The organism is Sphingomonas sp. IC4-52, assembly GCF_020707225.1.
GTDB lineage: Bacteria > Pseudomonadota > Alphaproteobacteria > Sphingomonadales > Sphingomonadaceae > Sphingomonas.
This window is the reverse complement of the sequence record NZ_JAJFEU010000006.1, coordinates 1-57,671: the sequence shown is the minus strand read 5'-3', so window position 1 is coordinate 57,671 and position 57,671 is coordinate 1. Positions and strand designations below refer to the sequence as shown.

The window sequence follows — 57,671 nt, the reverse complement described above, 5'->3', positions numbered from 1 at the left end:
GCCTTCTACTCAGGCGTGGATGCCGGACGGAGACCCAGCTGAGGCCTGCGCCAATATCGCACGAGCGTCTCCAGGCGCCCGAACCTCGCCGTGCGGGCCACCAGAGGCGGCGATGACCCGCTCCAGCAGTTCCTGCCCATCCGGCCACCAACCAAGCCCGCTCGCAGCGTTGAGGTGACCCTGCGCACCGGCGTCGACGAAGTGGCTGCCCCAATCCGCGGCAAGACTGTGCGCCCGATCAATCTCGATCCAGGGATCGTCGGTACTCGCCACCAAGATCGAGGGAAACGGAAGCGGCGTGCGCGGTGCCGGCGCAAAGGTCGACAGTTCGGGCGGTATGCCGGCGCGATCGACATCGGCAGGGGCAACCAAAAGCGCACCGGCCACTGGCCAGCCATAGGGCTGCGGGCTCAGTGAAGCCCACCAGGCGATCGCTTGGCAGCCGAGGCTGTGGCCCACCAGGATGACGGGAGCCTTTGCCTGCGCAATTGCCTGATCCAGTTTAGTCACCCAGGCATTGCGGTGGGGGGTGTCCCACATGCCCAGTTCCACGCGGCGGGTATCCAGCCGTGATTGTTCCCAGAGGGTCTGCCAATGCGTTGGCCCAGAGTTGCCCAGGCCAGGAACGGTAAGAACGCTGGGGTTCAGCCCAAGCGAGGACGAATAATGGCCCATGGATGGGTGCTCCTCTTCGTCGGCGAGGCCGCGTTACCGGTGCTCTAGGGGGACGCCCGGCATCGCGACCTCGCTACGTCAACTATACTCTACTAAATCCATAGGCAATAACTCAGTTCCGAGCCGAAGACGGAGCGAGCGGCGCTTGCGACGAAGCGCTCGGCGCCCGATAGGGACCCAATGCCAAAGGTTCGCGCAGACCAATTGCTTGTTGACCGGGGACTCGCCGAGTCGCGCACACGCGCCCAGGCGCTGATCATGGCCGGCCTGGTTTTTAGCGGCGATCGGAAGGTGGAAAAATCCGGGCAGACCCTCCTGAACGACGCGATCATCGACGTGCGCGGGCGCGATCATCCGTGGGTTTCACGTGGTGGCATCAAGCTGGCGCACGGGCTGGAACACTTCCGGTGGGATGTTGCCGGAGCCATCGCGATCGACGTTGGCTCTTCGACGGGAGGCTTCACCGACGTGCTGCTCACCCGCGGGGCGACGCGGGTATATGCAGTCGACAGCGGCACCAATCAGCTCGCCTGGAAGCTTCGGCAAGACGACAGGGTCGTGGTTCACGAGCAGACCAGCGCACGCCTGCTCACGGCGGACCACGTGCCGGAGCCAGTCGACCTGATCGTCTGCGATGCTAGCTTCATCAGCATCGCCAAGGTTCTCGACGTGCCTCTTGGCTTCGCCAAGCCGCACGCCCGAGCGATGACTCTGGTGAAGCCGCAGTTCGAGGCCGGGCGAGAGGAAGTGGGGAAGGGCGGCGTAGTGCGCGACGAGGCCGTCCGCCGTCGAACATGCGACGAAGTGGCTGACTGGTTTGAGGGCAGGGGCTGGCACGTTCAGGGCGTGGTGGAGAGCCCGATCACTGGGCCGGAAGGCAATGTGGAGTTCCTGCTCGCCGCTGTCCGTAATTGAGGCGATTGCCGCCCACACAGACGATTCCACCCGTTTACCCGTTCGGCGCGGCGTGATTATGCCGGGGAAACGAGGATGGAGGGCTTGTGGGGGGCATCGCGTCGAGGGAGCAGTTGCGGATGTCCTATGCGCGATGGGCACTGCTTTGCGTGCCGCTCATCCTGCTGCTGGGATTCCTGTCGGGCCGCAGTGTGCCGTCGGGCGAGAATAACGCCTGGTATCAGTCGCTTGCCAAACCGGCGCTGACGCCCCCCGACGCCCTGTTCCCGGTTGTGTGGACGGCGCTTTACATCATGCTCGGTTTGGCACTGGCCATGATCCTGAACGCGAGGGGAGCGCTCGGCCGCCGGCTTGCCGTTGGCCTGTTTTCGGTAGCGTTCGGCCTGAGCCTGGCCTGGACTCCGGTGTTTTTCGGCGCACATCGGATTGGATCGGCCTTGTTGGTTCTGATCCTGATGCTCGTTCTGGCAATCGCCACCACGGTCGCTTTTGCGCGCATCCGGCCATGGGCCGGGTGGTTGATGGTGCCCTATCTCGTCTGGATCAGCTTCGCCGGTGTGCTGACATGGCGGATCGGGCAGCTGAACCCTGACGCGCAGGCTCTTGTGCCCGGCGCTCGAACCTCCCAAGTCATCGGTTGATTCTCTACCCGAAAGGCTTGGCTCCATGCAGTCCGAAAACCGGCTGTTCGACGATCTGGTGAAGTTCATGAACGGAGCCGCTGGCACCGTTGCAGGCGTGGGGCGCGAAGCGCAGGCCGGCGCGCGCGAGCGGGCTCGCGAATGGATCGGCGGACTGGATTTCGTCAGCCGCGAGGAATTCGAGGTCGTGAAGGCGATGGCGGTGGCCGCGCGGGACGAGGCGGATGCGCTGCGCGCGCGGCTGGACGCCATCGAGGCACGGCAGCAGGCCGATTCATCCACAATCGGCTAAGCTGCGTGCTTTGCGTCATGACCCCTTCCCGTGCGATAAGGCGGTGATGCTCGACGAAGCCGATAACGAACACGAACCCGAAGCTCCGCTGGACATGCTCGAGAGCTATTTCTCGGCGCATGGCTGGTCCTATGACCGGCATGAAGACGAGATCAGCGCCAGCATGAAAGGCAGCTGGACCGATTATGAGCTGCGCGCGCTCTGGCGTGAGGAAGACGGTGTCCTGCAGTTCCTGACCTTCCCAGACGTGAAGGTTGCGGAGCACGCGCGTCCTGCGATTTACGAGACCATCGGCCTCGTGAACGAGCAGCTCTGGCTGGGGCATTTCGAGCTTTGGTCGTCCAGCGGCATCCTGCTGTATCGGCACGCAACGCTGGTCGATCAGTCCGAAGACGAGGCGACCCTGTCGCTGGAGGCGGCACAGGTGCTGGTCGATACCGCCATCGACGAATGCGAGCGGTTCTACCCGGTGTTCCAGTTCGTGTTGTGGGGCGGCAAGTCCCCCCGCGACGCCATTGCCGCCGCGCTGATCGAAACACAGGGCGAGGCTTAAAGCATCATGACACTGCCGAAGTCGCTCTGGCTCGTCGGAGCCGGGAACATGGGCGGCGCCATGCTGCGCGGCTGGATCGCAGCGGGCCTCTCACCCGCTGCGGTGACGGTGGTCGATCCCGGGGCGCCGACGGTGCCGGAGGGGGTGAACCTCATTCCGGCGCCGGCGGGCCAGGCACCGGAAGTGATTGTCCTCGCCGTAAAGCCGCAAATGCTGGACGCGGTGGCGCCGACACTCGCCGGCGTTCGTCCGGCCTTGCTGCTGTCGATCCTCGCGGGCGTGGAGGAAGCTGCGCTGGAAACGCGGATCACCGCCGAGTCCATCGTTCGTGCCATGCCGAACCTGCCGGTGGCGATTGGGAAGGGCGTAACCGCGCTCCACGCCGCCAAGTCCACGGATCAGGCGCGCGCGATCGCGGAGGCGCTGGTGCTGCCGCTCGGGAAAGTCGAGTGGATTGGCGACGAGGCGATGTTCGACGCGGTGACGGCGCTGTCCGGTTGCGGGCCGGGCTTCGTGTTTCGCTTCATCGACGCTCTTGCCGCCGCCGGAGCTTCGCTGGGCCTGCCGGCCGATCAGGCGGCGCGGCTGGCGCTTGCCACGGTGGAAGGCTCCGCAGCGATGGCTGCGGGGGCAGGGGAGAGCCCAGCGATATTGGCAGATCGGGTCGCGAGCCCGGGCGGCTCCACGCGGGAGGGACTTAACGTCCTTGATCGCGGGGACGCGCTGCAAACGCTGATGAAGGCGACGTTGGCAGCCAGCCGCCAACGGAACGCGGAACTCGCGGCCGCCGCGCGGAACTGAACCGCGGCGGCTTGTCGGGATACTAGACTGCGAACGGATGAAGCGTCCGATCAGTCGCTCTCCCGCTGGCCGCAGCGGGTTGGATCGCCCCCGCACCGCCGCCAAATGCTGCTTGGAACGAGCAAGTCAGAATGTCTGGTGGGCCTGCCGCAGGAACGCCGCGCGCACGTCGGAACGCTGCCTCAGCCGCGTAGCGCTTCGACCCGCGGGCGCTCTTCCTCTGGCACCAGACCTTCAAGCACGGCCCAGAACCCGCTGACGGCGCCCTGGCCGGCCTCCGAATAGGCCGCCGCGAATCGCTCACGCAGCGCGTTGTACAGATCGGCCTCGAATGCCTCGCCTTCCTTGGTGAGGCGAAGAAGCCGCTGCCGGCGGTCTCGCTCGCCCGGACGCGCCTCGACATAGCCGCGGTCGGTCAGCTCGCCCAGCACGCGGCCAAGTGACTGTTTCGTGATGCCGAGCAGCGCCAGTAGATCGGACACCGCCATGTCCGGCTTTCGAGCGATGAAATACAGCGCGCGGTGATGCGCCCGTCCCATCCCCTTGCGGGCCAGGCCACGATCGATCGAGCGCGTGACATGAGTGCTCCCGAAATAGAGCAGCTCGATGCCGCGCCGAATCTCAGGCTCGCGCAGGAAGAGCGGGGATGCGGAGGAGGGTGTGGCAGCCATGTTGACCGGCATTGCCATCCGCCCTACCCGACCGCAACCCTCTCAACGGCGCGTAATGTCGTGCCCTCCAGGAGCTTCCACTTGTCGACTCCCGCTCCCTTCGTTTTCGAGCCAAACCCCGCGCCGGTTCCGGCATCCGAGCGGGTCGGTCGCATCGCGGACCCGGCGTTCGGGCGGGTCTTCACGGATCACATGGCGCTGGTGCGCTGGTCCGAGGAGAAGGGCTGGCATGATGCGAAGATCACGGCGCGCACGACGCTGACGGTCGATCCCGCAACGGCAGTGCTCCATTATGCGCAGGAGATTTTCGAGGGTCTGAAGGCGTATCGTCATGACGACGGCAGCGTTGCGCTGTTCCGTCCCTATGCCAATGCTGCCCGGTTCCGCGATTCGGCCCGTCGCATGGCGATGCCGGAACTGCCCGATGACCTGTTCATCGGTTCGATCGAAGCACTGGTGAAGGCCGATGCCGACTGGTTTCCCTCTGTAGAGGGCGGCTCGCTATACCTTCGCCCGTTCATGATCGCCAGCGAGGTGTTCCTGGGCGTGAAGCCGGCGGGCGAGTATCTCTACATGGTGCTCGCTTCTTCAGCCGGATCCTATTGGAAGGGCGGGGTTCGCCCCGTCTCGCTGTGGGTGAGCCACGATTATTCGCGTGCTGCGCCCGGTGGCACCGGCGCCGCCAAATGCGGCGGCAATTACGCCACCAGCCTGGTGGCTCAGCAGGAAGCGATCCGCCGTGGCTGTGACCAGGTGGTTTTCCTCGATGCGGCCGAGCGCCGCTGGATCGAGGAACTCGGCGGCATGAACATCTTCTTCGTGTTCGAGGACGGATCGATCCGGACGCCGCCACTGACCGGCACGATCCTTCCCGGTATCACCCGCGACTCGATCTTACAGATGGCGCGGGACGCCGGGCTCACCGTGCGGGAGGAGCTGTATTCGATCGAGCAATGGCGTGCCGATGCGGAAAGCGGACGTCTGACGGAAAGCTTTGCGTGTGGCACGGCAGCCGTGGTGACGCCCATCGGGAAGGTGTCGGGCCCTGATTACAGCTTCACCATCGGTACCGGCGGCACGGGGCAGACCACGAAGCGCTTCCTCGATACGCTGACCGGCATTCAACGCGGTCACTTGGCCGATCCGCACAATTGGCTTCACCCGATCCTTTGAGGTGATTGCACTTCGCGCCGGCTCGTTATAGGGCCGCGCGCTCTGCTGGGGCGTCGCCAAGCGGTAAGGCACCGGTTTTTGGTACCGGCATTCGCAGGTTCGAATCCTGCCGCCCCAGCCAGCATTCAGCGGTTATTGCCGTGCGGTACTCTCCGTCACCGGATCGCTTGCGCATTTGCCTGTCCCCCCATCGCCTTAGCGGACACGGACACGGACACGGACACGGACACGGACACGGACACGGACACGGACACGGACACGGACACGTCAGGGCTGGTCTCGCGCGCGGCGTTTCTGTTATCGACCTGTCATAAATAGAACTACGTACGCAGCAGGGACGGAACGCGACAGGTCCGGGGGCGCCATGAATCTCCGTCATATCGAAGTTTTCCACGCCGTTTATTCGGTCGGGTCGATCAGCGGTGCCTCGCGCCTGCTCAACGTTTCGCAGCCCTCGGTCAGCAAGATTGTGAAACACGCCGAGTCCCGACTGGGATTCCCGTTGTTCACGCTGGTTCGGGGGCGGCTGACGCCGACCGAGGAAGCGCACATCCTGTTCCGTGAGGTGGACGATCTGCATAGCCGGATCGACACCTTTCAGCGCGCCGCCCGCAACCTCCGCTCCACGTCGGAGGGGAATATCCGCGTCGGCGTGCTGCCGTCACTAGCGCTGGCAATGGCGCCGCGCGCGATCGCTGCCTTTCGCCGCAAGCTGCCGCGGGTGACGTTCGAGGTGTCCGCGATCCACCATGATGATTTCCGTGAGGCGCTGGTTTCCCGGGACTGTGATTTCGTGATCGGGCACCAGGCGTCCACAGACCCGGACATTGCATCGGCACGGCTGGGCGCTGGGCGGGTAGGGGCACTCTTCGGGGCGGGACTGCTCTGTAGCGAGTTGTCGTCGATCCCGCTGGACCTGCTTCGCGAGCATGAGATCATCGATCTTGCGCCCAGCGTGGCAATTGCGGATCTGGTGTCGCCAATCCTCTCGCGCGCGACCGGCAACTCGCCGGGTATCCAGGTCAAGTCGGTCTATATTGCGGCGGCACTCGCCCGTAGCGGCGCTGGCGTGGCGATCGTGGATGAGTTCACGGCCGAGGCCTTTGTCGGGCCGGACCTTCATTTCCGGCCGGTTGCGCCAGCGGCTGAGTTCGAACTGTCGGTCCAGCATCTCGCCACGCATCCACTGTCGCGGCTCGCGCGCAGCTTCCTTGATCTCATGCGCGAGATGATCCGTACCCGGCCCGCAGACGTGACCCCACACGTCAATTGCCTAAATGCTATGGCTGCCTGCCAACACTGAAGGGTTGTGCCTGGAGGTCGGATGATGTGAGTCTTTCCCGTCTGTCTGGAACGGGGGAGCACATGATCGATCGCGCGTATGTGGCTGGGATCGCCGATGCGTTTCCTGTTGCCAGTGCGGCGCACGCTCGTCCGCTGGCGGCGGATGCGCGCAATCAGGTGCCGCGCAAGGCTGGCCCCAAGAAGTTTGAGGACATTGGCTTCACGCTGACCATGGGCGTGGTCGGCGAGGCCCCCGCCTTTGTCGCCAGTTACCACGCTGGCGCTGCGGCAATGGCGCAACAGCAATAGATCATCGGAACACAGCAGCCTGGAATGACGATCCCGCCCAGAAATTGGACCAAGAGCAGGAGTTTGACACCATGAACCTCGCGAAGTTCGCGCGCCGCCGCTACACGCCGGGCGCCACCGCGATCGAAGCCATGCCGCACCTGACCAAGGCGCTCGGCGGGGCGGAACTGTATATCAAGCGCGACGACCAGCTTGGGCTGACCGGCGGCGGCAACAAGACGCGCAAGCTCGAGTTCCTCGTGGCCGAGGCCCTGGCCCAGGGGGCGGACACGCTGATCACCGTAGGCGCAGTGCAGAGCAATCACTGCCGCCTGACGCTTGCCGCGGCCGTTCGAGAGGGGCTGAAGTGCCGTCTGGTGCTCGAACAGCGTGTTCCCGACAGCTATGACCGGAATGCGTCGGGCAACAACTTCCTCTTCGACCTGCTCGGCGTGGAGGCGGTCACCGTCGTGAAGCTGGGTGACGATCTGCAAGCGGCGATGGAGAAAGTCGCCGCTGAGCTCGAGGCCGAAGGGCGCAAAGGCTACATCATCCCGGGCGGTGGCTCCAATCCGCTGGGAGCGCTTGGCTATGTCGCCTGTGCCGAAGAGATCCTGGCGCAGTCTTTTGCAAGCGGCATCGCCTTTGACCGCATTGTCGTGGCGAGCGGAAGCGCCGGGACCCATTCCGGGATCGTCGCTGGCCTGATCGGCAACAGTGCCGGCATTCCGGTGACCGGTATCAATGTGCGGCGTCCGCGCGCGGAGCAGGAAGGCAATGTCCATAGGCTGGCGGTTGCCGTCGGCGAGCTGGCGGGGGTTGTCCCCGAAATCACGCCCGACGCAATCGAGTGCCGGGACGAGTGGGTCGGGCCGGGCTATTCGCTCCCGACGGCTGAAATGGTCGAAGCGGTGCGCATGTTTGCGTCTCTGGAAGGTGTGCTTCTCGACCCGGTTTATACCGGCAAGGCGGCAGCCGGCCTGATCGCGCTGGTGCGGTCCGGAGAGATCGCAAAGGGCGAGCGGGTATTGTTTGTTCACACGGGCGGATCGCCTGCGCTTTATGCCTATCAACCCGTGCTGACCGGCGCGGTGGCGATCTGATGACGGCCCTGCCGCTGACCATTGGCGTGCTCGGCGGCATGGGGCCGGCGGCCACGATCGACTTCATGGCCAAGGTGTTGCGTCATTCACAGGCAGGCGCCGCGCGCGAGCAGGACAATGTCCGGCTGATCGTGGACAGCAATCCGTCTCTGCCAGATCGCAATGCCGCCGTTGCCCGAACCGGGCCTTCGCCGGCGCCAGGGCTCGCGGCCATGGCGCGCGGCCTTGAGGCGGCGGGCGCACAGGTGCTGGTGATGCCCTGCAACGCGGCCCACGCCTTTGCGGATGCGGTAAAGGATGCCACGCCGCTGCCGTTCCTTCATCTGGTGGAGGAAACGGTGGCCGCGGTGACGCGCGACCATGGACAGGCACGCCGGATCGGCGTGCTGGCCGTGAACGGGGCGGCGGAAGCCCGGCTCTATGAGCGTGCGCTTGAGGCACGCGAGTTGCAGCCCGTCATTCCCGACCAGGCGACCCGCGCTGCGTTCATGGAGGCGGTGTGGCAGATCAAGGCAGGCGATCTCGCACGCGGGCGGGAAGGTGTTCTGGGAGCGGCGATGCGCCTGATCGAGCAAGGGGCAGAGGTGATCATCGCGGGTTGTACCGAAGTGCCGCTGGTGGTCGGACCAAAGGATCTGCCCGTCCCTTTGGTCGACTCAACCGACATTCTGGCCCAGCGGGCGGTCGAATTTGCGCGAGGTGCAGCATAGGTGTGGTGCTTAGGCCGACCTCAAGGCGCTGAACCGATACTGATCGGTGCCGCGGCCGACGGATTATTCCGAGAGCCTTCCATCGCGAGGTCGGCGACCTGGGCACCGGCATGGCGACAGACCTTAGCGCTTTCGTGTCCGTCAACAACCTGATGGGCAAGTGTGGTGGGAGCGGGTCAGTTCGCCAGCCATCAATTGAGATTTCTATGCCTCGACGGGACCGCATACGGCGGGCATCAACGGACGAAATGGTTTTCAGTGAGGGGGCCGCACCGATGAAGAGATTGATGACGCTGGCGCTGCTGGCGGCCACGGCGGCTATGCCGGCAAGCGCGATCGCGCAGAACAGGGATGCCGAGGCGAAGAAGCTGCTCGCCAGCCCGAAATTTGCCGCGGCGAAGGCGAAGCTCGCGGCCGATCACGAGCGGATCGTGGCTGACGTGATCAAGCTGACCGAAATCGCAGCGCCGCCCTTCAAGGAAGCGAACCGCGCGGCAGCCTTTCTGGAGATGCTCCGGGCGGAAGGGCTGACGGATCTCACGACCGACGCGGAGGGCAATGTCTATGGCATGCGCAAGGGTTCGGGTGGCGGGCCGCTGATCGTTATCACTGCGCACCTCGACACCGTCTTTCCAGAAGGCACCAACGTGAAGGTGCGGCGTGAGGGCAATATGCTCTACGCGCCCGGCGTGGGCGACGATACGTCCAGCTTACCAGTCCTGCTTGCCTTCATTCGGGCGATGAACGCGGCCAAGTACACCACGAAGGCCGATATCATCTTCATGGGCAACGTGGGGGAGGAGGGGCCAGGCGACCTGCGCGGCACCCGCCACCTGTTCACGAAAGGCCCGCTGAAGGACCGGATCAACTATTTCATCTCGCTGGAGCCTGGCCGCGCAGGCCGGATCACCAATGCGGGCGTGGGCTCCAGACGGTACAAGGTGACGTTCACCGGGCCTGGCGGCCACTCCATGGGCGACTTCGGCATCGTCAACCCGGCCTATGCGATGGCCAATGCGATGGTGGAGTTCGGCAAGATGAAGGTGCCGAGCGAGCCGCGCACCGTCTACAATATCGGGCTTTTGGAAGGGGGAACGTCCGTCAATTCCATTCCCTTCTCCACGGCAATGACAGTGGACATGCGCTCCGTCGGCAAGGCGGAGCTTGATGCCGAGGAACAGGCGTTCCTCGCGATCCTGCCGCGGGCGGTGGAGGCTGAGAATGCCGCACGCTCAACGGCCAAGGGCAAAGTGGCATTTGAGGCGAAGAAGGTTGGCGACCGGCCGGTCGGCACGACAGCGACCAATGTCGACATCGTCCAAATCGCGACTGCAACGACGAAGGCAGCGGGGTTCACGCCGTCCTATGGCGCTGGATCGACCGACTCCAACATCCCGATGAGCCTTGGCATTCCCGCAGTGACACTTGGTTCCGGCTTTCAGACGCAGCGCGCGCACTCGCTGGAAGAAGCCATGGTGATCGACAAGGAAAAGGACGTGGAGAGCATGGCGGTGAGCCTCGCAACATTGCTGATGCTCTCCGGCGCGAAGTAAGCGAGGAGCAAGGACCGTGCATTGATCCTGGCGGCGATCGGACTGTCGCTCCTGATGATGACGGGAGGCCAAAAGTCCGATCGCGGCCGATCACCGACCCGGCAAACGTCTTCAAGGCAACGCCGCGTCGAAGCATTTCCCAGTCGATTACAACTGTATTGCGAACTGGCTTCAGAACGGTTCCCAGCACAACCGGTGGGCGAGGCTCGCCAGCATCCGCAAGACACCCGCCGCGGCGAAGCAAGCAAGTTCGATTATTTCATCGCCAAGGACATCTACAACGTGGAGAGCCACAGGCGATCCTTCCGCAAATCGCGGCCGCTATGCCCTTCCAGCAGGTCAACTTGGTAGTAAGGCAGGCCGGCGCGGCCAGTGCAGTCAGATGTGGCCGGAGCTGGGATAAGCGACCGCGCGGAACACGCCGCGCCGGTCGAAGGGTTTCCAGCCATCTTCTGGCTGAGCAAGCCGATCTGCAATCGCGTAAAGAACGGCAGGGTTGACGGGCAGGCCGAAATGGCTGCCGAATACTTCGATATTGTCGCTGGTTGCGTAATGCGGTTCGACACAGTTCGCCCAGGGAACAATGCCGTCGTCGCGGCTCCAGATCGCGGTGGATGGTACCGGTAGTGGCGTTTCGCCCTCATGAAGATAGGCGCGGGCGCTATCGCCATCGACCTTTTGGCCGGTCAGGAACTCATACATGCGCCACACGCGCGTGTCTCTGGGCGCTCCAGCAAAGGGGGCGCCGAGCGTGATGACCTGGCGCACGCGTTCAGGCACGCGACGGCAGACGGCACGGGCCATGATCCCGCCAAGGCTCCATCCGATGAGACTTACGCGCCGTTGCTGACGATCGTAGATCGCCTCGACCCGTTGGATCAATCGTTCGCCCTCGTTCCCGATCGAACGAGGGCCGCGATTTCGGCCAAGCGCCCACCCATGTGCATCGTAGCCGAGGCGTCGAAGGTAACTGCGCAGGACATGCGTAGCCCGGTCCGAGGCGTTGAAGCCCGGGATGACAAGTACCGGATGTCCGTCGCCACGAGGCACGCTGGCGAGTGCCGGTGCAGCCCAGGGGAGCATGCCGAACTCGAACAGCGCACGGGGTATCTCCGTCAGTCCCAGGAGCGGCGACGGCCGCTTTCCCGATCGTTTTCCTGGCGAGTCAGCCATCCCGGTTCGCCCTTCGTTGAGCCACAAACACCGGGCAACAACGTGTTGCCAGGTGCGTGGTTCTGCAAGGCCGCCGGGAAACGCGCCTGCGGCGATCAGACCTATGGCTGTTGAGGTGACACAAGCGCGGGCGCGGGCACGGCGCCCGTAGGCGCCACCGCAAGCTGCGAATCTCCGCCCAGAGCGCGATACAGCGTAACGAGATTGGTCGCGCGGATCAGCCGCGTCTGCACCAGCGACTGTTGCGCCGCGTAGAGAGAACGCTGGGCGTCCAAAGAGGAAAGGAACGTATCGATGCCCCCGCGATAGCGCGCCTCAGTCAAGCGTAACGTGTCGGCGGCGGCAGCGGTGAATCGTTCAGTGGCAGCGAGTTCCTCAGTGATCGTGCCGCGGCGGGCCAGTGCATCCGCTACCTCCCGGAACGCGGTTTGAATTGCGCCTTCGTAATTGGCGAGTGCCGCGCGCTGTTGCGCTTCCGTCTGTGCCACGCCGGCGCGCCCGGCTCCGGCACGAAATAGCGGATAGGCGAGATTGCCGCTGGCCGTCTTGGTAAGGGAGTCGCTTTCCAGCAGGGATGAGAGGGCGGTACTCGCGAGGCTGAACAGGCCGGTGAGCGAGATAGTCGGGAACAGCGCTGCCCGCGCGGCACCGATCTCGGCGTTGGCAGCGCGAAGCTCATACTCCGCTTGCACCACGTCCGGGCGCCGCAGCAATATTCGGCTGTCGAGCCCCGCCGGCAATTCCGCTACCGTGGTCGCAGCCTTTTCAATCGGGGGCGGCAGAAGGGCTGGATCGATGGGCGCGCCGACCAGCAGTTGCAGCGCGTTGAGATCCTGCGCCAGAGCCGTGCGCTGGCTGGCGATATTCGCTTCCGCGTTGGCCAGCGTCTGCTCGGCCTGCCGCAGGTCAGTTCTGGGGGCGACACCTCCTTCAACGCGCGCTCGCGTGAGTGCGACGGAGCGCTGCGCCACCGCGGCTGTGTCCTCGGCAAGCTTCAGCAGGCTTTGATCGGCAGCATGGGTGAGCCATGCGCTCGCTATGTCGCCGGTCAAGGTCAGACGAACAGCGCGCGCGGCGGCCTCCTGGCCAAAGTAGCGAGCAAGGGACGCGTCGCTGAGCGAGCGAACGCGGCCGAACAGGTCGATCTCGAAGGCATTGACGCCGAGCGACGTCTGGTAGGTGGTGCCGCGGACCGCGAACGCGCCACCGGCGGCTCCTGCGCCAACCTCCCGGCGAGTGGCGGTGGCGCCGACATCGACTTGCGGGAACAACTCCGCGCGCTGAATGCGGTATTGCGCGCGGGCGGCTTCGATGTTGGCCACGCTGACCCGCAGATCGCGATTGTTCGCCAACGCCTGATCGATCAGGCGCTGCAGTCGAACGTCTTTGAAAATGTCGCGGTAGGTGACGCTGGGCAGAGTCGCTTCGGCCTGGCTCAGGTAAGCGTCGCCGGTCGGCCATGAGGTGGGAACCGGGAGGTCCGGCCGGACATATTTGGGCGCCATGCTGCACCCGGCGAGTGCGCTGCCAAGCAGCAGGGACAGGACTGCACGCATCACGATTGCTCCAGCCGCGGCGTGCCCGTGGGCGGCTCGTTCAGCCCCTCCGGCGGATGGAAGCCGGGCTCCTCGCCGCGCACCTTCGCCATCGCGTCCCGGAAGCCGCGGCGAACCAGCACGAAGAACAGGGGAATGTAGAAAATCGCCAGGACCGTCGCGGTGAACATGCCGCCGATCACTGCGGTGCCAATGGCAATGCGGCTGTTGGCGCCCGCGCCGGTCGAAAGCGCCAGCGGCAGCACGCCGAAGATGAAAGCGAGGCTGGTCATGAGGATCGGACGCAGGCGGATGCGTGCAGCGGTCAGCGCAGCATCGATCACCCGAGCGCCCTTTCTTTCCTCCTGCTCGGCAAATTCAATCATCAGAATGGCGTTCTTCGCCGCCAATCCCATGGTCGTGAGCAGGCCGATCTGCAGGTAGACATCGTTTGTCAGACCCCGCAGCGTCACAAACGCCACTGCACCGATCAGACCCAGCGGAATGACGAGCAGCACCGCGAGCGGGATGGACCAGCTTTCATAGAGCGCCGCGAGGCAAAGAAAGACCACGATGATCGAGAGCCCGTACAGCAGCGGGGCCTGACCCGAGGACAGCCGCTCCTGATACGAGATGCCCGCCCAAGCGACGCTGGTGCCAGGAATCTGGCTGGCCAGTTTCTCGATCCGTGCCATGGCTTCACCCGAGCTTCCGCCGCCCGATGCCTGGCCCTGGAATTCGAAGGATTGAATGCCGTTGAAGCGGGAGACGGTGGTGGGGGCCTGAGACCAGCTGGTCGTGGCGAAGCTGGAGAACGGCGCCATCTGGCCGTTCGAGCCGCGAACGAACCATTGGTATAGCGAGTCCGGATCATCGCGGTACGGCGCGTCACCCTGCACATAGACGCGCTTCACACGACCGCGGTCCACGAAATCATTGACGTACCGGCCGCCCCACGCAGTCGACAGCGTGGTATTGACGTCTGTCTGCGAGATGCCGAGCGCGGCAATTCGCTGGGGATCAGTATTCACGCGAAGAGTGCCGATGTCAGGCAGTTCGCTCAGCCGCACGCCGGTGAGGCCAGGATCCGCATTGGCAAGCGCCAGAAGCTTGTCGCGCGCGGCCGCGAACTCCTGCGTGCTCAGCCCGCCAGTGTTCTGAAGCTCCATCGTGAAGCCTTCGGACTGACCGAGGCCGCGGATGGCAGGCGGGATGAGGGCGAACACCTGAGCATCGCGAAACGCCCGGAATGCACCGGCGGCACGGGCAACGATCGCATCCGCAGTGTTCTCCTTGCCCTTACGTTCGGCCCAATCCGTCAGGGAAATGAAGCCCTGACCCGTATTCTGGCCCGACGCGCCGCCCCCGCCGCCCGAAACGGTCAGCATGGTGCGAATATTCGCCTTCTCATATTGCTGGAAGTAGCGTTCGACCGACTTTTGCACCTCTTCCGTGCGCGCACGCGTGGCGCCGGCCGGCAAACGGAACTGAACGGTGGCACCGCCCTGATCCTCCGTTGGGAGAAAACCAGTGGGCAGCCGCAGGAACAGAACCGCTAGCAGGGCCACCACCAAGAGATAGACACCGAGGAACAGCCACTTGCGATCGACCACGCGAGCGACCCAGCCGACGTACCGCTCCGTTCCGCGTTCGAAGTTGCGGTTGAACCATTCGCTTGCGCGCGTCAGGCGGGATGAGACGCCTGAAAACCGACGCTCGAACCACCCCTTGTCTTGATCGGCGCCCTTGCTGTGTCGTTGTTTCAGCAGCGTAGCCGTGAGCGCCGGGGACAGGATGATGGCCACCGCGACGGACAGCACCATGGCGGAGATGATCGTCAGCGAGAACTGGCGATAGATGACGCCGGTCGATCCCCCGAAGAACGCCATCGGCAGGAATACGGCCGAAAGGACAAGCGCGATGGCGACGAGTGCGACGGTGATTTCGCGCATCGACTCAATCGTCGCCTCGCGCGGCGTCATGTCAGGATTCTCTTCGAGGAGGCGTTCGACGTTCTCCACGACCACGATCGCGTCGTCCACCAGCAATCCGATGGCGAGCACCAGGCCAAACAGCGTCAGCGTGTTGATCGAGAACCCCGCCAGATAGAAGATCGCGAACGTTCCCAAGAGCACCACGGGAACGGCGATCGTCGGGATGAGCGTCGCCCGCCAGCTCTGAAGAAAGACGAACATCACGATCACGACGAGAATGACCGCTTCGATTAGGGTCTTCACGACCTCCTCGATCGACAGCTTGATGAAGTCAGTCGAGTCATTCGCATAGGCAACGCGGATGTTCGGCGGGTAGGTTTTCGCGATGCGCGCGATTTCCGCCTTCACCAACTCGGCGGTCTCCAGCGCGTCGGCGCCAGGCGCGAGCAGGATGGCAATGCCAGCACCCGGGTGACCGTTGATGCGGCTGCTCGCGTTGTAATTCTCCGAGCCGAGTTCCACTCTGGCCACATCACCAACCCGAACCGTGCCGCCGGACGGTAGGGTCTTCAGGATGATGTCCCGGAACTGCTGCGGCGTTTGAAGGCGGGACTGGGCCGTCACCGTCGCGTTCAGCATCTGCTCGGAAGGCATCGGTTGTCCGCCGATTTCACCGGCGGCGACTTCGGTGTTCTGCGTCTGGATTGCAGAGACAACGTCGCCTGGCATCAGCTGATAGCTGGCAAGGCGTGCCGGATCGAGCCAGATGCGCATCGCATATTGTGAGCCGAAGACGTTCGTATCGCCCACGCCCTGAACACGGCCCAGGGGATCCTGCAATGTCGAGGTCATCAGATCCGAGACGTCGCGGTTCGTCATCTGATCGCTGCTGTCATAGACGCCAGCGATCATCAGAAAGTCCGGATTGGACTTCCGCACCACCACCCCCTGCTGCTGCACTTGTGCCGGCAGCCGGGTGATCGCCTGTTGAACCTGATTTTGAACCTGGACCTGCGCGATGTCGGGGTCAGTGCCCTTCTCGAAGGTGGCTGTGATCGAGACCGAGCCGCGCGAGGTGGAAGAGGAGGAGAAATACAGCAGTCCGTCGATACCGGTCAGCTGCTGTTCAAGGATCTGAGTGACAGAGTTTTCAATCGTCTGCGCGTTCGCGCCCGGATAGTTGGCGCGGATCGAAACTTGAGGCGGCGCAACGTCAGGATATTGCGCGATGGGCAAGCCCAGGATCGCGCCGGCGCCGGCCATCATGACGATGATGGCAAGCACCCAGGCGAAGATCGGTCGATCAATGAAAACGCGCGACACGTTAGCCCGCCTTGCCTTTGGCCTTTTGCTGCTGTTCCAGCTGCTCGGGCGAGGGAGGCTTTGGCTGCTGGGGGGCCGATGCGGGCACCGGACGGATGATCGCATCCGGGCTGAGGTTCGCGGTTCCCTGGGTGATCACTTTATCGCCGGCCCGCAGACCACCGGTGACGACCCAGTTCGCGCCCTCCGCGCGGACGGTCTGGATCGTGCGCTGTACAGCCTTGTTGTTCGGACCAACAATCCACACGGTCGCGTCACCCTTAGGGTCGCGTGACACCGCAGTCTGGGGCACGAGGAACGCGTTCGTTTCGATCGCCTGAGCGAAGACCGCGCGCACGAACATGCCGGGCAGCAGCAAGCCGTTGGGATTGGGGAAGCGGGCGCGCAGGGTCACTGTGCCGGTCTGTTGATCGACCACGACCTCGCTGAACTCCACCGTGCCGGTGGCGCCATAGTCGCTGCCGTCCTCCAACTTCAGACGCACAGTTGCACTCGCCGGCAGAACGCCGCCCGATGCCATGCGGCGGCGGAGCTGAAGCAGGGATGCAGCGGATTGCTGAATGTCCACGTAGATCGGATCGAGCTGCTGGATCGTGGTGAGCGGATCCGCCTGGCTTGAGGTCACAAGCGCACCGACCGTGAACAGCGACCGGCCGATCCGACCCGTGATTGGGGCAGGAACGGTGGTAAAGCGAAGGTTGATCCTGGCAGTTTCCAGCTGCGCGCGGTTTTGCGCGATGCTGGCCTCGGCCTGCCGCTGCGTTGCGAGCGCGTCGGTATAGTCCTGCTTGCTCACGGCCTCGATCGCGGCGAGCGGGCGGAAGCGGTCTGCCCGAACGCGTGCCGCCTCCGCCGTAGCGCGCGCGCTTGCGACGTTGGCAGTCGCTTCGTTCACAGCAGCACGGTAAAGGCTGGGATCGATCTGATAAAGCGGTTGTCCGCGGCGAACGATCGAACCTTCCTCGAAGAAGCGTTTCTGAATGACTCCGCTTACCTGCGGGCGAACCTCGGAGCTTTGATAGGCAAAGGTACGAGCAGCCAGTTCGGTGACGAGCGGCACGCTGGTTTGTTGTACAACCACATAGCCGACCTGTGCCGGGCCACCGCGGCCCCCCCCGGGGCCTCTTTCTTCACCCTTCTCGGGCTGGCCGCCGCACGCCGCCAGAGCCAACGCGCCGCACAACACAAGCCCGCGCGCGTTCATGAGCGACATCAATCCTGTTTGCTTAGCAATTCGTAGATCAACCCCGAGGCGCCGGGGCGCACGAACTGTCACGCGATGCATTATAACGTGATCTCCGCAACGTGCGATGAGGACAAGGCGGGCGGCGGTCGCCGTGCCTGTTGCGAAGGCGGGTAATCACTTTTCTGGCGGGTTGCCACCCTCAACATGTCGCAACATGTCGCAGCGGTGCAGGTTCCTGAACGAGGAAACTTATCTTCCAAGAAGGCGTTGGACGGAACGGGGACGTATCGAAAGATCGGGCGGCCCCGAGTGGAAAAGGGGCAATCGTGAGTTTCAATTCGGGGTGTCACCGCTGGCTGGCCTTCGCGCTTATAGCGGCCTCGTCCGGGGCGGGCGCGCAGATGGCGAAGCCGGGCACTGCGCCAGCGCGAGGGCCCGATGCTCCTCGCGAAGAAGTGACTCAGGCTCCCGCCGCAGATCCTGACGCGGGTTCAGCCATCGTGCCGGATGCCGCCTTTGATGCGGCTCTGCCAAGCTTGTCGAATGACATCAACGCTCCGCTGGAGCCGCTGCCGCCCATTGGTGATGCGCGCGCGCCCGCTCCGGTCGTGCCCCCGGGGACGATGCCGCCGGCAACTGCCGCTGATCCCGAACTTGACCAGCCATTACAGCCGCTGGCGAACACGAATACGGTTCCGCTTCAATCCGCCGCTGACGTTGCCGAAAATGACCGGCCCCAGATCCGATATGAGCTGGCCGTGCGTGGTCTGAAAGAAATCGGGCTCGAGGATGAATTCAAATCCCTCTCAGCGCTTGAAGATGGAGACGGAAAGGCGACCAACGCCACGCAGGTGAATGCGCGGGCAAAGGAGGATGAGCAACTCGCCATCCGCCTGATGAAGTCGCTGGGGTATTACGACGGTGTCGCCAGTTCTACCATCGAGACGGTCGGGACGGAGCCAGGCCGGCTTCGCGCCGTATTAACGGCCACCCCTGGTCGGCTGTACAAGCTCGGCGCGATCAACGTCGTGGCTGGGCCAACGGTGCCGCCGAACCTGGTGCGCGAGCAGCTTCCGCTCAGAACAGGCGATCCGCTAGAGGCCGCGCGCGTTCAGGGGGCAGAGGCGAACGTGGCGCTTGTGCTTCCTCAGCGCGGCTACCCCTTCGTGGATGTCGGCGACAGGGACATTCTCCTCGACGAACAGACGGTTACCGGCGATTATACATTGCCGGTGGAAACAGGTCCGCGTTCATCCTTTGGCGTACTCCGCACCGAAGGCGACGCGGTATTCGACCTCGATCACCTGAGCATATTCCCCAGGTTCAAGCGGGGGGATCTGTACGACACGCGCAAGCGTGACGATCTGCGCGAAGCGCTGGTAGCCACCGGACTGTTCGATACCATAGGGGTGGAGCCGGTTCGTACCGGTCAGCCAGGCCCGGACGGAACGGAGCAAGTCGATCTCCTGGTACGTCAAACCAAGGGGCCGTGGCGTAGCCTGGCGGGTAGCGCCGGTTACGGTACCGGCGAGGGCATCAAGGTGGAGGGGAGTTGGACGCACCGGAACCTCTTCCCGCCCGAAGGTGCGCTAATCCTCACAGCCATAGGCGGTACCCAGCAGCAGGGTGCCTCCGCGACGTTTCGACGGCAGAATGCGGGAAAGCGCGATCGGACCTTCTCGGCTGGCGTTTCGGCCAATCACGCCGATTATGATGCGTTTGATGCGTTCACCGGCACTGCCTTCGTGCGCTGGGCCTATGATTCCACCCCGATCTGGCAGAAGCGCTTCACCTATGCGTTCGGCGCGGAATTGACCGGCACGAACGAAAGCGTCTTCGACTTCGGCCGCAACGAACGTGTGCGGCGCACCTACGGTATTGCAGCAATACCTGCCCAGGCAGTGTGGGACACGTCGGACGATCTGTTGAATCCCACGCGTGGCTATCGTTTGAAGTTGAACGTCAGTCCCGAGACGTCGGTGCAGGGCTCCGTTCGGCCTTACGCGCGGACGATGGTGGAGGGTACGTTCTACTATCCCGTCAGCGATAAGTTGGTGATCGCCGGTCGGGCGCGTGCCGGATCCATCCTGGGTGTGGATCGCGATGATATCGCTCCGTCTCGCCGCTATTACGGTGGCGGCGGCGGATCCGTGCGCGGCTACGGCTTTCAGCGTCTCGGACCGTTCGAGCCCGTTTCCTCTCTCGTTCCTGATGAAGACGGCAAGATCGACATCGGTGACTTGCGCCCAGTCGGCGGCCGCAGCTTGAACGAGTTTGCGCTGGAAGCTCGCTATCGTTTCGGAAACTTCGGCATCGTGCCCTTCATCGACGCGGGCAATGCCTATGAGAGTACCTTCCCGAAGGCGTCCGATCTTCGTTTCGGTGCCGGCATCGGCGGGCGCTTCTACACCAACTTCGGGCCCATGCGTGTCGACGTGGCGACGCCCTTAAACCCGCGTGAGGGCGATGGCAGAGTCGCGCTCTACGTTTCGATCGGACAGGCGTTCTAATGGCCGAAGAAACCGCCTCCGTGCAGACGGTGATCGTGCATCGGCCCTTGTGGCAGCGGATCCTGAAATGGCTGGGCATTGCCGTTCTGGCGCTGTTGCTGCTGCTGCTCGCAGTGGTCTTCGGCATCAATACCGATCCCGGGCGACGCTTCGTTGCAGACCAACTGGGCAATTACACCACCGCCGGCGGCCTGAACATCAAGGTCGGGCGGGTTGATGGCTCGCTTTATGGCCGAATGGTACTGACGGATGTTCGCGTCAGTGACCCGAAGGGCGTGTTCATTTCGTCGCCACGCCTTGATGTCGACTGGCGGCCATTCGCGTTCATCAATAATCATGTGGATGTGAAGAGCCTGCAAAGCGAGCTCATCACCATGGCCCGCAACCCGGAGTTGATTGCGCAACCGAGTGATCCGAACGCCCCGCTCTTGCCGGATCTCGATATCGATATCGATCGCTTGCGCGTTGCGCGCTTTGTCATGGAACCGCCGGTTGCGGGCCGGCGCCATGTCGGCCGGATCGAAGGCTCGGCTCACATCGCGGACAGGCGGGCGCAGCTTGCCGTCAACGCCGCCGCGCTGCGTGGCCCAGGCGTGGCTGGCGGCGACACCCTTCGCCTGCGCCTCGACGCCGTGCCGGAGGACAACAAGCTTGATCTCGACGCGCGGCTGTTTGCGCCTGCTGGCGGTGTGGTAGCGTCACTCGCCGGAACCAAGGCGCCGCTGACGGCCACGATCGGCGGCAGGGGCAGCTGGGCTTCCTGGCAGGGCAAAGCCGTCGCGAGCCTAGGCGGCGGACAGCTCGCGAACCTTGGCGTCATGGCCCGGAATGGCCATATCGAGGTGCGCGGCTTCACCCGGCCGGGGCTGTATCTCGAAGGGCCTGTGGAGCGGCTTACTGCCCCGCAGTTGAAGGTGGCGATCGACACCACGCTGCAGGAGCGGCGTGCCGATACCCGCATCAAGCTGCAATCCGATGCGCTTGCTGTCGATGCAGGCGGATTGATCGATCTCGCCAACAGCCAGTTCGGGAACTTCGCCGTTGACGCCAAGCTGCTGACGCCAGGAGCGATCGCGCCCAACTTGCGGGGCCGCGATGTCCTGGCCCGGGTGGTGCTGAACGGCGCTTTCGGAACGCCGACGGTGGACTACAAGGTTCGGGCCACGACATTGGGGTTCGGCGAGACCACCGTCGAGAATGTTTATGCTGAAGGGTTGGCGCGTGTTGATGCCGATCGAATTCTTGTCCCGGTAAAGGCACGGGCGCGGCGCATCACGGGTCTTAACCCTGCGCTTGGCGGGCTGACCACGAATGCGCGCATCGAGGGCGATATTGCCATCGATATGCCGACGATCCTGTCCGACAATTTGCGCATTCGCTCCGACACGATCGACGCGACGGCGATTGTCGCCGCCAATATGGAGACTGGTCGCTATACTGGTGCCATCAAGGGCCGGGTTAACAACTTTCGCGTAGACGGTGTCGGCATCATCAATCTGAACACCGACGCAGAACTTGTGGCGAAGCCAAATGGCGGCTTCGGGATCATTGGCCGCGTCGGTATCCAGACACGCCAGATTTTCAACGACGGGGTGCGTACCTTCCTCGGGGGCAACGCCGTTGCAGTCGCGAATCTCGGGTACGACACGGATGGGCTGGTCACCTTCCGCAACGTCCGGGTCACGGCACCGTCATTCAAGATAACGCGTGGCAACGGGCGATATGACCTGAACACGGGGGCCGTGCTCCTCGAAGCGGACGCATATTCCTCCCAGTACGGACCTCTGTTCGCACGCGTCACGGGGAGCGCGGCCGCTCCTGTCGTCAACCTTCGGGCGCCGCGACCGGGCCTGGGCGTAGGCTTGGCGAACCTTGACGCACGCATCGTGGGACGGGGCGGCGCCTATGCCGTAACGGCGACCGGCGGGACGAGCTACGGGCCGTTCAATGCCAACGTGCTCGTTAGCCCGGGCGCGCAACTTGCAATCGATATCCGTCGCGTGGTCTTTGCGGGCGTAAACTTCTCGGGTCGGGTTGTACAAACGGCGGCCGGGCCGTTCGCCGGAAGGGTGCAGTTCGCCGGTTCTGGCCTGTCCGGCGCAGCACGCCTGGGGGCACAGGGCCGTTACCAGCGGGCGGACGTGGATGCCCGGGCCTACGCCGCCCAGATCCCCGGCGACGTCGACTTTGTAATCGGCCGGGCGATCGTGAAGGCCAGCGTTGTTCTTTACGACAACCCGCAAGTCATTGCCGATGCGCAGGTGGCCGACCTTCGCTACGGGCCGACCGTGATCCAGGCCGGTCGCATGAAGGTGAATTATGCGGGCGGTCGCGGAACCGCTCAAGCATTGCTCACCGGCTCCAATAGCGTGCCGTTCCGTCTGGCAGCCAATGCCCGGCTGTCGCCGGACGAGTACCTGGTGGCGCTGCAGGGGCAGGCCAACAACATCAACTTCCGCACCGGCAATCCTGCGCGTATCAGCGCCACCGGCGGTACCTACCGGTTGGCTCCGACGCAGGTGATCTTCGATCAGGGGCGTTTGCGGATCGCGGGTAGCTATGGCGCTGGCCTGTCCGCGCAGATGCGCCTCGACAGCCTGGACCTGTCGATCGCCAACGCCCTTGTTCCGAACCTCGGCCTTGGCGGCAGAGCAACGGGCAGCCTTGATTTCGTGCAGAGCAGTCCCAGCGCGTTCCCGCAGGCGGACGCCCGCATGACGATCAATGGGTTCACACGGTCCAGTCTGGCCAGCGTTTCGCAGCCGGTCGATGTCGTAGTGGCTGGGCGGCTGGTGCAGAATGGCGGTGAGCTACGCGCATTGGTGAAGCGCGGGGTGACCACCGTCGGACGGGCGCAAGCTTTTCTGCGCCCCGCGGGTACCGGCGGCTCCTGGGCGTCGCGCCTGATGGCGGCGCCGCTGAGCGGCGGCATTCGCTACAATGGTCCTTCTGGCGTACTCTTCAGCCTTGCCGGGCTGGCAGAGCAGCAGTTGAGCGGTCCTGTTGTGGTCGCGGCGGATTTCACGGGGCGGGTTTCGGCTCCACAGCTGAATGGCGTCATCCGCGCCGACAGCCTGACGTATGACAATGAGACGTACGGCACACGCCTGTCGAACATGGCGGTGCGGGCGCGGTTCACGGCGGATCGATTGCAGCTTGACAGTCTGACCGCGAAGGCGGGCGATGGCTCGGTTCGGGCTCAGGGCTTCGTCAGCCTTGCAGCAGACCAAGGCTATCCCATGCAGATCGACGCTCGGCTCAACGACGCTCAACTGGCGCGTTCGGACGCGGTTGGCGCGACGGCAAGTGGAACAGTTTCTGTCACGAACGGGCGGGGTGGTGGCCTGATCAAGGCGAACCTGACCATCCCCGAGGCGCGATACGAGATCATTCGCCAGGGTGCGGCCGAAGTGCCTGAATTGACCGGTGTGCGCCGCAAGAGCGACATCAGACCCGCCAGGATCACCGACCGCCCTCCACCTGCATCGCCGCCGGGATTGTTCCGCCTCGATATGCGGGTGCGCGCCGATAACCGGTTGTTCGTTTCCGGCATGGGTCTGGAGAGTGAATGGGAAGCCGATATGCGGATCGGCGGCACCTCGGCCGCGCCGACGATCGCCGGCGGGCTGGATCTCGTGCGAGGCACATACTCCTTTGCCGGCAAGCGGTTTGAGGTGGAGCGCGGCCGTATTCGCTTCCGGGGCGGCGAGATGACGGACCCCGACCTCGATATTCGTGCAACCACCGAAAACGACGGGGTGACGTTCGTCATCAACATCACTGGCACGGGTCAGCGTCCGCAAATTGCGTTTACGTCTAATCCCGCCCTTCCGCAGGATGAGGTGTTGAGCCGGCTGCTCTTCGGCACGAACCCGGAAAACCTGTCCGCAACCGAAGCTATCCAGTTGGCAGCGGCATTGAACTCGCTGCGGGGCTCGGGCGGCGGACTAAATCCGCTAGGTAAGCTGCGGTCCGCAACCGGCTTTGATCGTCTGAGGGTGCTTGGCGCAGACGAGGCGAGCGGCCGTGGTACTGCGCTCGCGGCCGGCAAGTATCTGACGGACGACATCTATATCGAGATCGTCACAGACGCTCGCGGCTTCACCGCGACGCAGCTGACGATCGCGCTCACCCGGTCGCTCAGTGTGTTGACCCAGGCAGGATCATTTGGCGGATCGAACGCGCAGCTACGCTATTCCAAGGATTACTGAGGAGAAAGGTAGGAGCACCGCCGGAGGGCGGTGCTTCGACTACGATCTGCCGTCGTACACGAGCGGTGACGGCGTTTCAGCAGTCACGAGGGCCCTTGGTGCCTGTGAGTGCGGCCGGTGCGCACGGCCAAGCGCAGCGCACCGGCAGAAATGTTCAGCGGATCGGGGAGTTCGGGTCCAGCCGCATATCCAGATAATTGTCGACCGACTTCATCAGGTCGTCCATTTCATGCTCAAAGAAATGGTTCGCGCGCGGGATCACGTCGTGGTGGATCGTGATGTGCTTTTGCGTGCGAAGCTTATCGACGAGCTTCTGGGTGGCCGGCGGGGTGGCCACTTCATCTTCGGCGCCCTGAATGATGATCCCCGAGGAGGGGCAGGGTGCAAGAAAAGTGAAGTCGTACAGATTGGCCGGCGGAGCAATGGAGATGAAGCCACGTATCTCCGGCCGCCGCATCAGAAGCTGCATGCCGATCCAGGCGCCGAAGCTGAAGCCAGCAATCCAGGTCGTCGACGCCTCTGGATGGAAGCTCTGCACCCAGTCAAGCGCGCTGGCAGCATCAGAGAGCTCGCCAACGCCATTGTCGAAGGTGCCCTGGCTCTTGCCGACGCCGCGAAAGTTGAAGCGCAGCGTCGCGAAACCACGGCGCTGAAACGTCTTGTAGAGGGCCTGAACGATGTGATTGTTCATCGTTCCGCCAGCCGTCGGATGCGGATGAAGGATCATCGCTACCGGCGCACGCGGCTTGGGAGCAGGGGCAAAACGCCCTTCGAGGCGGCCTTCTGGGCCAGGAAAGATGACTTCGGGCATCGTTACTCTGTTAGTTTGTTGCCGCGGATGTGGCGCGTTGAACGATCGGCTATATAGGGATCGCACCCGAATATGGAACGAGTTTTGCCTCAGCGTCTCTATCTGGATCACGCCGCCACGACTCCAATGACTTCACGAGCGCGTGACGCCATGCTGCGGGGTGTCGAAATATGGGCAAATCCCTCATCTCCTCACGCCGAGGGGCGCTCCGCGCGTGCAGCGCTTGAGGAGGCGCGTTCTGCGATCGGCGCAGCTTATGGCTGGCGCGGTGAGGTGCTGTTGACGAGCGGTGCCAGCGAGTCGCTTTGGATAGCGCTTCGCCGAGGCATTGTGGGGCGCCGGCTTGTTTCCCGGGTTGAGCATGATGCCGCGATGCGAGCGGCGGGGGATCAGGCCGAGTATGTGTCGGTCAATGGTGATGGGCGCGTCAGCCCGGAGGCGGTGCGCGAGCAGCTTCGTTCGGGCGCGGAAAGAACGAATTCGAAGTCGGCACGACCGCTAGTGTGCATCCAATGGTGCAACAGTGAAACCGGTGTGCTCCAGCCGCTCAGGGAAATCGCCGAGGTCGTGCACGAGGCCGATGGGCTGTTGTTCGTTGATGCGGCACAGATGCCGGCAACTTCAGAACTGGCCGATTTGGCTGACTTCGTAGCGCTTTCCGGGCACAAGCGCGGCGGGCCGCCCGGTATTGGGGCGTTGTTGGTTCGAGATCTTGGAACGCTGCTTCCGACCGGGGGACAGGAGCGCGGTTACCGAGCGGGGACGGAGAACCTGCCGGCCGCACTCGGCTATGCAGCTGCCTTGGAAGAGCCCGAACCGGATCACGCCGCCCGCCGCGCGCGACTGGATGACGCGATACGTCGCTCCGGCGGCCTGGTGGTGGGCGAGAATGCTCCGCGAAATCCTGCGATTGGCAGCTACCGGCTGCCTGGCGTGAGTGCCAACGCGCAGCTAATCCGCCTCGATCTTGAAGGAATTGCGGTGTCTGCGGGCAGCGCCTGTGCCAGCGGCAGCCTCAAGCCGAGCCATGTGCTCCGGGCCATGGGCTGGACCGAAGAGCAAACCCGAGAAGTGGTGCGCGTCAGCTTCGGGCGCACGACGACGGAGGCAGATATCGATCGCTTCATTCATGCGTGGCGCAGCTTAGCGCGCGGCGCCCGGATCCTTGCTGCATGATCTATCTCGATTATCAGGCATCCACGCCTTTGGCGCCAGAGGTGTTCGAGGCGATGGTTCCGTGGTTGCGAGACCAGTACGCCAACCCTCACTCTGCAAGCCGGCTAGGTCGTGCAGCCAAGGCGGCGATCGAGGTCGCGCGTGAGCAGGTTGCGGCGCTGCTTCCCCATGGTGGCCGCGTCGTCTTCACGAGCGGTGCCACCGAAGCGCTCAACTGGGCCGTTAAGGGCACCCGCGGTTCCGTGGTCACCATCGCAAGCGAACATGCTGCGGTACTGGATACCGCGCGAGCGGAGGGGGCGCGTGGCCGGGAGATTACGGTGCTGCCGGTGCGGCCCGATGGCCGGATCGACCTCTGGGTGGCGCGCCGAGTTCTGGGGCAGGGGGCCGGTTTACTTGCCGCCATGCTGGTCAACAATGAAGTGGGCGTGATTCAACCTATTCCGGAGCTGGCGCGTATCGCGCGTCAAAATGGTGCCTTGGTGCTCTGCGATGCGGTTCAGGGCTATGGCCGCGTCGCCATCCCGGAAGAATGCGACATGATTGCGCTTTCGGCGCACAAGATCCACGGCCCCAAGGGCGTCGGTGCGCTGTGGATCAGGGACGGCGTGACGCTGGAGCCACTTCTTCACGGCGGGGATCAGGAACTTGGCCGTTCGGGCACGTTGAGCCCCGCCTTGTGCGTGGGCTTCGGCGTTGCTGCCCGGCTCATGATGGAGCGGCATGACGCCGATTCGGCCCATGTCGCCCAGCTCTGGGAGATCGCAACGCAACGGTTGAGCGGATGGACGATCAACGGATCGGAGGAGCACCGCTACCGCGGCAATCTCAACGTGCGACGGCGTGGACTGGACGTGAACAGGCTGATGAGTGACTGCCGACACGTCGCCTTTTCAGCGGGTTCGGCCTGCGCCAGCGGTTCAGGTCGACCGTCTCATGTCCTGAAGGCGATCGGATTGCTTGATGCCGATGCCCGGTCTTCAATCAGGTTGGGGTTCGGGCGCTACACGACGGAAACAGAAATGCGCGAAGCGTTGGAGACGATCGTCGCTGCGGCCGACGCACAACAGGTTGCGGCATGAAGGTTCGCTTCGAGGCACCGGATGGGTCCGTTGTGGAAGCCGATGCGTCACCGGGCCAACGATTGCTGGAGGTAGGGCAGCGGGTCGGAATGCCGCTTGAAGGCACTTGCGAGGGCCAGATGGCATGCGCGACCTGCCACGTTATCGTTGCGCCCGATGACTTCACCCGCCTGCCGAAGGCGACCGAAGAAGAGGAAGATATGCTCGATCTCGCACCGAATGCGGCACGAACCAGCCGCTTATCATGTCAGATCGTCCTGAAATCGGAGCATAATGGCCTCACCGTCCGCATTCCCTAGCCAAGTCACTGACGGGCTTGAACCGCTCGCCTGGCTCGGCCATATGGCGCGCGGGAGTCGGGCGGACGTGGTCGTCGCCAACCTGGTCAGATCCTGACGGAAGCAGCCACAACGATTTCGCCGCGGGTCGTTCCGGCTCCCACCGCAGCATTCTCCGACATCGATATGGACGGTCGTAGGCGCCTTGCCTGACGGGACCGCGCGTGTGCCGACCGGCGTTGCCCCTTCGACAAGCATGGTCTGTGCGCCTAGATAGGCTGCGATGACCGACTCCCTTCTTGGCCTAGACGAACCGGTTCAGCCGAAGCGCGGTGGCGAAGCCTATCGCGTGCTGGCGCGCAAATATCGACCGCAGACGTTTCAAGCGCTGATCGGCCAGGAAGCGATGGTTCGTACCCTGGAGAACGCCATTCGCCGCGATCGGATCGCGCATGCGTTCCTGCTCACCGGGGTGCGAGGGGTCGGCAAGACGTCGACCGCACGGCTGATCGCAAAAGCGCTCAACTGCGTGGGCCGCGACGGAACCGGCGGCCCCACAATCGACCCGTGCGGCGTTTGCGAGCCGTGCCGGGCGATTGCGGAAGGCCGCCATATCGATGTGATCGAGATGGATGCCGCGAGCCATACGGGCATCGACGACATTCGTGAGATCATCGAAGCCTCACGCTACGCCGCGGTTTCCGCCCGGTACAAGGTTTACATCATCGACGAAGTTCACATGCTGTCGAAGGCGGCGTTCAACGGCCTGCTGAAGACGCTGGAGGAGCCTCCCGGTCATGTGAAGTTCCTGTTCGCCACAACTGAGGTGAACAAGGTGCCGGTGACGGTATTGTCACGCTGCCAGCGCTTTGACCTGAGGCGTATTCCTGCCGACAAGCTGGCGGAGCATTTCGCGGCTGTCAGCCAGCAGGAAGGCGTTGCAGCCGAGGCGGAGGCGCTGGCGCTGATCGCCCGCGCCGCTGAGGGCTCCGCTCGCGACGGTCTGTCGATCCTTGACCAGGCGATCGCCCATGCCGACCTGCAGGGGGGTGGGGTCACGGCAGGGGCGGTGCGCGAGATGCTGGGCCTTTCCGACCGAAGTGCCGTACGGGACCTGTTGGCGCTTTTGCTCGCGGGAGATGCGCCGGGCGCTTTGGTGGCGCTGCGCCGGCAATATGACTTCGGCGTTGACCCGCAAGGCGTGTTGCGGGCTTTGCTGGAAGCCGTTCACGGCGTGACGTTGGCCAAGGTCGGCAGTGCCGAAGATCCCGCCCAGCCCGCCGAAGAGCGGGAGGCTTACCGCGACTGGGCGGGGAAGCTGTCCTTCCCGATGCTGCATCGCTTGTGGCAACTGCTCCTCAAGGGGCATGATGAGGTCGCCAAGGCTGCGCTCCCGATCGAGACGGCTGAAATGGCTTTGCTGCGGATCGTTCATGCACGGAGCCTTCCGGATCCGGGCGAACTCGCTCGCGTTTTGAGCGAGGGCGGCTCTGCTCAGCCATCTGCTCCCCCGCCGGCGACCACGCCGGCTCCGCCTGAGAAGCCGGCGTTGCCAGCCACCTTCGCCGCGCTTGTGGAGGAGATGGAGGAAAAGGGGCATCATTTGCTGGCCGTCCGGCTGGCCCATGGCGCGCGGGTCGTCAGCTATGACCCGCCGGAGATCGTCTTCAGCGGCACGCGGCCTATTGCCGCCGATACGCTGGCGGAAACGACCACGGCCTTGCGCGGAATGACCGGTATCGCGTGGAAGCTTTCGATGCTGGATGCGCCGGGTGAGGCGACGCTGAAAGAGGCCGCCGATGCGGCTGCGGAAGCACAGCGGCAGGCGGTGCTCGCGTCTCCGCTGGTAAAGGCTGCTTTTGAGGCGTTTCCGGACGCCGAACTGATTGACTGGCCCAAGAAGAGGAACCACGCGTGAAGGATATCAACGAACTTCTCGCCGCAGCCCAGAGCGCGGCGGAGAACGTCCAGAAGCAGATGGACGAGGCGCAGGCCACGCTCGACACGATCGAAGTGGAAGGCGTGTCCGGCGGAGGGCTGGTGAAGATCAAGGCGACGGCCAAGGGGCGTATCCTCTCCGTCTCCATTGATGATTCGCTGATCGTGCCTGCCGACAAGCAGATGCTGGAGGATTTGGTTGCTGCTGCCTTCAACGACGCGCGCGCGAAGGCAGATGCCGCGTCGTCGCAGGAGATGGCGAAAATGACCAGTGGCCTTCCGCTGCCGCCGGGCTTCAAGCTCCCGTTCTGATCCGGGTCCCGGAGCGGGTGGAGGTTCCACCCGTTCCGCAAAGGGAACAACCAAGATTGGCCCTGCGTTGCGGCTCATCGGTAACGATGGAGCGTAACATGACCGACGAACGTGTAACTGAGACGTCGACGCCAAATACCACGATCATCGAACGGCGCGGCGGCGGCGGAAGCGGTATGTTGATCGGGCTTGCCGTTCTACTTGCCGTCGTGGTGGCCGCATTCTTCCTGTTCAATCAGTCGAAGAACGAGGGCCTGGAAACCAAGGCGATCACCTCGGCCGCTCAGAGCGTCGGCGAGACGGCGGACAAGGCAGGCGCGGCGATCGACGGCGCGACCAAGTAATCGAGCTGGGCCCGGCAAGTCACCGCAGGCAGGCGTCCAGTCCCTGGCGCCGAACAACCCCGACATGCCGGGCTATCGCGTTGCCATGGCGACGCACGAAGCCGGTGGGCGTGACAGCTTCCCGCTTCTTCGGCAGCGGAAGAACCGCTGCGATCCGCGCCGCCTCGGTGGCCGACAACCTGTTTGCCGAGTGATTGAAGTAGCGGATGGCGCCGGCTTCCACCCCATAGGTGCCGATTCCGGTTTCCGCGACGTTGAGGTACACCTCCATGATCCGGCGCTTACCCCAGATTGCTTCAATCAGGACGGTGAACCAGGCCTCAAAGGCCTTGCGTACATAGCCGCCGCCCTGGAACAGGAAGACGTTCTTGGCGGTCTGCTGGCTGATGGTAGATCCGCCTCGGATCTTTCCCCCTTGCGCATTGCGGTAGGCAGCACCGGCAATCGCGCTAAAGTCGAAGCCATGATGAGTGCAAAACTTCGCGTCTTCCCCGGCAATGGCGGCACGCGCCATATCAGGGTCAATCTGTGCCAATGATCGCCATTCCTTGGTGATCGAGCGTCCTGACAGCAGGTCGCCCATCATCGTGAAGGTGATCGGCGGCGGCACGAAACGAAACAACGCGACGAGCGCGAGCGACAGACCCACGAACCAGATCGCTATCTTGATCGAAAGGCGGAGAACGTGAGCGGCCATCCGGCTCTGCTAGCCTCGAAGGTTCAAGCAAATCAACGTATGGTACACGTCGAGATCGTGACATTGTCCGGTAGCCGGAGCAATGCGAACGGGTGGCGCAGCCAGGAGAGCAAAGGTGAGTGACGCCACAAACTCCTTCGCGCTTCGGCGTGCCAGAGCGCGGGCGGGCGCAAGGGCGAAGGAGCGAACCAAGGCAAGAGCTCAGCGAAGGCTTCAGCGCTCGCCCTCTGAGGCGCCGCTGCGCTTGCTGTTTCACCGCGTCTCCGGCCGCCCGGACCAAATCCTGTCACCTGCGGAAACGCTGGCCCAGATCGAAGAGAGCGTTCGCCTGACCTCTCGAAACATGGGCAATCTGGTTCACCTGGAAGCGCCGCAGAAGTTGTTCCGACACAAACCGGTCGCGCCGGATCAAAGGGCGACAGATGCCGCCGAACTTGATCGTCGTTTCGACGCCATCGTGCTGGGATATGCCAACATGATCCGACCCCGGGAGGCAAAGGATAATGGGGACAGCCGCAGTATTGGCGCTCGGGGTCGCGAAATCGCACTCTTAGCGGCGACTCGTTGCGAGATTGTCGCGCTGGGGATCGGGATACAAGAAGCGCTCGAGCCTACCCCTGATGTAGTGGATCCGAGCCTGTTCGCGCTGCTAAGCACAATCAATCGGCGGGCATCTATCTTTGGGGGCCGCGGAAGAGAAACCGAAACATGGTTGCACGCCGTCGGGTTGACCAATGCGCGGGCGCTGGGTTGCCCGAGCCTGTTCGTTTATCCCCGTAACATCATGAGCATACGGAGCCCCGCAACGGTGGGCCCCTTGTTGCGGGTGGCAACCGCCGGGCGCCTGACACGTCAAGACGACAACAGGCGCCTGGAAGCCGTGGTGCGGATCGGCCAGCGTTTCCAAACGAGCTATGTGTTCCAGAACGACTTCTTCAGCACGCTGCAAGCAGCTGATCCGCAGGGAGTTATCTACAACGATGCAACGGGGGAAGTTTCGCCTGAGGAGGTGAGACGGCGCGGGGTCGAGCTTGGGTTCAACCTGCCTTTTAACGATTATTGGATGTTCCGCAGCACGGAAAAATGGAGAGGCTTCGCCACAGGCAAGGAAGCATTTTTCGGCGACCGCTTCCACGGCGGAGTGGTCTTCATGCAGGTGGGCAAACCGGCGATCATCGTTCAGGCGGACGCGCGGGTGCGGGAGCTCACCTCCTTCTACGACCTTCCCACCGCTACCGTCGACGAAATGCTCAACAACGATCCTCAGGACATCATGCGCGAGCGGCTAAGTGAAGCGGCTTTGCGGCAGATGCGGGAGACGTATGCGAAGCGCTACCGCGTCTTCTATGATGTTGTCCGCGAGGCGGGATTGGAGTTCTTCAACGACATTCCGCCCGACGAGATCGACAGAATGGTGGATTGATCAAGCGGTTGTTTTTGCAACCTGATCGAACACGGCTGCATAGCGCTCGGCCATTTCAATCGGGGTCGGCGGCGTTGGGAGCGCGCTCTGAAGCTTGGCCAAAAGCGCCTCATCTGCGGCCTGTGCGATGCGGTCGGCAAGGTCAGCAGGGTCGTTGCGAGCGAAGTGGAGCCCGGTTTCGCCGTCGATGATTTTTTCAGCCATGCCGCCGATGCCGGTGCAAATGACAGGACGACGAGCGCCCAAGGCTTCCTGAATCACGACCGGGGAGTTCTCCCACCATGTGCTGGGCATGACGACGTAATCGCAGGCAGCCATCAGCGAAGCCACGTTCTGATTGTCGTAAGCCCCTAGGTAGGTGAGGAATGGATATTCCTCCACGGCGGCATTGAACCTGTCGATAAAGGCGGCTGGCTGTCCGATGAAGTTTCCGTGGATGGCGATCCGTATCCTTGCGGCAAGATCAGGACGGCGCGCCAGCACTGCACAGGCGTCCAGGAGCACGCCAACGCCCTTGAACGGGTTGATCTGGCCGAAATATCCGAACCGCCAGTTGTCACGCGAGTGCCGGGAGGAGGGGGGGCGTGCCGGATGTGGCACCCCATTCTCTATGATGCTGACCCGCGCGGCAACGACGCCCTGCTCCACCATCTTGTCGGCAAGAAACTGGCTGGGGGCAATGAACGCCGACACCTGATCAAGTGCAGCCGCGAACTGGCTTTGCCGTACTGCGAATTGCTGCCTGCTGTGCTCCGGATAGCATCGCTGACACGCGGAGGGTGACGGGCCGTGACAAAGTGTCTGGCCGGGTCGTGTGACGAGTTGGCCATGATTGTGACAGATGGCCAGGAACTCGTGCATGGTGAACACCACGTCGATACCCGCCGAAACGATGTCCGAGAATGCACCGATGCCGATGTGCAGGAAATGGTGGGCGTTGAAGAGCGTGACGTTCTGTTCTTGGAGCAGCCTGACGAGCGATCGCCGGACTTCGACCGAAGAGATATGGTAGAAGTGATCGTAGATGCCGCCGCGAACCGGCAAAGCGAATTCGTTCGGACCGAGATCGATCTTGTCTCTCAGGCTTTCGTCGCAGGCAGCAATCAGGATTGCATCCCACCCAAGAGCGCGGAGCCCGCGGAACAGGTTGTATGCTGAGATCTCCGCCCCGCCCGACGTAAGCGAAGGGTGCGTGTGGCTGTAGATGGCGATCCGTTTGTTGCCGGCAGGCACACGGATATCGCCGCTATCCATGAGCACGATGGAGCGCCTCATTGATCTTGAGCGTGAACGACGAATGGCCGCGCCGCCCCAAAGACAGCGCGGCGTCGGGTACGACCGGCAAAGGCGCGTTTTGCGGTGGCAGCTGAATTCCACCGATTTGGGGCGGCGCTATGGAACGCAAGCGCTTCCACTCGGTGACATCGCCAACAAAGGCACTGAGGTTGGCAATAGCCGGTGAGTTTTCGAGCGGGTCATTGATCGCGAGCAGCGCGAGACTGGCGGATTGCTCGCCCACTTCGCGCCAGCCGTTGCTGGTCAACGACACCCGGCCGTCTACCCACGCCAGCCGTTCGCAAGAAAGCGCCGCTGCGACTCTCTCAATTACGTCGGAGGTGGGATCGGTGTCGCTGGTAAAAAACAGGCTGCAGGGGCGGCTTGTTGTTCGTTGCAATTGCGCGAACAGCGTCAGGACGAGACCTCGGGTGTCATCCGGACGTGCGACGATGGCGATGCCCCAATCCTCAGGCAACGAGGCAACGTGCTGGCACGCTTGATCAAACAACAGGAATATATCGGCTGGTTGCCTGGGCGCCGCCAGTAGCAGCACTGATCCGGCCGGGTTCAAATCATAGGGTTGAACACGCTCAGCCAGGGATTGTGCATGGATGGCCGCCTGACGCGCAAAATCGGCAAAGAAGTGCTCTACCTCGACCGCCGGGTAGAAGCGGGAAATCGAGTCGAGCGGTGAGGTCAGCCCCAGCACGCGTACAACCGCAGGGGCAATGGCTGTGTTGGTGATGGTGCCATCGTCCCACACAACTCTCAGCGTAAGTCGGTCCAACAAAGCGCGATCGATGGGGCCACGAAACAAGGTGACGAAAGCCGCCGTCTCCAGGGCATGTTCGACGTTAGGAAGCGCTTGGATCAGGTCGGTGCGGGTAAACCGAGATTGGCTGCGGGGGTCGGCCGGAATGATGTGAGTGCCTGCCTTGAGAATGAACTGTTCGGCTCGTCTGCGCGGGCTGAGCGCCCAGCCGTTTACAAAGGCGCCAAAGCCCGGCAGCACGGCAATCTCGTCCACCTGCACGCGATCGACGGTTGATTCCTGCGGCGACCAGTCGCGGTTGGCTTGCACCAACTCCAGCAGTGCGGCGCGGTGAGGCCCTGTGGCTCGGTCGAGTGTATCTCGAATGATCGGTAAGACCGCATCCGGGGAGGTCAGGGGTGTTGGACTCAAAGGCTCCAGGTAGCGTCCACTCCCGTCCGCCAGCACAATCTGGGGTGGCAGGTCAGGATCAGCCTGCCACGCGCAGCTCATCACGGCCACAAACGCCTTTGCGCCGGGCGCGAGATCCGCACGCGGGGCCAAGCTAAGAGCAATGCCTCCCGGGGTTCGAGCAGTATCCAGGATGATCACCGACCGGTCCAGCACAGTGTCTTCGATCATCCAGCCGACCAGCCAGCAAAGGCCCGACCTGTCGGTCCAAATGCCTTCGACATAGCCTGCCTGGTTGATGGGTCGCGCGAGTTCGGGCTGGTGAACCAGCTCTTTGGCCTGTGATAGATGCTGGTTCAGCGTAGCGAGCAACGGTGTGTCGACGTGATTCTTCAACGCAAGGGCGAGGGTGCTCATGTTGAAAGCGCACCGTCAGCGGCATGTCGAGACTGTTCGTGAGGCGGCGTACGTCCGGTCTCGCGTCCACGCTCGTACCACTGCTTGAAAACACTGTGCATGGTATCCGCCATGGTGACCGGTTTGGCGGCCATAGCTCAGTCTCCTCTGCGCCGACGAGGCAAACACACCGCCGCGGAGATATTTGTCAACAGCAGCGGGAGTGATGCTTCACGCGGTGCGGCATGCGGCTCCCGCTGTCACGCCTCTGAGCGCGCAGTGATGATGTGCTCGCTTGACTATTTAAATGCTATGCAAAGCTCACCGTCGCCTCTCCCGCAGAACGCTCGGAGGGCGGCAGTCTCAAGAAGCGAATGTAAGGATTAGATGGTCGGGGAAAGAGGATTCGAACCTCCGGCCCCTGCGTCCCGAACACAGTGCTCTACCAGGCTGAGCTATTCCCCGACCAGATGCCAACCGGTTGGAGCCGGCGGCAGGCGGCGGCTTATATCAGCGAAATCCAGCGCAGCAAGAGGCTAATCGCCGTATTTTCCTGCCACCCCTCGAACCGCCTGAAACTGGTGATCCGCAGGTCGCGGGCCCTCTCCGGCCATGCACTAGAAGACGCGTCGTGCGCGACGAGATCGGCCTGCTGCGGAGCGGAGCGAGGATTTTAGAGACCGGAACCTCGAAATGGACCGGCTGAGGCGTGCGATGATGGTGGGGCGGACGGCTGCCCGCCCCACTCGAAATTACTGCGCGCGTGGAGCAGCAGCTGCGGCGTTGGCCGGAAGACCGCCCAGCTGGGAGACCAGTTTGGTGTAGGCGTCTAGGTAGCTCAGCACGATCACTTGGCCGATCGCCGTATCCTGATAGCCGCCCCCGGCAGCACCGCCAAAGGTGCCGCCGGAGAAAACGCCGCCGCCCGCGCCGAAGCTGATGTCAGACTTGCGGGCATAGCCCTCGGTCATGGCTTCTTCCTCGGTGGTGCGCGCGTTCACGAGGCTCAGCGTGGTCTTCGCCTCACCCTTTTTCACATTGATGCCTCCGGCGATCGCACCAATCGCGCGGCCAGCCCCACCGAAGAGTCCGCCGACGCCGCCAATCACGCCTCCGAGGCCACCGCCGCCGGAGTTGCGGTTTGCGGTGACAATATCGGGCTGCAGGAAGTAGTCCGCGGCGCGAACCTGGCCTTTGCCCAGGTTCGAATTGGCCTGCAGCTCTCCAGAGTCGGCCATGGCGCGTTCCATGTTCCGGCTGACCATCGCGCGGCCGCGGTTGACCATGGTGAAGCAGCCGGATTTCTGGACGAAGATTTTGATAATGGCTTCGGGGCTGCCGAGGTTCAATTCTCGCCACCACTGATTGTCCGGCTCAACGATCGCCAGCGTTCCCAATCGCTTGGTGCACACCGGGATCTGCGCTTCACCCTTTTGCTGCGCCTGGTGAGCAGACGAGCCCTTGTTCTGTGCCGTAGCCGGCACCGCGGCAAGCAGCGTGGCGGCTGCAGCGATGGTGAGTGTAGTGCGCATCCTCAATTCCCCCTGTTGTTGTTACCGCATCGCTCCCGATCTGCGGTGTGATGGATTGTTCCGTACCGCCAACTTACCACTGAGCCATTTCACTCGCCAGCGTCGACACGTCATGCGACCTGCTGAAGGACGATCTCTTGAGGAATGTCCGTGGATAGCGTGGGGACGAGGCAGAGGGCGCTGGCGGCGAAGGCGGCCATTAGCGAGAAGAGAGTGCGGGTCATCGATTTGCTCCTGATCTGATGCGGCGGATCTAGCCGCGTGTTCGGAGCGCCGCATCGGTGCCGCGACGGGGCTGATCATCGCGCGACGAAGGTGGTGCGCGGTGCGACGAAGGTGCCGCTTTGGCATTGCGGCGGGAGGTGCTAACGCGCGCGGCAATCTCTCATTCTGGTAGACGTACGTGGCGACCGAGCTTTCCAAGATCCGTAACTTCTCGATCATTGCCCATATCGATCATGGCAAGTCGACGCTGGCCGACCGGCTGATCCAACGCACGGGGGGCCTCTCCGAGCGCGAGATGTCGGCGCAAGTGCTTGATAACATGGAGATTGAAAAGGAGCGCGGGATCACCATCAAGGCGCAGACGGTGCGCCTGGAATGGAAGGGCCATGTCCTCAATCTCATGGACACGCCGGGGCACGTCGATTTCGCCTATGAAGTGAGCCGCAGCCTGGCCGCGTGCGAGGGCGCGTTGCTGGTGGTGGACGCGGCGCAGGGCGTCGAGGCGCAGACGCTGGCGAACGTGTATCAATCGATCGAGCATGACCATGAGATCGTGCCCGTCATCAACAAGATCGATCTGCCCGCGGCCGAACCGGAAAAGGTGAAGGCCGAGATCGAGGAAGTGATCGGGCTGGACGCGAGCGGCGCGGTGCTGGCCAGCGCGAAATCGGGCATCGGCATCGAGGAGATCCTGGACGCGGTGGTCGAGCGGATCCCGGCGCCCAAGGGCGATCCCAACGCGCCGCTGAAGGCCATGCTGGTCGATTCATGGTATGACCCGTACCTCGGCGTCGTCATCCTGGTGCGGGTGATCGACGGGACGCTGAAGAAGGGCCAGCAGGTGACCTTCATGCAGGCGGGCACGCAGCATCTGGTGGACCGCGTGGGATGTTTCCGCCCCAAGATCGAGCAATTGGCGGACCTGGGGCCGGGCGAGATCGGCTTCATCACGGCGCAGATCAAGGACGTGGCGCAGGCGCGCGTCGGCGACACGCTGACCGATGCCAAGCGGCCCGCGGCCGAGGCGCTGCCCGGGTTCAAGGAAGTGCAGCCGGTGGTGTTCTGCGGGCTGTTCCCGGTGGACGCCAACGATTTCGAGAAACTGCGCGAATCGATCAGCAAGCTGCGGCTGAACGACGCATCGTTCAGTTTCGAGATGGAGACGAGCGCGGCGCTGGGCTTCGGCTTCCGCTGCGGCTTCCTGGGGCTGCTCCACCTGGAGATCATTCAGGAGCGGCTGACGCGCGAATATGACCTGGACCTGATCACTACTGCGCCGAGCGTGGTGTACGAGATCGACCTGACGCATGACGGCGGGCGGATCGAGCTGCACAACCCGGCCGACATGCCCGATCCCAACAAGATCGCGATGATCAGCGAGCCGTGGATCGAGGCGACGATCTACGTCCCCGACGAATATCTCGGCAGCATCCTGAAGCTGTGCCAGGACCGCCGCGGCATCCAGAAGAACCTGACGTATGTCGGCGGGCGCGCGCAGGTGACGTACGAACTGCCGCTGAACGAAGTGGTGTTCGATTTCTATGACCGGCTGAAGAGCATCAGCCGCGGCTATGCCAGTTTCGACTATCACCAGATCGGCTATCGCGAGGGCGACCTCGTCAAGATGAGCATCCTGGTGAACAACGAGCCGGTCGATGCGCTGTCAATGATCGTCCACCGCGGCACCGCGGAGACGCGCGGGCGCGGCATGTGCGAGCGGCTGAAGGACCTGATCCCGCGCCACATGTTCAAGATCCCGATCCAGGCGGCGATCGGCGGCAAGGTGATCGCGCGCGAGACGATCGCGGCGCTGCGCAAGGACGTGACCGCGAAATGCTATGGCGGCGACGCGACGCGCAAGCGCAAGCTGCTGGAGAAGCAGAAGGAAGGCAAGAAGCGCATGCGGGAATATGGCTCGGTGAGCATACCGCAGGAGGCGTTCATCGCAGCGTTGAGGATGGGCGACGACGCCTGAATTTAGCGCGGCATCGCCGCGCTAAATTCAGCAAAGCGTCGCGCCCGGCCGACGGCCGCCCGGCCCCACCGGGCGTGTCGATCGACGACGCGGCTCTGCCGCGGCGCGGGGCAGCTATGCGCCCCAATCTCGGCCATTCGACCGATCCGCCGTCGATCCCGGAAGCCGCCGTTCGTTCATCTCGCCAATCAGGCGTCCTGGACGGCCGACATTGGGACGTTCCTGCCGGGCAGCTATGCAGCATCTCAAGACGGATAGCTGCCGCTCGTCATAACCTAAATGGTCCCGCGGCGCGGTCTTCGGAAGTGCTCATCTAGGCAAGTCTGGGGGCGATTCCGTAGCCCAGTCAGCAGAGGGCTGGTGGACAAGTTGCTGATCTAGCACTGCTCAGAGATCGGCCCGTTCGTGGATCACGCGCCCGATCGCCTGCGTCACCCGCCTCGTATCGATCGGCTTCTCGCATCGGACGATCTGCTCGAAGCGCAAAGGAATTGCGTTTGCATAACAGCCAGTAAGGGCAACACGCGCAGACCAGCGGCAGCTATCTCACGCCCCGCAGCCTCGTCGAGACCGGAGACGGGAGCGGACCACTCAGTCCCCGCCGTAGCTCATCACGGCCGGTCCGAGGTGCAGCGTCTCTGGCCTGCGCTCGGCCACGTCGAGGGTCTCATTCCCCTCCGTGGTCGCGGCGTTCCGCGCCCGCGCGTCCTCCATGGTGGCCTCGATGGCCGCATAGTCCTGGAAGTAGCGGCGGACCGCCGCGGCGACCCGCCTCGCGTCGGCCCGTGTCAGGTCGGGACTGGTAAGAGCGGCGGCCACGGCCTGATTGAGCAGCGTCTGCGCGCGGTCCGTATCTCCCTGGGCCCTAGCGTTGATCGCGTCGTCAAGCGGCTTGCCGATGGTCCCGAGGGACTGCCAGTCGTCGCGCGTGGTGGTCAGCTGAATCTGGAGCACCACGTAATCCTGAGGATCGGGCGCCCGGAGCCGGCCGGCATCCGGCCCGAAGCGCACGCCGTCGTCGGTCATCCAGGCCATCGTGGCGCCGGACTGCGGGAGCGCCGACGCCTCCACGGCGGACAGAAGGACGTAGCCGGATGTCAGCGTTCCGTCGGCGCCGCTGCCGAGCAGCAGGTCGTGAGCCGCGAGCCTCGTCGAGCTCTCGCCGGCGCCCAGGAGCGACTGCACGCCGCCCGCGACGGCCGAGGCCATGTTGGCGACCGCTACGACCTGGCCCAGGCTGACCGCGCCAGCCACCTCGCTCACGGTCTTCGCGAAGGCCTGTGCGAGGTCCGAGGCCTTCAGGGACACCAGCCCAAGGTCGATCTCCACCTCGCCGCCGCGGAACGGCAGGAGGGGGGTGAGCGGGTAACGCCGCAGGATCGAGCGGTTGAGGTCGGCCTGCTTAATCTCGAACTTGCTCTTGCCGGAGACGTTCGGGAGCTCCAGCTTGGGCTGGTCCCCGTAGGTCATCGCGATGAGGGAGTAGACGACGGGGAACCGTTTCGTGAACCACTGCGTGTTGCTCTTCAGGAAGAGTTCGCTGAGCACAAGGCGCACGTAGTGCTGGTCGGCGACGGCTGTCGTGCCGGTACAGCGCGTGAGGTCGCGCTCGACGGGGATCCGGACCCTTGCGCGCTGCCGTGCGTCCTCGTCCACGAGACGGCCGAGGAAATCGAAGAGTCCCATGTCAAACTCCTTGAGAATGTGAAAAGAGAGAGAGCCGCGACGACGGCGCAGCCGCCGGAGCGCCCGTCGGAGGAGGCACCGCACAAGCGCGGCCCGGACTAGAGCCGAAGGTCCGCAAGTTCCTCGATGGGCAGCACCACCGGCTCCCTTCGCGAGAGGGCCGCCTCGGCGACCGGCATCGCCCGAAGCGGGTCGGCGTCGACGTAGGCGGAAAAGTCATAGCCGGTCGCGTCCGCCAGATCGGAGACGGCGAGCTGGAACGTCCGGTAGGCGCCGAGCGCAAAGCCCTCCTGCGCCTCGCGCCGGCCGCGCTTCTCGAGGAGTGACCGGATGAGCTCTCCTTGGCTCAGCAGGTACGCCGTCGCATGGAGGCGCGACGGGTCATCGGCCAGCGTGACCACCAGCTTCCAGAACTCCCTCGGCACCACCGCGCCGTCGAGGACGGTATCCGCATCGGCGTCGTCCCGCGCGGCCAGAACGGGTCCGGTGAACACGCACGCCCGGAAGCCGTGCGTGCGGGCGCTGTCGAGGATGTAGTTTTCCAGGCCCTGCCAGAGCGCCTTGCCCTGGTTCAGGCGCGAGTGCTGGGCGATCGCGTTCACGTAGTGGAAGGTGTCCTCGTCGGCCATGGCGGCCTCGGCCTGTGCTCTGGCGTCTTCGACGGCGGCGGACCAGTTCGGGTCCTCGCGCCTGACCATGTGCCCGCGGTCGATCTCTAAATCGCGGAAGTTCCCCTCCCCGAGCTGGATTTCCCGCGGCAGCCGTCCGTCCGAGCACCAGACGTCCCGCCCACGCTTGATCCTGATCGACTGCTTCCCGTCGATGTTGACGGCGGTCACTAGCGCCAGCCTCTTTGTCGCCGAGTACTTTACGCCGAAGTGGGTGTAGGCGATCTCGTGGGGCTCGCTCGGGCCGGGAGGTTCCGGCTGGGCGAGATCCGCCGTCAGGTCCGTGCGCGGAATGGGCCATGGGGTCGCCAGCGGTCCCCTACCGAGATGCTCCTGATCGAAGCCTGTCCTGCCGGCGAAGTACTCGGCCGAATGGTGCCGGTCCGGCGCCTCGACGTCCGACCCGCGCATCATGAGGGAGTGGGTAGGCAGGGAGCCGCGCAGCAGATCGAGCACCACCCTCGCGGGAACCGCGCTGTTCGCCTTCCCGTACACCCCGGAGAAGTGCAGCCCGACCGCCCCGGCGTCAGGCCCCAACCTGATGAGCGGCCCTCCCGAACTTCCACCGAGGCTGGTGCAGTCGTGGGACAGCTCTTCGGCACCTTGCCCGGACTGCGTGATCCTGCCGGGCGAGAAGCGCTTCACCTCGTAGAGGTCGCGGAAGTAGCGGGACTGATCGGAATCGTCGTTCCTGGAGTCGTATGCGGGGTAGCCAATTAGCGCGACCAGCTCGCCGACCTGGATCGGCGACGTGTCGAGGTCAATCGGCCGGCGGTCGCCGACCCCCGCCGCGTCTATCGCGAGGAGAGCGACGTCGGCGTCGATCTCATCGGCGAGGTAGGTGACATCGGACACGGGCACCGTCGCGCTTTGATCGCCCGCAACGCTGCCGTGCTCCTCCTTGAAGTCCAGCCTCGCTCCGAGGCGGGCACCGGAGGGAGCCCGCATGAAGACGGCGACGCCATCGGCCCGGCGGCGAGCCACGATGCCAGCGACGTGCCGGTTCGTCACGACGATCGACCGTCCGCCGCGCCGGTCAACTAGCCAGCCGGTCCCGCCCCAGCTCTGCCCGCTGTTCACGAACTCCACGCGTCCGACGGAGCGAAGCCGGAACTCGGCGGCCTTGATCAGGACATCCGTGTCCGGCGGGAGGTCAACGAGCGGCTCGAGCACGACCGCGTCGTTGCTGACCAGGAGGGGCGGGCGGCCATAGCGCTGGACGATGGCCTCGAGCGCGGCCGCATGGGCTGGCAGCGCCTCGAGCGCTGCCTTGCCCCTAGCCATCGACTCGGCCGCTGCCGGCGAAAGCCCCTCCAGGAGCGGGCGCGGCGCGGTCCCGGCCGCCACCGCTTTCAGGTAAGCCTCAAGTATGGCGTCCGTTGCCCTCCTGCGGACCCTCTCAAGCCTCTCCTCGTTCGTCACGGCAGATCTCCAGCAATGAGGTTGTGCTGCAGGATCGCGAGCGCCGGCGCGACTGCGGATGGGACCCGGTGCGCGAGCAGACCGGCGAGGGCTCCCCTTGGCGTGTCCTCGTGGGTGGCATGCAGAAGCGCGCGCCACCAGCGGCGGCGGAGACGTCGGGCCTCCGACCGGCCGATCGTCAGAACGTCGTCCGGAGATCCTGCCGGGCGGCCGCTCCAGACGGCCAACTCGATGAGCGCCTCCTGCAGCGGCTCGGGGCTGGCGCGGAGCGCATCCAGCCGGCCGGCTAGCTCGGCGTCGGGGCGCTCGGTGCCGCCGCGCGGGCCCGCCGGGTAGGCCCAGTCGCCGGCGGCGGAGCGCCGCCAGCGCTCGGCCGCGCGGGCGATCAGGGCGAGGTCGTCGTCGCGCACGTCCTGCGCCGCCACGCCCGCCCATTCAGCGAGGAGCCCCATCTCGGACAGCGCGGAGATCGGGTTGGAGACGGAGGAGGCAGGCCGGGCGGCCACGACGCCTAACGCTAGGCTCCGCGACCCCAGCACACCGGAGACGACCGCGCCGGCGTGCAGCGCGATGGCGGCTCGGCTCGGATCCAGCGCGAGCGCGGCGATCGGCGTCGCGTATGGCGTGAGCGCCGCTAGCGCCCGTGCGTCCGACACCTTGCCACCCAGCCATCGGGAGACTCGCTGGCGACCGAGTTCGAGCGCCGCAGCCCGCTCGGCGCTAGCTCCCTGCAGCGCCTCGGGCGCAATGGCGGCCGCTAGGTCGAAATCGCCCTCGCGCGCGGCGACGAACGGGACGAGCGGGCGGTCGCGCCGAACGAAGGCGAGCGCGCCGTGCCGGGCCATGTTGTCGTTCGCCCGGATCGCCTCCCGTCCGAGTTCGTCCGCCCGCTCCGGAAGGAGGTTCGGCATTCGCCTCGCGGCCGCTGGATCCAGTTCGGCCCGCATCTCAAGCCTGGCCAGCGCCGCCTCCGCGGAAAGGTCGACGATGTCGCCGTCGCCCGGCTCGACCCGATCGCGCTCGATCAGCGACAGCCGCGCCTCAGCCCATCGACCGGCCCGCCACATGGCGGCCCGGAGGAGGTCGGATGCGGGGGACGCCGCCGCGAGGATCCGGGCCTGCGCGACGCGGTCGAGGACGTAGCCAGCCTCGCGCCAGTCACCGCGCTGCAGGATGGCCCTGAGCTCCTGGATCAGGTCCTCCTCATCGAGATCCCCTCCGCCCACCCGCAGCGAGTCGCCGCGATCACCAGTCGCTTCGAGCACGAGTCGGCGCGCCTCCTCTGGAAGCTCGCGCCTCGCCTCTGCGTCCAGACGACCGAGTACTCGGGCCGGTAGCAGAGGCAGGCCTGGCCGGGCGCGCATGAGCTGCAGGCGGTGATACGCCCCCTCTACGTCTGCCCATCCCTCCGATCGCCTCGCGTACCATCGCACCGCCGCCTCATCGATGGCGGCGGCCTGCCTGGGCGCGCTCGCGTAGATGTGCGGGAGAAGCAGCGCTCGGACGTCTGGTCGATGGCGCAGTACCCCGTCCGGCCCGGCGGTCATCAGCCAATGGTGAGTGGCGAGTTCGGAGAAGGCGCGGTCTGCCTCGGCCGTGGACAGCCGGATGCGCAGCGCCGGCCCGACGACCTCCCGAAGGACCTCGGCGTCCACACGTCTCAGCACCAGCCCGGGATGAGCGAGCCGGCGGAGCAGCGGATCGGCAATCCTCGAAAGGAGAAAGCGGTATAGGAAGCCTTCGTCGACGGCGCGCCGCCGGCGGGGCAGCAGCGGCAGGTCTCCCCTGCGGGCGACCTCCGCCGCGAGCCGCAGCTTCAGCGGGCTCCCAGCCGCGAGTGCGACGAGTTCTTCGCGGAGGTGCTCGGCGACGTCCAGGTCCGCGAGCACCTCACGGGCCTCACCCGGGTTCAGTCCCGCGAGGTCGACGGGCTGGCCGTAGCGCTCACTGCAGCTGTCCAGCGCGTCGCCCCGGCCCGCCGCGAGGACAGCCATGCCCCCGAAGGCCGCGGCGTAGCCGTCCAGCAGGTAGAACAGGGTGGGCGGTTGAGCCTCGCCGCGGCCACGCAGCACCTCCAGGGTGTCGAGGAGGACGAGCACCTTCCGGCCAGCCCGTCCAACGTCCTCTGCCATGCGGTCCACCAGCGGCTGCGGCCCAGTCGGCGACTGCGCGATCTCCGAGGAGCTCTCAAGCACGTCGGGCGCCGCCCCGACGAACTCCGTGGCGCTCATCCGCATCTCCAGTAGACCGCCGCCCGCCCGGCCCAGCTGCTGGCCGACCTGGCGCGCCGCCTCTAGCGTGAAGCCGACCGGGTCGGACGGATCAAGTCCCGCGCGGTCGAAGTCGAATCTGAGCAAGATCCAATCTCCTCCGGCCGCCAGGTCGAGCGCGACCCGGTCCAGCAATGCGGACTTGCCGATCCCGGGCGGACCGGTGACGAAGGCGCAGCGAACGGTGCCAGGGAAGGTGGAGCGGGCGAACGCGACGAGGTCGCCCACTTCGCGCCTGCGGCCCCTGAAGGGGGTTGCGGCGAACGCTGCCCGCCGAGCCCGCTCGTCCCATGCGGCTATGGCGCTGCGGACCGCATGGCCGAGATCGGCGGGCAGGGGCGCTAGTCCGCCGGCGCGGTCGATCGCGACGGCGATGCGGGCGAGTTCCTCCCGCGACGAGGGCTTCGCGATTACGCGCTCGATGGACGCCAGGTCCATGGGCTCGCGGCCAAGCAGTACGGCGACGAGGTCCCCCGTCTCCCGGTCGCCTCCGTCGACAGCGTGCGCGCGGACCGCGTCCAGAAGATCGGCCCGTGGATCTGCGTCGATCTCGCGGAGTACCCGGGCCCGCTCGGAGGTTCGGATCAGCCACTCCCCGGGCCGGTCGGGCGGGCTGGTGTCGCACGACTCGGCCAACGCGGTCGCGAGTAGGGACATCGCGACCGGGTCCGTCGCGGGCGAGGGGCTGCCGGTCCCCGCGGCGGCCGAGTCCGTCGCGACCCGAAGCGCGTCCGCGGGATGGAACGGCCCCGAGAGCGCCGCGAACCTCAGCGCGGCCGACAGCGGCGCCTGCGGAACGGAGAACCCCGCGCTCATGCGGCCGCCGTGGCGGCCGGCCCGGCCCGGGTCGCGGCCTCCTCGGCGAGCCTTGCCGCCAGGATCTCCAGCTTGGGCCGCAGCCGCTCGCCGACATCACGTCCCAAGGCCGGCGCGAACGTGCCGTCGCGGCCGACCGGCAGATCCTCAAGTGCTTGGTCCGCCCAATCGCTGACGCGCTGGGGATGCGCATCCTCCCCAAGAGCCGCGCACGCCGTCGCGATCAGCCGCTCCACCTCCTGCCGGGTGAAGCCGCGCAGGAACTCCACCATGAGCCCGGGCGGCCCTGCGCCCTGCGCATCCCCCAGGACCTGGAGCTGCGCCCCGGCGAACTGCATGGGCTCGTAGCCCGCGAGCACCACCCGGATAGCGTCGAGCTTCAGCACCGCCTCGGCGAACGCGGCCACCGCCCAGCGCGCGGCATCGCCGAAGACCACGTTCGGGTGCTCCAGGAATACGAACAGCCGGACGCCACGCCGCCGCGCCTCCTCGTCGATGGCCTCCGCAAGAAGTCGCGCCCGGACGGCGACCACCGCCTCCGGCTGCGTCTGGCCTTCGGACGTGCCGGGAGGCGCCTCGGGGTTCGGAACCGGGAAGCCCGCCTCCGTCACCCTGCGGGCGACCTCCTGAACGTGGTCGGAGACCAGCGCGTCGAAGGACACCAGCACGATGCGCACGTCGGGGGTGCGCGACACCAGGTACCCGAGCACGCGGAAGGAGAAGCCCAGCCCCTCGAGACTGCGCCAGTTGGTCCGCTTGATCCAGATTCCCCGAGCCCGGGAGGCGGGATCGGTGCTCGCGCGGAAGGCATCGACGAGGATGGAGCGCCCGATCACGAGCGGCGCGTCGGGCGTCCCGCCCAACGACCAGAGCGGAGCGACGTCCCCGGTCTCGATCCGCCGGACCAGTGTCGGCGGGAACCGCGCGGTGGGGACCATGCGCCCCAGGCTCGGGTCCGCCGCGCGGCCCTGATGAATGCCGGCGAGCAGGAAGCTCGTGTCGAAACAGCCCCCTCCGGAGCTGCCCGCCGCGCCTGCGGCGTCATGCGCCCAGCGGGCGGTGAGGCCCCTGATCTTCTGCGTCCGACCGAAGCTGATCCCACGGTACTCGCCTTCCGGGTACTGCAGGATCGTGAGCCACTGGCGTCCCGGCCAAGGCCTGTCGGACGCGCCGAGACGGGCGAAGCCGAACGTGGCGCCGGCCGGCTCCCGCAGGCGGAGCAGGGCGACGTCCGAGTAGTCGGTGAACTCTTCGTCCGTCCCGGGGATGGCATTGCGCCATTCGGGCAGCGTGCAGGACGACTGCTCGGTCGCCGGGTACTCCGCCGCCACCACCCTCCCATCCGCGAGCCGAACCTGGATCAGCGGCGCCGGCTCCTGGTCCGCCCCGGGGGGGCCGACCGCGATAACGTGCCACGCAGTCAGCACCAGCGCAGGGGCGACCAGGACGCCCGATCCGGAGGGTTCCCCATTCTTGAGAATCAGGCACCGGATCGCGCGGCTGCGGACCAGGAACCGCCCGAGGGCCTCCTCGTCGAAGTAGCCGGGATCCGGTGTCGGCAGCAGATCCCCAGTACGAACGCCCTGAGTCTCGAGCGCGGTGCGGAAGCTCTCCACGAGCTGGAAGCGCAGCAAGGTCGAGGCCAGGAGATCGTCGGCGTCCTGACCGAGGAGATCAGCCGCGGCGCGCAGCCCGTCCGCGCTCGGCAGCGTGTCGGAGATGCCCACCCGCACGGTCGACCAGGCAGTCCAGGCCGCGACGCCCGCGTCCCTGATCAACTCTGCCAGTTCCGGCTGGTGGGGCATCTACGGCGATCCGAAGGAGATCAGGCCGTCGGCCGCCAGGGCCTTGAGCATTACAGCGGCGCCGCACTGCCGGGAGACCGCGTTGGGGTCGTACTTCCCGTCGCGGACGAACTTGCCCTTCTCGTAATGGTTCGAGAAGCTCCAGAGATAGGGCGAGTTGATCCCCCGGGCGTAGTAGCCGTAACCGTTGAAACCCTCGAACCTGTGAAGCGAGCGGGCGACACTCCAGTCCTTCTGATGCGCGTGCCTGTCCATCGTGATCGCGTCGACCGCGCTGGACTCCCAATCGCTGGGCGGCAGCCACACCTTCGGCCGCCCGGCGGGGACCTGGACGGTCTGGGCGGTGAGCGGGTCGCCGTTGTGGAGGTGCGAGGAGAAGCTGAAGGATCCCTCCAGCCCGTGGACGATGCCGATGAACCACCAAGGAGCCTCGACCGCCGCTGCGACCGCCTCGTAACGCGCGCGGCCGGCGAGCAGCTTGGCCCTGTACCATGCCACCTCGGACCGCTTCTCTGTCCTGACCCGGCAGCCGGCCCAGAGGGCCTCGTAGTTGGCGCGCAGCGCCGCAAACGAGGTCGCCGCGCCCTCGGTGGAGTCAAGGGGTGCGGATGAAGGAGACGGATCGCGTATCAGGGGAACTAGCGCGTCGAGTTCGTCGCGAACGTCGGCGAGGAACCTGATCGGATCGTCGGTGCCGCCCTCCGATAGCGCCTCGAGGGACTCCCTTATCGTGGCGATCGCATCGTCGGGAGCGCTGCGGGCGACCCCGGACGCGCCCTCCGGCCGCTCCTCATGCCGCGGTAGCGCCCAATCGCGGTTGTCGTCATAGAGGTGCTTCTCCGACCGGACTGAGAGGTGGCAGTGATGGTCGTGCGGGCTCGGGCCAGAATAGGTCCGCCACGCCCAGGCGGGCCAGGCGCCAATCGGAGCGTGGTTGGCGATCCTCCTGTTCCAGATCAGGTACTTGATCCGCGGGTCGCGGCTCGCCCTGAGCGCCTCGACCAGCTTGCCCGCGTCGCACGTCGCGGGGTCGTGCGTGACGTCAACCGCCGTGACGACGCCGAGACCGTCATCCACGATCCAGGGATTGTGGTCGGACGCGCGGCTCTGGTGGGCCTTGTCGCCGATCGTGCCGTCGGACTTGCGGCGGCGGTCGGGATAGGCGGCGTCGAGCTGCCCCAACAGCCTGAGAATCGACTTGGCGACGCGCGTCTGGCGCTGCGGCCCCTCCGCGGTCAACGCCTCCGCCGTGTCATCGGGCGGAGGGTCGAGCGGATCGACGTGCCAGTGCTGGTTCGAGATGTCCGGAAACTCCCCGCCAGCTCCTTGCGCGTCCTGCTCCGTCCCCAATGCTCCCACTCCCTCTAGTGGTGCACGCATTACCGGCGGCCTCCCGAGTCGTGGGTCAGCCGTCCACACTGGAGGAGACACCGTGACCGCCCCGGAGTCAAGGCGGACGGGCCTCGCGTGACATTGCGGCGAGCACATGCTCGGTTCCGCCTCGTTCCAAGAGACTCGTCGGCATCCGATCAATCGCCCGCGTGCTCCGGCAGGCAATTCCGCCGGCGCAAGGCGCTGGACCCGTTTAACGCGGCCTGGGACGCGTCATGGGATCGCTGGACCGGAAACGGACGGTACGGACCGTCGCGGGACTTCCTGGTCGTTCGTGAGCGGGACGCGGCTGCGATCGCCATGTTCACCCTTCTTGGCAGACCGCTCTCCACCGGCGTGCGCGGCGGTCTACGCGACCAGCAGGCGGATACCAAGATCGATATCGCCCGCCTGCGTGAATGAAGTTGGCGGGGACGGAAGATCAGGATCGGCTATCGCGGCGAGCATGGGGCCGTCTCCGAGCGGATCGTCTGGCCCTTCCTGGTCGGCTATGTCGCCACGGTCCGGACTGTGATGGCGTGGTGCGACTTGCGCATCTTCCGCACCGACCGGCTGACCGCGCTCGACTTTAATCGACGCGAGGTATCCCGAACACTCGAATGTGCTGCGTCGGCGCTGGCTGGTCGCGATGACCGAAGCGCGCGGGCGCCAAGCCAGCATAGAGTGGAGAGGCGGAGTGAAGACTGATGGCTAGACGAGCCACTATCCAACGTTAATCAGCACCAAGGGTTCGCTGCCGGCCAGCGAACCGTATCTATCGATGATGGCCGACATGGACGTGGTTGTAAGGCTGTCGGCAGCCGGAATACCCGAGCCGCTGCGAAAGGTCGTTGAACCCCGCACCGCTGGATTTCCGGTGACGATCGAGACGATCACGCGTTTGAGCGCCCGCGGCGTTGCCTGCGGCCTCCGTATCCAACCGATCTTTCCCGGTTACGAGGAGGAAGCGCTTGGCATGGCAAGCGCGGCAGCAGTGGCCGGGGTGAAACAACTGTCCTTCGAATACCTGAAAGTGCCCGGTGAGTCGGTTAATACCGGGATCGCGGCGGCCAGCCGGGCGCTCGGATACGACATCGTCAAGCGCATGCACGAGCAGGGCGTGGTCCGGCTCGGCCCTGACTGGACTTTGTCCCGAGACGCCAAACGCCCTTTTGTGCGACGCGCGCGTCGCCACAGTCATGCTCTCGGGGTCAAGTTCGGCGCCGGCGACACAGAATTCATTCCCTGGAGTGACGGCAACGGCTGTTGCGGCGCATCCGAACTCACGCAGCCCGACGCCAGTCACTTCACCGCCAATTTCGTGGGCGCCATTAGGGCATCGCTTGCTCGCCCGGACAAAGCTGTGCGGTTCGAAACCCTGCTGGATCTCTGGTCGCCCGCCCATTCGGTCGGGAACTACATGGACTGGCGGCGGCGCCTCACGCCCGAGCAGCGCAATGGTCGCAGCGACTGGCTCGCGTTCATGGCCCGACGCTGGAACGGCGGCAAAAGCCCTTATTCCCCGGCATTTTTCGATGGGGTCGATGCGACCGACGATATCGATGAGGCCGGCTTCAGGGTCTATGACTCGTCCCGGCTCGCCCGCGAGCTGTCGCGCTGACCTTCCGCCGTCCGAGTCGGGTCTCGGTCTGCAGCATATTTACTGCAGCGGCGCAGCCATCCTCAAGCGAATGAGTAACAACGGAAGCGATCGCGTTGAGCATGGCGTGATCATGGACGTTGCCGTCGCGCTCGCGCACGATGACGATCGGTACCCGAAATGCATTCGCCCAGAACAGCTCGCCGATCGCGCCGATCGAAGCGTGGTCGGCTGCCAGCAGGTTGGCCAGTACCATATCGGACGACTGGATAAGATGCTTGTTGCGGTCGACAACCAGCATTCCGTGTCGCAATCGCTCGAACGCCGCTGCGACGGTTTCCGGCTGCGCATGTGCCAGTGTGGCATCATAGCGAGCGAGCGCAGGGTCGAAAACCTCGATGCCGGACGGCAGGAGCTCGAGTGCCTGCCTGCGCCAATCGACGATCGACGCGTCCGGCGATCCGCTGATGGGTCCGGAAAGATAGACCTTCATCCCGGTCCGTTAGCACGGATGCCAGCCCGCGCCAATTAAGGCGCATTTCAGCTGCCGGTTGCGGAGATATGCGCGCGTCATAAGATAATCCGCTTACGGCCAATTGGAGTTGGTGGGCGCTCAACCCTAGATGTGTCCACTTTTGAGCTCGGGCGGCCAGAAGCTGTCAATCCGCTCACGGCCCATGAGCCGCAGGGCTGGTTTGAGCAAGAACTGCCGTTCAGCAAAGCGCCCCATATCAGTCATAGCGGATCGCCTGACGATCGCCTGAAAGCGGACATGCTAGCCGATCGACCGCGGTGGCCGAATATGTGGACTCAGCTGCCATTCGGGCGGGTAAGGCGGAATGGCTGTTTTCAGGATAAGCGGGCATTTAACGTCTGAGTGGCGAACAACTCGGGTCCATCAGCCGACAGCTCGGGAGGCAAGATCGGCCGCGGCGTCACGCTTCGCCTGTGCGGCCTTCCGTTCGGAATAGCGATCAACGAGCTGTGCGGCGTGGCTGCGAGTCACGATCGTGAACCGGACCAGCTCCTCCATCACGTCGACGATCCGGTCATAGTAGCTCGATGGTCGCATGCGGCCTGCTTCGTCAAACTCCTTGAACGCCATCGCCACGCTCGATTGGTTGGGAATGGTAATCATGCGCATCCAGCGGCCGAGCAATCGCAGTGTGTTGACCGCGTTGAACGACTGCGAGCCGCCCGACACTTGCATGACCGCAAGCGTGCGACCCTGGGTGGGTCGCATGCCGCCGAATTCCAGCGGCAGGTGGTCGATCTGCGTCTTCATGATGCCGGTGATCTGGCCATGTCGCTCGGGGCTGCACCAGACCATCCCTTCAGACCACAGCGCATGCTGGCGCAACTCATGGACGGCGGGATGATCGTCGCCCTTCACCTGATCGGGGAGCGGCAGGTCGCTAGGATCGAATATCCGCACCTCCGCGCCGAATAGGATCAGCAGTCGAGCGGCTTCCTCGGCCGCGAACCGGCTGAACGAGCGTTCGCGCAGCGACCCGTAAAGCAGCAGTATGCGCGGCGGCGGCTGATCGTCGCCGAGGCCCGCACCCGGCCGGGTGATCACAATGCCCCTATCAAGCGCGGGGAGATGATCGGGATCGGTCAGCGCGCGGAGACGGGTCATCCAAGGTCCTTGACGAGATAGGTCGCGCGTGGACCGCACAGCGATGTGAACTGCGCGGTCGCGGTGATGAACGCCGGCGCGGCGTCGCGATCGGCGTCGACATAACCAAGCCCTCGGAAGAACTCGGCGCTACCATTGGTGAGGAGGTGCAGCCGCTCGACCGCACCATCGGTGACGCCTTCAAGGCGCTCGACCAGCATGCGGCCATATCCTTTGCCGCGCCGGCTTGGCAGCACGACCAACGAGCGGAGCAGCCGGTCAGCGCCGTTGCCTTCCAGACCGATGAACCCGATCAGCCCCTCATCGTCGAACAGGCTGAAGAACATCTGGTCGGGACCGCCGAGATCGTCGGTTGGGAGCTGCGCGGCGCCGAGCGCGAGCCGCAAGACATCATCGGAATGCCGAGCCTCCGCGAAATAGATCTGGGTCATGCCGTCGCTCTCGCTTCGTACCAGGGCCGCGTCCGCTTCACGATCGCGACGACTGACAGCATCACCGGCACCTCGACCAGCACGCCGACGACCGTCGCCAGCGCCGCGCCCGAGTTGAGCCCGAACAGGCTAATCGCGGCGGCGACCGCTAGCTCGAAGAAGTTGGAGGCACCGATCAGCGCGGCGGGCGCCGCCACGCACCACGCCACCCCGATCCGGCGGCTCAGCCAGTAGGCGAGCCCTGCGTTGAAATAGACCTGGATGAGGATCGGCACCGCAATCAATGCGATGACCAGCGGATGGGCGATGATCGCCTCGCCCTGGAAGCCGAACAGCAGCACGAGGGTGGTGAGCAGCGCCAGCAGCGAGACGGGCCCGAGCCGGGCTAGTAGCCGATCCAGCGCGGCCTGGCCGCCCGAGGCAATCGCCGCGCTGCGGACGATCTGCGCGACTATCACCGGCACCGCGATGTAGAGTATCACCGAGATCAGCAGCGTATCCCACGGCACGGTGATCGAGGCGACGCCAAGTAGCAGGCCGACCAGCGGTGCGAACGCGAACACCATGATCACGTCGTTCAACGCGACCTGGCTCAGCGTGTAGGTTGGCTCGCCCTCGCAGAGGTTGGACCAGACGAACACCATCGCCGTGCACGGGGCGGCAGCCAGCAGGATCAGGCCGGCGATATAGGAGCTGACGTCGCTTGCTGGCAGCAGAGGCCGAAACAGCCAACCCAAGAACAGCGTACCGAGCAGCGCCATCGAAAAGGGCTTCACCGCCCAGTTGATGAACAGGGTGACCCCAACGCCCTTCCAGTGCTGGCGGATCGAGCCGAGCGCGCGAAGGTCGATCTTGAGCAGCATCGGGATGATCATCAGCCAGATGAGCACCGCGACCACGAGGTTGACCCGCGCCACCTCAGCTGTGGCGATCGCGCCGAACAGACCCGGCAGCGCGTAGCCGAGCGCGATCCCGACCACGATGCACAGCGCTACCCAGAGGCTGAGATAGCGCTCGAATGTGCTGATCGCCGGCTTGGCCGGAGTGGCGATGGTCACCCGCCGATCCTGTTGCCTGCGTCGTCGATGACCTTCTCGCCATCTTCCTTGGTGAAAGCACCGCGCTGCCGAGCCGGCAGCAGGTCTAGCACCTCTTCCGAGGGACGGCACAGCTTCACACCAAGCGGCGAGACGACGATCGGCCGGTTGATGAGGATCGGATGCTCGATCATTGCGTCGATGAGCTGGCCATCGCTCAGCGTCGCGTCGCCCAGGCCAAGCTCGGCATAGGGCGTGCCCTTATCGCGCAGCAGCGCGCGGGGCGTGATGCCCATGAGCGCGATCAGCGAAACGAGACGCGAGCGGTTGGGCGGCGTCTTCAGATACTCGATCACGTGCGGCTCGATGCCAGCGTTCTGGATCATCGCCAGCGTGTTGCGCGACGTACCGCACTCGGGGTTGTGATAGATTATGATATCAACCGTCATGGCGGCCCTCAGCAGCAGGGGTTAAGCTCGGCGATTAGCGGCGCACAAACCTCCGCCTTCCCGCCGCAACAGTCTTTCACGAGGAACACGGTCAGCGCCTTCAACTGGTCGAGATCGGCGCGATAGTTGATGATGCGGCTGCGCCGCTCGGATCGGACCAGACCGGCGCGCGCCAGCGTCGCGAGATGCACCGACATTGTGTTCTGCGGCACGTCGAGCGCCTTGGCGACTTCGCCGGCGGCCAGGCCCTCAGGCTCGTGACGGACCAGCAGGCGGAATGCATCGAGGCGCGTGCCCTGCGCGAGCGCGCCAAGAGCGGTTATGGCTGAATCGTTGCCCATACATCCATAATAATAGATATATGGATTTAATCAAAGAGCGTCTGACTTTTCCAGAAGCCCGCCTTTGCCGCCTCGTCACGGAAGACCGGATCTGGTCGGAAGCGGTCGTGCCTGGCGTGCTGACCGACGGCGGCAGCAGTGCGCCCAACCTCGGCCGTTCAGCCTGACCCTGTCCGATCCTGAAACCTGCCGTTCGCTAGCCGGGCTGTGAGCGCCCGACTTTGGGACAAATCCGTCGTTCTCCTACGCTGCGGCGTATGACGGCTTCCAGCAGTAGCTGACTTACGAGGGTTTCCACTATCCGCTGCCGAGCGAGCAAAGCCGCTTGGTAGCGGTGGCTTATTTACTCCCGTAAGGCATATTCCGCGAAACGGCAGTTCAGCATCTTTTGCCCGACGCCGCGCGTGTCTGCGCCCACCTCGCTAAGCAGCGCCATGTGCGAGATCGCTTTCACAGTTTCGGTGGCATCCCACAGGTCCGTGCCGGAAAGCACTTGCTCGTCGCGGTCGGTTCGATGGGCATAGTGGTTGCGGGTCGCGGCGACGCGTCCAATGAACCCCTTACGCTTCTCTGAAGGGCGCAGCGTCATGATCTCCGTCTCGAATCGATCCCAGTAATGTCGCAACCGCTGCCTCAGTCCGGGCTCATGGGCGTGGGCCAGCACACCTCTTACCCGATCGACAACGTCACTTGGAATTCCACGTTCTCGCAGGGTTTCGACAATCGGAATGCTATCGATCGCTTGGGCAGCGGTCGGTGCGATGCGTCGGTGCAGGGCCTCTAGCGACTGGACGAAGATTTGAAACCTGAGCTCGGTCGGAAGTCGCCGCTGCTCAAGGCCGCTCAAGTGTAGGCGGATCGCGTCGCCGAGTTCGTCGTATCGAGACAGCCAGCAATCGATAACTGCTGCCAATATTTCGGGCGTAATCTTTGGCAGGACAGGTTCGGTCGGTTTCTCAGCCCTGTCGGTCATAAGAAGCCCGTGAATCGGGACCTCGTGCGGGTTGCTCTCGCCCGGCATCTTTATGGAGGCGCTAGTGATAGGAAGCACGCGCCCCATCACTAAGGAAAGTATCTGCCGGACCCGATGCATAGTGCGGACCGCAACCTCGATGCTGACGTCTTCGGGGAAAACCAGGTCGATCGGATATGTGAGACTAAGTGTCGGCCCATTAATTGGATCGCCGCCCGATCTAATGTGCTGGCCAAGTCGCAGGGTCAGTTGGGCCGAGGGGCATTCGAGGGCTACCGCCGGCGGGGATGCGACAGTGTAAGTCACAATTAATCCGCCGGTCTCCGGCATGATCATCTGCTGAATGACGCCGTTGACGTGAATAATCTTGGCGACGTCGTCGACGATCATGCTCCACGTCGTCGACCTGATCTCGTCCTCGGTTTGGAAGTGGGCGCTTTCGAAGGCGAGCCTTACGCTATAAGTCGATAGCCCACCAACACCCAGCCTCATGTTGTGGTTCAGCCGAAACAGGTTGGTAAGCGTGAAGTAGCCGGTGTTGCTTCTGAACCGAATGATCTCAAGCCGCTCGGGCATCTTGTGAGCCTGATCTGTGCTTGCGATGTCGAGGGAAACGCCCCCTGGTTCGAGGGTGAGCGTAGCGCCAAGTTCCAATTTGCCAAGTTCGACGTGGCCGCGATGGACTGTGTTGGACATAAAATTGAGTTTATGCCGGGAGCGCTGCCACGCAAGGCCAAGGAGCCAAATTGATGTACAATGGGCCGGGCGATGCGGACAGATGCTGAACGTGCGAATAACCGGTTCCGGCACAAGGCGACGTTGCCGCAGCCGGATCGGAACGGCGAGATTTGGTAGCTAGCTGCCGGCCACCGGTAGAAACTCGAACGGCGGCTACGCGCGTTCGTGCGGCTGGGAGCTGCCAGTCTGCAACCGGCCCAGTTGCCGCCCTCCAATCTCCCCACCAAAGCCGCTTCCTCGACCGGCACGCCCCGCGCCGCCTGGCGGACGCCGCCCGCAGCCGCTTCTGCGACGCTCGCCAAGCCCCGCTCACCGCCCCGAAGCGGCCTTGAAGGCGGCCCAAGTCTCCTCATTCGCTGACGCCTCCCACACCGCCTGCGACTCCGCGATCCGCCGCTGCGCCTCGGCGCGCGCGTGCTGGCGTTCGCGCGCCGTATCCCCCTGCTGGTTCATGGTGGAATAGGGAAGGAACTCGCGCAGATCGATCGGCGGGCGGGGTGGCTCGCCGGCGGCTTCCCAGATCTCGCGGCGCATGTCGTCCAGGATGCGGGTGAGCGGGCCGCAGTTGATCTGGCGGGTGTACATGCCCTCTTCGCCGCTCTGCATGGTATGCATGTCGATGATGTCCATGCGGTGGCCGCAGCCTTCGAGGATCAGCTCGAAGAAGTTGAGCTGGCGCAGGTAGAAATCTGCGGCGGCCCAATCGCCGGCGAGGCGCTCGCGGCGCTCGGACTGCACCTTGATCTGATAGGTGCGCATGAGGTGGACGAGAAATTCCTCGTTGCTCTGCTTGGCGGCCTCCGCCTCGGCGAAGGCGCGGCGGGCGGCGGTTTCCTCGCGCTCGCGGCAGACGGGGCATTGCTGCGCCGCCTCGCGGGCGATCGTCTCGGGATGCCGGGTGCCGGGGGCGAGCGCGGGGGTGTTGTAGCGATCGGGTTGGTGGTGCTTCAGCATGAACATCAGCAAGCGATCATTGTACCAGCGGCGCTCGCCGACCTGCTCGCCCTTGTGAAAGACGGGGATGGGGACGCCCTCCACCGCGCGCTCCATGGCGATATCGGTGAGGCGCTGGACGCCGCTGGCGAGCGCGGCCTCCCACGCGGCGCGGAAGCTGTCGGCGCCGGGCTGCAGGCGCATCTGGTACGCGCCCTCCGTGGTCTTGCCGATGCGGCGGGCGGCGGCCTTTACCGATCCGGTTTCGGCGAGCGCGCGGATGAAGCCGCGCTGCCGCTCCGCCGTCCAGCCATCGTGGCGGTAGCGGCGGA

The 57,671-nt window shown here is 64.7% G+C and carries 46 protein-coding genes, 2 tRNA genes, 1 other RNA gene and 1 pseudogene; 25 read left to right on the top strand and 25 right to left on the bottom strand.

Annotated elements, in window-relative coordinates; genetic code table 11:
- Positions 1 to 9 precede the first annotated feature (9 nt).
- Positions 10 to 675 carry an RBBP9/YdeN family alpha/beta hydrolase gene (locus LK535_RS14130; protein ID WP_227772570.1) on the bottom strand — a complete coding sequence of 222 codons (666 nt, stop codon included), beginning with the start codon at positions 673 to 675 and terminating at the stop codon, positions 10 to 12.
- 180 nt (positions 676 to 855) lie between these two features.
- Between LK535_RS14130 and LK535_RS14125 the strand changes: the two genes are divergently transcribed.
- From LK535_RS14125 to proC, 5 genes are all read left to right on the top strand, one after another.
- Positions 856 to 1,590 carry a TlyA family RNA methyltransferase gene (locus LK535_RS14125; RefSeq protein ID WP_227772569.1) on the top strand — a complete coding sequence of 245 codons (735 nt, stop codon included), beginning with the start codon at positions 856 to 858 and terminating at the stop codon, positions 1,588 to 1,590.
- Positions 1,591 to 1,709: 119 nt separating this feature from the next.
- On the top strand, positions 1,710 to 2,231 hold the full coding sequence (locus tag LK535_RS14120) for a TspO/MBR family protein (protein WP_227772568.1): 522 nt from the start codon (positions 1,710 to 1,712) through the stop codon (positions 2,229 to 2,231).
- A 25-nt stretch (positions 2,232 to 2,256) separates the two neighbouring features.
- Positions 2,257 to 2,523, top strand: a complete 267-nt coding sequence (locus tag LK535_RS14115) for an accessory factor UbiK family protein (RefSeq protein ID WP_227772567.1) — start codon at positions 2,257 to 2,259, stop codon at positions 2,521 to 2,523.
- Positions 2,524 to 2,569: 46 nt separating this feature from the next.
- Positions 2,570 to 3,076: a YbjN domain-containing protein gene (locus LK535_RS14110; RefSeq protein WP_227772566.1), complete on the top strand. Its 507-nt coding sequence runs from the start codon at positions 2,570 to 2,572 to the stop codon at positions 3,074 to 3,076.
- A gap of 6 nt (positions 3,077 to 3,082) precedes the next feature.
- Complete coding sequence (gene proC / locus LK535_RS14105; RefSeq protein WP_227772565.1) at positions 3,083 to 3,877, top strand: pyrroline-5-carboxylate reductase; 795 nt, start codon at positions 3,083 to 3,085, stop codon at positions 3,875 to 3,877.
- Positions 3,878 to 4,059: 182 nt separating this feature from the next.
- Here the strand turns inward: proC and LK535_RS14100 are convergent, their stop codons facing one another.
- On the bottom strand, positions 4,060 to 4,566 hold the full coding sequence (locus LK535_RS14100) for a MarR family transcriptional regulator (RefSeq protein ID WP_227772564.1): 507 nt from the start codon (positions 4,564 to 4,566) through the stop codon (positions 4,060 to 4,062).
- Positions 4,567 to 4,629: 63 nt separating this feature from the next.
- Between LK535_RS14100 and LK535_RS14095 the strand changes: the two genes are divergently transcribed.
- The 7 genes from LK535_RS14095 to LK535_RS14065 all read left to right on the top strand — a co-directional run bounded on the left by LK535_RS14095 (position 4,630) and on the right by LK535_RS14065 (position 10,659).
- On the top strand, positions 4,630 to 5,721 hold the full coding sequence (locus tag LK535_RS14095) for a branched-chain amino acid aminotransferase (protein WP_227772563.1): 1,092 nt from the start codon (positions 4,630 to 4,632) through the stop codon (positions 5,719 to 5,721).
- Positions 5,722 to 5,767: 46 nt separating this feature from the next.
- Positions 5,768 to 5,842: transfer RNA gene (locus LK535_RS14090), tRNA-Gln, on the top strand.
- A 243-nt stretch (positions 5,843 to 6,085) separates the two neighbouring features.
- A complete protein-coding gene (locus tag LK535_RS14085; protein WP_227772562.1) occupies positions 6,086 to 7,024 on the top strand; it encodes a LysR family transcriptional regulator in 939 nt (312 codons plus the stop codon).
- 62 nt (positions 7,025 to 7,086) lie between these two features.
- On the top strand, positions 7,087 to 7,314 hold the full coding sequence (locus tag LK535_RS14080) for a hypothetical protein (protein WP_227772561.1): 228 nt from the start codon (positions 7,087 to 7,089) through the stop codon (positions 7,312 to 7,314).
- Between the two features lie 71 nt (positions 7,315 to 7,385).
- On the top strand, positions 7,386 to 8,396 hold the full coding sequence (locus tag LK535_RS14075) for a D-cysteine desulfhydrase (RefSeq protein ID WP_227772560.1): 1,011 nt from the start codon (positions 7,386 to 7,388) through the stop codon (positions 8,394 to 8,396).
- Positions 8,396 to 9,106, top strand: a complete 711-nt coding sequence (locus LK535_RS14070; RefSeq protein WP_227772559.1) for an aspartate/glutamate racemase family protein — start codon at positions 8,396 to 8,398, stop codon at positions 9,104 to 9,106. Before LK535_RS14075 ends, LK535_RS14070 begins: the two co-directional genes overlap by 1 nt.
- 275 nt (positions 9,107 to 9,381) lie before the next feature.
- Complete coding sequence (locus tag LK535_RS14065) at positions 9,382 to 10,659, top strand: M20/M25/M40 family metallo-hydrolase (RefSeq protein WP_227772558.1); 1,278 nt, start codon at positions 9,382 to 9,384, stop codon at positions 10,657 to 10,659.
- A gap of 378 nt (positions 10,660 to 11,037) precedes the next feature.
- On the opposite strand, the gene LK535_RS14060 is transcribed toward LK535_RS14065, so the two are convergent.
- From LK535_RS14060 to LK535_RS14045, 4 genes are all read right to left on the bottom strand, one after another.
- On the bottom strand, positions 11,038 to 11,832 hold the full coding sequence (locus LK535_RS14060) for an esterase/lipase family protein (RefSeq protein ID WP_227772557.1): 795 nt from the start codon (positions 11,830 to 11,832) through the stop codon (positions 11,038 to 11,040).
- Positions 11,833 to 11,933: 101 nt separating this feature from the next.
- Positions 11,934 to 13,391: an efflux transporter outer membrane subunit gene (locus tag LK535_RS14055; protein ID WP_415837143.1), complete on the bottom strand. Its 1,458-nt coding sequence runs from the start codon at positions 13,389 to 13,391 to the stop codon at positions 11,934 to 11,936.
- A complete protein-coding gene (locus tag LK535_RS14050) occupies positions 13,388 to 16,567 on the bottom strand; it encodes a multidrug efflux RND transporter permease subunit (RefSeq protein ID WP_415837148.1) in 3,180 nt (1,059 codons plus the stop codon). Before LK535_RS14050 ends, LK535_RS14055 begins: the two co-directional genes overlap by 4 nt.
- Before the next feature lie 58 nt (positions 16,568 to 16,625).
- Positions 16,626 to 17,837: an efflux RND transporter periplasmic adaptor subunit gene (locus LK535_RS14045; RefSeq protein ID WP_227772555.1), complete on the bottom strand. Its 1,212-nt coding sequence runs from the start codon at positions 17,835 to 17,837 to the stop codon at positions 16,626 to 16,628.
- Positions 17,838 to 18,211: 374 nt separating this feature from the next.
- On the opposite strand from LK535_RS14045, the gene LK535_RS14040 reads away from it, so the two are divergent.
- Positions 18,212 to 20,320, top strand: a complete 2,109-nt coding sequence (locus LK535_RS14040; protein ID WP_227772730.1) for an autotransporter assembly complex protein TamA — start codon at positions 18,212 to 18,214, stop codon at positions 20,318 to 20,320.
- Positions 20,320 to 24,531 (top strand): translocation/assembly module TamB domain-containing protein, encoded by a 4,212-nt coding sequence (locus tag LK535_RS14035; protein WP_227772554.1) that lies wholly within the window; start codon positions 20,320 to 20,322, stop codon positions 24,529 to 24,531. The genes LK535_RS14040 and LK535_RS14035 overlap by 1 nt, the downstream gene beginning before the upstream one ends.
- Positions 24,532 to 24,685: 154 nt before the next feature.
- Here LK535_RS14035 and LK535_RS14030 read toward each other — a convergent pair whose 3' ends face one another.
- Entirely contained in the window at positions 24,686 to 25,342 is a 657-nt protein-coding gene (locus LK535_RS14030) for an alpha/beta hydrolase (RefSeq protein ID WP_227772553.1), read from the bottom strand.
- Positions 25,343 to 25,414: 72 nt separating this feature from the next.
- On the opposite strand from LK535_RS14030, the gene LK535_RS14025 reads away from it, so the two are divergent.
- The 7 genes from LK535_RS14025 to LK535_RS13995 all read left to right on the top strand — a co-directional run bounded on the left by LK535_RS14025 (position 25,415) and on the right by LK535_RS13995 (position 30,472).
- Positions 25,415 to 26,518: a cysteine desulfurase family protein gene (locus tag LK535_RS14025; RefSeq protein WP_227772552.1), complete on the top strand. Its 1,104-nt coding sequence runs from the start codon at positions 25,415 to 25,417 to the stop codon at positions 26,516 to 26,518.
- Positions 26,515 to 27,600, top strand: coding sequence for a cysteine desulfurase family protein (locus tag LK535_RS14020; protein WP_227772551.1), 1,086 nt, complete (start codon positions 26,515 to 26,517; stop codon positions 27,598 to 27,600). Before LK535_RS14025 ends, LK535_RS14020 begins: the two co-directional genes overlap by 4 nt.
- Positions 27,597 to 27,899, top strand: a complete 303-nt coding sequence (locus LK535_RS14015) for a 2Fe-2S iron-sulfur cluster-binding protein (protein WP_227772550.1) — start codon at positions 27,597 to 27,599, stop codon at positions 27,897 to 27,899. The genes LK535_RS14020 and LK535_RS14015 overlap by 4 nt, the downstream gene beginning before the upstream one ends.
- 49 nt (positions 27,900 to 27,948) lie before the next feature.
- An RNA gene (gene ffs, locus LK535_RS14010) (signal recognition particle sRNA small type) lies at positions 27,949 to 28,046 on the top strand.
- A 115-nt stretch (positions 28,047 to 28,161) separates the two neighbouring features.
- Positions 28,162 to 29,796 (top strand): DNA polymerase III subunit gamma/tau, encoded by a 1,635-nt coding sequence (locus tag LK535_RS14005; RefSeq protein WP_227772549.1) that lies wholly within the window; start codon positions 28,162 to 28,164, stop codon positions 29,794 to 29,796.
- Positions 29,793 to 30,128, top strand: coding sequence for a YbaB/EbfC family nucleoid-associated protein (locus LK535_RS14000; RefSeq protein WP_227772548.1), 336 nt, complete (start codon positions 29,793 to 29,795; stop codon positions 30,126 to 30,128). The genes LK535_RS14005 and LK535_RS14000 overlap by 4 nt, the downstream gene beginning before the upstream one ends.
- A gap of 98 nt (positions 30,129 to 30,226) precedes the next feature.
- The gene (locus tag LK535_RS13995; RefSeq protein ID WP_227772547.1) at positions 30,227 to 30,472 is read left to right on the top strand and encodes a hypothetical protein; all 246 of its coding nucleotides are present in this window, start codon (positions 30,227 to 30,229) and stop codon (positions 30,470 to 30,472) included.
- A 19-nt stretch (positions 30,473 to 30,491) separates the two neighbouring features.
- On the opposite strand, the gene mtgA is transcribed toward LK535_RS13995, so the two are convergent.
- Positions 30,492 to 31,169 (bottom strand): monofunctional biosynthetic peptidoglycan transglycosylase, encoded by a 678-nt coding sequence (gene mtgA / locus LK535_RS13990; protein ID WP_227772546.1) that lies wholly within the window; start codon positions 31,167 to 31,169, stop codon positions 30,492 to 30,494.
- Positions 31,170 to 31,413: 244 nt separating this feature from the next.
- Between mtgA and LK535_RS13985 the strand changes: the two genes are divergently transcribed.
- The gene (locus LK535_RS13985; RefSeq protein ID WP_227772545.1) at positions 31,414 to 32,592 is read left to right on the top strand and encodes a polysaccharide pyruvyl transferase family protein; all 1,179 of its coding nucleotides are present in this window, start codon (positions 31,414 to 31,416) and stop codon (positions 32,590 to 32,592) included.
- Here the strand turns inward: LK535_RS13985 and LK535_RS13980 are convergent, their stop codons facing one another.
- The 4 genes from LK535_RS13980 to LK535_RS13965 all read right to left on the bottom strand — a co-directional run bounded on the left by LK535_RS13980 (position 32,593) and on the right by LK535_RS13965 (position 36,960).
- Complete coding sequence (locus tag LK535_RS13980; RefSeq protein WP_227772729.1) at positions 32,593 to 33,846, bottom strand: glycosyltransferase family 4 protein; 1,254 nt, start codon at positions 33,844 to 33,846, stop codon at positions 32,593 to 32,595.
- Entirely contained in the window at positions 33,839 to 35,449 is a 1,611-nt protein-coding gene (locus LK535_RS13975; protein ID WP_227772544.1) for a hypothetical protein, read from the bottom strand. Before LK535_RS13975 ends, LK535_RS13980 begins: the two co-directional genes overlap by 8 nt.
- A 367-nt stretch (positions 35,450 to 35,816) precedes the next feature.
- Positions 35,817 to 35,893: transfer RNA gene (locus LK535_RS13970), tRNA-Pro, on the bottom strand.
- A gap of 287 nt (positions 35,894 to 36,180) precedes the next feature.
- On the bottom strand, positions 36,181 to 36,960 hold the full coding sequence (locus tag LK535_RS13965) for a CsgG/HfaB family protein (protein ID WP_227772543.1): 780 nt from the start codon (positions 36,958 to 36,960) through the stop codon (positions 36,181 to 36,183).
- A gap of 403 nt (positions 36,961 to 37,363) precedes the next feature.
- Here LK535_RS13965 and lepA point away from each other — a divergent pair, with 403 nt between their 5' ends.
- Positions 37,364 to 39,160, top strand: a complete 1,797-nt coding sequence (gene lepA / locus LK535_RS13960; RefSeq protein ID WP_227772542.1) for a translation elongation factor 4 — start codon at positions 37,364 to 37,366, stop codon at positions 39,158 to 39,160.
- Positions 39,161 to 39,751: 591 nt separating this feature from the next.
- Here lepA and LK535_RS13955 read toward each other — a convergent pair.
- The 5 genes from LK535_RS13955 to LK535_RS13935 form a co-directional block, all read right to left on the bottom strand.
- The gene (locus LK535_RS13955) at positions 39,752 to 40,846 is read right to left on the bottom strand and encodes a hypothetical protein (RefSeq protein WP_227772541.1); all 1,095 of its coding nucleotides are present in this window, start codon (positions 40,844 to 40,846) and stop codon (positions 39,752 to 39,754) included.
- Between the two features lie 98 nt (positions 40,847 to 40,944).
- Positions 40,945 to 42,936: a DNA/RNA non-specific endonuclease gene (locus tag LK535_RS13950; protein ID WP_227772540.1), complete on the bottom strand. Its 1,992-nt coding sequence runs from the start codon at positions 42,934 to 42,936 to the stop codon at positions 40,945 to 40,947.
- Positions 42,933 to 46,022: an ATP-binding protein gene (locus LK535_RS13945; RefSeq protein WP_227772539.1), complete on the bottom strand. Its 3,090-nt coding sequence runs from the start codon at positions 46,020 to 46,022 to the stop codon at positions 42,933 to 42,935. The genes LK535_RS13950 and LK535_RS13945 overlap by 4 nt, the downstream gene beginning before the upstream one ends.
- Positions 46,019 to 47,827, bottom strand: a complete 1,809-nt coding sequence (locus LK535_RS13940) for a trypsin-like serine peptidase (RefSeq protein WP_227772538.1) — start codon at positions 47,825 to 47,827, stop codon at positions 46,019 to 46,021. The genes LK535_RS13945 and LK535_RS13940 overlap by 4 nt, the downstream gene beginning before the upstream one ends.
- Positions 47,828 to 49,177 carry a hypothetical protein gene (locus LK535_RS13935; protein ID WP_227772537.1) on the bottom strand — a complete coding sequence of 450 codons (1,350 nt, stop codon included), beginning with the start codon at positions 49,175 to 49,177 and terminating at the stop codon, positions 47,828 to 47,830. It lies immediately after the preceding gene.
- A gap of 802 nt (positions 49,178 to 49,979) precedes the next feature.
- Between LK535_RS13935 and LK535_RS13930 the strand changes: the two genes are divergently transcribed.
- Complete coding sequence (locus LK535_RS13930; RefSeq protein ID WP_227772536.1) at positions 49,980 to 50,819, top strand: hypothetical protein; 840 nt, start codon at positions 49,980 to 49,982, stop codon at positions 50,817 to 50,819.
- On the opposite strand, the gene LK535_RS13925 is transcribed toward LK535_RS13930, so the two are convergent.
- From LK535_RS13925 to LK535_RS13900, 6 genes are all read right to left on the bottom strand, one after another.
- On the bottom strand, positions 50,773 to 51,291 hold the full coding sequence (locus LK535_RS13925; protein WP_227772535.1) for a nucleoside 2-deoxyribosyltransferase: 519 nt from the start codon (positions 51,289 to 51,291) through the stop codon (positions 50,773 to 50,775). The two genes, LK535_RS13930 and LK535_RS13925, sit on opposite strands and share 47 nt — an antisense overlap.
- A 405-nt stretch (positions 51,292 to 51,696) precedes the next feature.
- Entirely contained in the window at positions 51,697 to 52,437 is a 741-nt protein-coding gene (gene arsH, locus LK535_RS13920) for an arsenical resistance protein ArsH (protein ID WP_227772534.1), read from the bottom strand.
- A complete protein-coding gene (locus tag LK535_RS13915) occupies positions 52,434 to 52,868 on the bottom strand; it encodes a GNAT family N-acetyltransferase (protein ID WP_227772533.1) in 435 nt (144 codons plus the stop codon). The genes arsH and LK535_RS13915 overlap by 4 nt, the downstream gene beginning before the upstream one ends.
- Positions 52,865 to 53,926 (bottom strand): ACR3 family arsenite efflux transporter, encoded by a 1,062-nt coding sequence (arsB, locus tag LK535_RS13910; protein ID WP_227772532.1) that lies wholly within the window; start codon positions 53,924 to 53,926, stop codon positions 52,865 to 52,867. Before arsB ends, LK535_RS13915 begins: the two co-directional genes overlap by 4 nt.
- The gene (arsC, locus tag LK535_RS13905; RefSeq protein ID WP_227772531.1) at positions 53,923 to 54,354 is read right to left on the bottom strand and encodes an arsenate reductase (glutaredoxin); all 432 of its coding nucleotides are present in this window, start codon (positions 54,352 to 54,354) and stop codon (positions 53,923 to 53,925) included. Before arsC ends, arsB begins: the two co-directional genes overlap by 4 nt.
- A gap of 8 nt (positions 54,355 to 54,362) precedes the next feature.
- Complete coding sequence (locus LK535_RS13900; RefSeq protein WP_227772530.1) at positions 54,363 to 54,695, bottom strand: ArsR/SmtB family transcription factor; 333 nt, start codon at positions 54,693 to 54,695, stop codon at positions 54,363 to 54,365.
- 20 nt (positions 54,696 to 54,715) lie between these two features.
- On the opposite strand from LK535_RS13900, the gene LK535_RS13895 reads away from it, so the two are divergent.
- On the top strand, positions 54,716 to 54,862 hold the full coding sequence (locus tag LK535_RS13895; protein WP_227772529.1) for a hypothetical protein: 147 nt from the start codon (positions 54,716 to 54,718) through the stop codon (positions 54,860 to 54,862).
- Positions 54,863 to 55,038: 176 nt separating this feature from the next.
- Here the strand turns inward: LK535_RS13895 and LK535_RS13890 are convergent, their stop codons facing one another.
- Complete coding sequence (locus tag LK535_RS13890) at positions 55,039 to 56,364, bottom strand: HEPN domain-containing protein (protein ID WP_227772528.1); 1,326 nt, start codon at positions 56,362 to 56,364, stop codon at positions 55,039 to 55,041.
- A gap of 351 nt (positions 56,365 to 56,715) precedes the next feature.
- Positions 56,716 to 57,671 (bottom strand): annotated as a pseudogene (locus tag LK535_RS13885) (hypothetical protein); the annotation flags it as partial.

Coding starts and splice junctions, on each gene's coding strand:
- LK535_RS14130 (WP_227772570.1), bottom strand. CDS start 675: ATGGGCCATTATTCGTCCTCGCTTGGGCTGAACCCCAGCGTTCTTACC.
- LK535_RS14125 (WP_227772569.1), top strand. CDS start 856: ATGCCAAAGGTTCGCGCAGACCAATTGCTTGTTGACCGGGGACTCGCC.
- LK535_RS14120 (WP_227772568.1), top strand. CDS start 1,710: ATGTCCTATGCGCGATGGGCACTGCTTTGCGTGCCGCTCATCCTGCTG.
- LK535_RS14115 (WP_227772567.1), top strand. CDS start 2,257: ATGCAGTCCGAAAACCGGCTGTTCGACGATCTGGTGAAGTTCATGAAC.
- LK535_RS14110 (WP_227772566.1), top strand. CDS start 2,570: ATGCTCGACGAAGCCGATAACGAACACGAACCCGAAGCTCCGCTGGAC.
- proC (WP_227772565.1), top strand. CDS start 3,083: ATGACACTGCCGAAGTCGCTCTGGCTCGTCGGAGCCGGGAACATGGGC.
- LK535_RS14100 (WP_227772564.1), bottom strand. CDS start 4,566: ATGGCAATGCCGGTCAACATGGCTGCCACACCCTCCTCCGCATCCCCG.
- LK535_RS14085 (WP_227772562.1), top strand. CDS start 6,086: ATGAATCTCCGTCATATCGAAGTTTTCCACGCCGTTTATTCGGTCGGG.
- LK535_RS14080 (WP_227772561.1), top strand. CDS start 7,087: ATGATCGATCGCGCGTATGTGGCTGGGATCGCCGATGCGTTTCCTGTT.
- LK535_RS14075 (WP_227772560.1), top strand. CDS start 7,386: ATGAACCTCGCGAAGTTCGCGCGCCGCCGCTACACGCCGGGCGCCACC.
- LK535_RS14070 (WP_227772559.1), top strand. CDS start 8,396: ATGACGGCCCTGCCGCTGACCATTGGCGTGCTCGGCGGCATGGGGCCG.
- LK535_RS14065 (WP_227772558.1), top strand. CDS start 9,382: ATGAAGAGATTGATGACGCTGGCGCTGCTGGCGGCCACGGCGGCTATG.
- LK535_RS14060 (WP_227772557.1), bottom strand. CDS start 11,832: ATGGCTGACTCGCCAGGAAAACGATCGGGAAAGCGGCCGTCGCCGCTC.
- LK535_RS14050 (WP_415837148.1), bottom strand. CDS start 16,567: ATGATGGCCGGCGCCGGCGCGATCCTGGGCTTGCCCATCGCGCAATAT.
- LK535_RS14045 (WP_227772555.1), bottom strand. CDS start 17,837: ATGTCGCTCATGAACGCGCGCGGGCTTGTGTTGTGCGGCGCGTTGGCT.
- LK535_RS14040 (WP_227772730.1), top strand. CDS start 18,212: ATGGCGAAGCCGGGCACTGCGCCAGCGCGAGGGCCCGATGCTCCTCGC.
- LK535_RS14035 (WP_227772554.1), top strand. CDS start 20,320: ATGGCCGAAGAAACCGCCTCCGTGCAGACGGTGATCGTGCATCGGCCC.
- LK535_RS14030 (WP_227772553.1), bottom strand. CDS start 25,342: ATGCCCGAAGTCATCTTTCCTGGCCCAGAAGGCCGCCTCGAAGGGCGT.
- LK535_RS14025 (WP_227772552.1), top strand. CDS start 25,415: ATGGAACGAGTTTTGCCTCAGCGTCTCTATCTGGATCACGCCGCCACG.
- LK535_RS14020 (WP_227772551.1), top strand. CDS start 26,515: ATGATCTATCTCGATTATCAGGCATCCACGCCTTTGGCGCCAGAGGTG.
- LK535_RS14015 (WP_227772550.1), top strand. CDS start 27,597: ATGAAGGTTCGCTTCGAGGCACCGGATGGGTCCGTTGTGGAAGCCGAT.
- LK535_RS14005 (WP_227772549.1), top strand. CDS start 28,162: ATGACCGACTCCCTTCTTGGCCTAGACGAACCGGTTCAGCCGAAGCGC.
- LK535_RS13995 (WP_227772547.1), top strand. CDS start 30,227: ATGACCGACGAACGTGTAACTGAGACGTCGACGCCAAATACCACGATC.
- mtgA (WP_227772546.1), bottom strand. CDS start 31,169: ATGGCCGCTCACGTTCTCCGCCTTTCGATCAAGATAGCGATCTGGTTC.
- LK535_RS13980 (WP_227772729.1), bottom strand. CDS start 33,846: ATGGATAGCGGCGATATCCGTGTGCCTGCCGGCAACAAACGGATCGCC.
- LK535_RS13975 (WP_227772544.1), bottom strand. CDS start 35,449: ATGAGCACCCTCGCCCTTGCGTTGAAGAATCACGTCGACACACCGTTG.
- LK535_RS13965 (WP_227772543.1), bottom strand. CDS start 36,960: ATGCGCACTACACTCACCATCGCTGCAGCCGCCACGCTGCTTGCCGCG.
- LK535_RS13955 (WP_227772541.1), bottom strand. CDS start 40,846: ATGGGACTCTTCGATTTCCTCGGCCGTCTCGTGGACGAGGACGCACGG.
- LK535_RS13945 (WP_227772539.1), bottom strand. CDS start 46,022: ATGAGCGCGGGGTTCTCCGTTCCGCAGGCGCCGCTGTCGGCCGCGCTG.
- LK535_RS13940 (WP_227772538.1), bottom strand. CDS start 47,827: ATGCCCCACCAGCCGGAACTGGCAGAGTTGATCAGGGACGCGGGCGTC.
- LK535_RS13930 (WP_227772536.1), top strand. CDS start 49,980: ATGATGGCCGACATGGACGTGGTTGTAAGGCTGTCGGCAGCCGGAATA.
- LK535_RS13925 (WP_227772535.1), bottom strand. CDS start 51,291: ATGAAGGTCTATCTTTCCGGACCCATCAGCGGATCGCCGGACGCGTCG.
- arsH (WP_227772534.1), bottom strand. CDS start 52,437: ATGACCCGTCTCCGCGCGCTGACCGATCCCGATCATCTCCCCGCGCTT.
- LK535_RS13915 (WP_227772533.1), bottom strand. CDS start 52,868: ATGACCCAGATCTATTTCGCGGAGGCTCGGCATTCCGATGATGTCTTG.
- arsC (WP_227772531.1), bottom strand. CDS start 54,354: ATGACGGTTGATATCATAATCTATCACAACCCCGAGTGCGGTACGTCG.
- LK535_RS13900 (WP_227772530.1), bottom strand. CDS start 54,695: ATGGGCAACGATTCAGCCATAACCGCTCTTGGCGCGCTCGCGCAGGGC.
- LK535_RS13895 (WP_227772529.1), top strand. CDS start 54,716: ATGGATTTAATCAAAGAGCGTCTGACTTTTCCAGAAGCCCGCCTTTGC.
- LK535_RS13890 (WP_227772528.1), bottom strand. CDS start 56,364: ATGTCCAACACAGTCCATCGCGGCCACGTCGAACTTGGCAAATTGGAA.